The sequence below is a fragment of the Streptomyces sp. NPDC086023 genome, from assembly GCF_044540325.1.
Classification (GTDB): Bacteria; Actinomycetota; Actinomycetes; order Streptomycetales; family Streptomycetaceae; genus Streptomyces.
The window spans coordinates 1-42,585 of record NZ_JBITRX010000039.1 but is presented as its reverse complement, the minus strand read 5'-3'; the positions used below and the strand labels follow the sequence as shown (position 1 = coordinate 42,585).

36 protein-coding genes are annotated in these 42,585 nt (G+C 72.0%); 19 read left to right on the top strand and 17 right to left on the bottom strand.

Going from position 1 to position 42,585, the window contains the following annotated elements; all coding sequences use genetic code 11:
- Positions 1–710 precede the first annotated feature (710 nt).
- A complete protein-coding gene (locus tag ACIF6F_RS37245; RefSeq protein ID WP_399958214.1) occupies positions 711–1,850 on the top strand; it encodes an acyltransferase family protein in 1,140 nt (379 codons plus the stop codon).
- A 39-nt stretch (positions 1,851–1,889) separates the two neighbouring features.
- Here ACIF6F_RS37245 and ACIF6F_RS37240 read toward each other — a convergent pair whose 3' ends face one another.
- From ACIF6F_RS37240 to ACIF6F_RS37230, 3 genes are read right to left on the bottom strand one after another with little or no spacing between them, the layout of a single operon-like run.
- Positions 1,890–2,696, bottom strand: coding sequence for a GNAT family N-acetyltransferase (locus tag ACIF6F_RS37240; protein ID WP_399958211.1), 807 nt, complete (start codon positions 2,694–2,696; stop codon positions 1,890–1,892).
- Between the two features lie 52 nt (positions 2,697–2,748).
- The gene (locus tag ACIF6F_RS37235; protein WP_399958208.1) at positions 2,749–3,030 is read right to left on the bottom strand and encodes a protealysin inhibitor emfourin; all 282 of its coding nucleotides are present in this window, start codon (positions 3,028–3,030) and stop codon (positions 2,749–2,751) included.
- An 18-nt stretch (positions 3,031–3,048) separates the two neighbouring features.
- A complete protein-coding gene (locus ACIF6F_RS37230) occupies positions 3,049–4,116 on the bottom strand; it encodes a M4 family metallopeptidase (RefSeq protein WP_399958205.1) in 1,068 nt (355 codons plus the stop codon).
- A 362-nt stretch (positions 4,117–4,478) separates the two neighbouring features.
- Here ACIF6F_RS37230 and leuA point away from each other — a divergent pair, with 362 nt between their 5' ends.
- From leuA to ACIF6F_RS37195, 7 genes are all read left to right on the top strand, one after another.
- On the top strand, positions 4,479–6,242 hold the full coding sequence (gene leuA, locus ACIF6F_RS37225) for a 2-isopropylmalate synthase (protein ID WP_399958200.1): 1,764 nt from the start codon (positions 4,479–4,481) through the stop codon (positions 6,240–6,242).
- A gap of 456 nt (positions 6,243–6,698) precedes the next feature.
- A complete protein-coding gene (locus tag ACIF6F_RS37220; RefSeq protein ID WP_399958197.1) occupies positions 6,699–7,382 on the top strand; it encodes a TerB family tellurite resistance protein in 684 nt (227 codons plus the stop codon).
- A gap of 577 nt (positions 7,383–7,959) precedes the next feature.
- A complete protein-coding gene (locus ACIF6F_RS37215; protein WP_399958194.1) occupies positions 7,960–9,456 on the top strand; it encodes a nucleobase:cation symporter-2 family protein in 1,497 nt (498 codons plus the stop codon).
- A gap of 267 nt (positions 9,457–9,723) precedes the next feature.
- The gene (locus ACIF6F_RS37210; protein ID WP_399958191.1) at positions 9,724–11,049 is read left to right on the top strand and encodes a phospholipase D-like domain-containing protein; all 1,326 of its coding nucleotides are present in this window, start codon (positions 9,724–9,726) and stop codon (positions 11,047–11,049) included.
- A 65-nt stretch (positions 11,050–11,114) separates the two neighbouring features.
- Entirely contained in the window at positions 11,115–11,861 is a 747-nt protein-coding gene (gene recO / locus ACIF6F_RS37205; protein ID WP_399958188.1) for a DNA repair protein RecO, read from the top strand.
- A 13-nt stretch (positions 11,862–11,874) separates the two neighbouring features.
- Positions 11,875–12,690: an isoprenyl transferase gene (locus ACIF6F_RS37200; protein ID WP_399958186.1), complete on the top strand. Its 816-nt coding sequence runs from the start codon at positions 11,875–11,877 to the stop codon at positions 12,688–12,690.
- A gap of 36 nt (positions 12,691–12,726) precedes the next feature.
- Entirely contained in the window at positions 12,727–13,281 is a 555-nt protein-coding gene (locus ACIF6F_RS37195; protein ID WP_399958184.1) for a YcxB family protein, read from the top strand.
- Between the two features lie 94 nt (positions 13,282–13,375).
- Here the strand turns inward: ACIF6F_RS37195 and ACIF6F_RS37190 are convergent, their stop codons facing one another.
- The 4 genes from ACIF6F_RS37190 to ACIF6F_RS37175 all read right to left on the bottom strand — a co-directional run bounded on the left by ACIF6F_RS37190 (position 13,376) and on the right by ACIF6F_RS37175 (position 16,557).
- Positions 13,376–13,804 (bottom strand): Fur family transcriptional regulator, encoded by a 429-nt coding sequence (locus tag ACIF6F_RS37190; RefSeq protein ID WP_399958182.1) that lies wholly within the window; start codon positions 13,802–13,804, stop codon positions 13,376–13,378.
- Positions 13,805–13,886: 82 nt separating this feature from the next.
- Positions 13,887–14,753, bottom strand: a complete 867-nt coding sequence (locus ACIF6F_RS37185) for a metal ABC transporter permease (RefSeq protein WP_399958180.1) — start codon at positions 14,751–14,753, stop codon at positions 13,887–13,889.
- A complete protein-coding gene (locus tag ACIF6F_RS37180; RefSeq protein WP_399958177.1) occupies positions 14,753–15,544 on the bottom strand; it encodes a metal ABC transporter ATP-binding protein in 792 nt (263 codons plus the stop codon). Before ACIF6F_RS37180 ends, ACIF6F_RS37185 begins: the two co-directional genes overlap by 1 nt.
- Before the next feature lie 32 nt (positions 15,545–15,576).
- Positions 15,577–16,557 carry a metal ABC transporter substrate-binding protein gene (locus ACIF6F_RS37175; protein WP_399958174.1) on the bottom strand — a complete coding sequence of 327 codons (981 nt, stop codon included), beginning with the start codon at positions 16,555–16,557 and terminating at the stop codon, positions 15,577–15,579.
- Positions 16,558–16,722: 165 nt separating this feature from the next.
- On the opposite strand from ACIF6F_RS37175, the gene ACIF6F_RS37170 reads away from it, so the two are divergent.
- Positions 16,723–18,105, top strand: coding sequence for a glycine--tRNA ligase (locus ACIF6F_RS37170; RefSeq protein ID WP_399958172.1), 1,383 nt, complete (start codon positions 16,723–16,725; stop codon positions 18,103–18,105).
- Between the two features lie 129 nt (positions 18,106–18,234).
- Here ACIF6F_RS37170 and ACIF6F_RS37165 read toward each other — a convergent pair whose 3' ends face one another.
- The 3 genes from ACIF6F_RS37165 to ACIF6F_RS37155 are packed head-to-tail and all read right to left on the bottom strand — an operon-like array spanning position 18,235 to position 21,379.
- On the bottom strand, positions 18,235–18,828 hold the full coding sequence (locus ACIF6F_RS37165; RefSeq protein ID WP_399958169.1) for a TetR family transcriptional regulator: 594 nt from the start codon (positions 18,826–18,828) through the stop codon (positions 18,235–18,237).
- Between the two features lie 21 nt (positions 18,829–18,849).
- Entirely contained in the window at positions 18,850–19,872 is a 1,023-nt protein-coding gene (locus ACIF6F_RS37160; protein ID WP_399958166.1) for an aldo/keto reductase, read from the bottom strand.
- Positions 19,873–19,903: 31 nt separating this feature from the next.
- Positions 19,904–21,379, bottom strand: a complete 1,476-nt coding sequence (locus tag ACIF6F_RS37155) for an MFS transporter (RefSeq protein ID WP_399958217.1) — start codon at positions 21,377–21,379, stop codon at positions 19,904–19,906.
- A 60-nt stretch (positions 21,380–21,439) separates the two neighbouring features.
- Here ACIF6F_RS37155 and dusB point away from each other — a divergent pair, with 60 nt between their 5' ends.
- From dusB to ACIF6F_RS37140, 3 genes are all read left to right on the top strand, one after another.
- The gene (dusB, locus tag ACIF6F_RS37150) at positions 21,440–22,663 is read left to right on the top strand and encodes a tRNA dihydrouridine synthase DusB (RefSeq protein ID WP_399958163.1); all 1,224 of its coding nucleotides are present in this window, start codon (positions 21,440–21,442) and stop codon (positions 22,661–22,663) included.
- A 354-nt stretch (positions 22,664–23,017) separates the two neighbouring features.
- Positions 23,018–25,729, top strand: coding sequence for a pyruvate, phosphate dikinase (gene ppdK, locus ACIF6F_RS37145; RefSeq protein ID WP_399958159.1), 2,712 nt, complete (start codon positions 23,018–23,020; stop codon positions 25,727–25,729).
- A 555-nt stretch (positions 25,730–26,284) separates the two neighbouring features.
- Positions 26,285–27,271 (top strand): ArsR/SmtB family transcription factor, encoded by a 987-nt coding sequence (locus ACIF6F_RS37140; protein ID WP_399958155.1) that lies wholly within the window; start codon positions 26,285–26,287, stop codon positions 27,269–27,271.
- Between the two features lie 96 nt (positions 27,272–27,367).
- On the opposite strand, the gene ACIF6F_RS37135 is transcribed toward ACIF6F_RS37140, so the two are convergent.
- Positions 27,368–28,528, bottom strand: a complete 1,161-nt coding sequence (locus ACIF6F_RS37135; RefSeq protein ID WP_399958153.1) for an alkaline phosphatase PhoX — start codon at positions 28,526–28,528, stop codon at positions 27,368–27,370.
- Between the two features lie 285 nt (positions 28,529–28,813).
- Here ACIF6F_RS37135 and ACIF6F_RS37130 point away from each other — a divergent pair, with 285 nt between their 5' ends.
- Both ACIF6F_RS37130 and ACIF6F_RS37125 read left to right on the top strand, forming a co-directional pair.
- Positions 28,814–29,269, top strand: coding sequence for a group III truncated hemoglobin (locus ACIF6F_RS37130; protein WP_399958150.1), 456 nt, complete (start codon positions 28,814–28,816; stop codon positions 29,267–29,269).
- Positions 29,270–29,435: 166 nt separating this feature from the next.
- On the top strand, positions 29,436–29,843 hold the full coding sequence (locus tag ACIF6F_RS37125) for a VOC family protein (protein WP_399958147.1): 408 nt from the start codon (positions 29,436–29,438) through the stop codon (positions 29,841–29,843).
- A 146-nt stretch (positions 29,844–29,989) separates the two neighbouring features.
- Here the strand turns inward: ACIF6F_RS37125 and nirD are convergent, their stop codons facing one another.
- Genes nirD through ACIF6F_RS37110 form a run of 3 tightly spaced genes read right to left on the bottom strand, consistent with a single transcriptional unit; the run spans position 29,990 to position 34,267 of the window.
- Positions 29,990–30,313 (bottom strand): nitrite reductase small subunit NirD, encoded by a 324-nt coding sequence (gene nirD / locus ACIF6F_RS37120; protein WP_399958144.1) that lies wholly within the window; start codon positions 30,311–30,313, stop codon positions 29,990–29,992.
- Positions 30,310–32,856 (bottom strand): nitrite reductase large subunit NirB, encoded by a 2,547-nt coding sequence (nirB, locus tag ACIF6F_RS37115; RefSeq protein ID WP_399958141.1) that lies wholly within the window; start codon positions 32,854–32,856, stop codon positions 30,310–30,312. Before nirB ends, nirD begins: the two co-directional genes overlap by 4 nt.
- Before the next feature lies 1 nt (position 32,857).
- Positions 32,858–34,267 (bottom strand): NAD(P)/FAD-dependent oxidoreductase, encoded by a 1,410-nt coding sequence (locus ACIF6F_RS37110; protein ID WP_399958138.1) that lies wholly within the window; start codon positions 34,265–34,267, stop codon positions 32,858–32,860.
- Between the two features lie 214 nt (positions 34,268–34,481).
- Here ACIF6F_RS37110 and ACIF6F_RS37105 point away from each other — a divergent pair, with 214 nt between their 5' ends.
- The 3 genes from ACIF6F_RS37105 to ACIF6F_RS37095 all read left to right on the top strand — a co-directional run bounded on the left by ACIF6F_RS37105 (position 34,482) and on the right by ACIF6F_RS37095 (position 37,072).
- Positions 34,482–35,786 carry a ferric reductase-like transmembrane domain-containing protein gene (locus tag ACIF6F_RS37105; protein ID WP_399958135.1) on the top strand — a complete coding sequence of 435 codons (1,305 nt, stop codon included), beginning with the start codon at positions 34,482–34,484 and terminating at the stop codon, positions 35,784–35,786.
- Between the two features lie 250 nt (positions 35,787–36,036).
- Positions 36,037–36,249, top strand: coding sequence for a hypothetical protein (locus tag ACIF6F_RS37100; RefSeq protein WP_399958132.1), 213 nt, complete (start codon positions 36,037–36,039; stop codon positions 36,247–36,249).
- Between the two features lie 37 nt (positions 36,250–36,286).
- A complete protein-coding gene (locus ACIF6F_RS37095) occupies positions 36,287–37,072 on the top strand; it encodes a sulfite exporter TauE/SafE family protein (protein ID WP_399958129.1) in 786 nt (261 codons plus the stop codon).
- A gap of 14 nt (positions 37,073–37,086) precedes the next feature.
- Here ACIF6F_RS37095 and ACIF6F_RS37090 read toward each other — a convergent pair whose 3' ends face one another.
- Both ACIF6F_RS37090 and ACIF6F_RS37085 read right to left on the bottom strand, forming a co-directional pair.
- Positions 37,087–37,716: a class F sortase gene (locus ACIF6F_RS37090; RefSeq protein WP_399958127.1), complete on the bottom strand. Its 630-nt coding sequence runs from the start codon at positions 37,714–37,716 to the stop codon at positions 37,087–37,089.
- Between the two features lie 129 nt (positions 37,717–37,845).
- A complete protein-coding gene (locus ACIF6F_RS37085) occupies positions 37,846–38,346 on the bottom strand; it encodes a hypothetical protein (protein ID WP_399958124.1) in 501 nt (166 codons plus the stop codon).
- A gap of 548 nt (positions 38,347–38,894) precedes the next feature.
- Between ACIF6F_RS37085 and cutA the strand changes: the two genes are divergently transcribed.
- Both cutA and ACIF6F_RS37075 read left to right on the top strand, forming a co-directional pair.
- Positions 38,895–39,230 carry a divalent-cation tolerance protein CutA gene (gene cutA, locus ACIF6F_RS37080; RefSeq protein WP_399958121.1) on the top strand — a complete coding sequence of 112 codons (336 nt, stop codon included), beginning with the start codon at positions 38,895–38,897 and terminating at the stop codon, positions 39,228–39,230.
- Positions 39,227–39,658 (top strand): gamma-glutamylcyclotransferase family protein, encoded by a 432-nt coding sequence (locus ACIF6F_RS37075; protein ID WP_399958118.1) that lies wholly within the window; start codon positions 39,227–39,229, stop codon positions 39,656–39,658. Before cutA ends, ACIF6F_RS37075 begins: the two co-directional genes overlap by 4 nt.
- Positions 39,659–39,661: 3 nt before the next feature.
- Here the strand turns inward: ACIF6F_RS37075 and ACIF6F_RS37070 are convergent, their stop codons facing one another.
- The gene (locus ACIF6F_RS37070) at positions 39,662–41,782 is read right to left on the bottom strand and encodes a molybdopterin oxidoreductase family protein (protein WP_399958115.1); all 2,121 of its coding nucleotides are present in this window, start codon (positions 41,780–41,782) and stop codon (positions 39,662–39,664) included.
- Positions 41,783–42,585 lie beyond the last annotated feature (803 nt).

Below are 42,585 nucleotides of genomic sequence, written 5' to 3'. Positions count from 1 at the left end.
CACGACCTCGACCCCGTGAAGGGTCTGGTCCAGGACGGACTTCACCGCCGTCGGCAGACGCTCTGCGTCGTTGTAGACGATGACGACCACGGAGAGATCCGGTCGCGGCGCGTTCGTGTTCTCTGAGGTCTCGAGGGTCATATTCGCCCCAGCGAATACGTCATCTTCGATCGGCTCTCTTTTGCACGGGAAAACTCCGCCGCGCCGAATGGAGGTGCCTTCGCCGCGCCGAATTTTGGGGCTGGTTTGATGCGACGGCCACCGCGGCGACCGGTCAGGCACGATACCTCAGCGGGCCTCTCCGCAGCCGCTGCCGACCGGCGTGCCCCGCGCGTGTGTGAGCCGCCCGACCCCCTTCACCCGGCACCAGAGCGGCCCTTCATACCAGATGAACATCGTTCGCCACCAGGGTATCAACGGGAGATTCATCACACAGAGTGAGTCGTTCGGGCACTCCGAACGCCGGAGCGCCCTGCTTACTATGAACGGAACCTTCTCGTCTGCCGAACGCTGCGGGGTTCCGCAGGGGCCCGCCGTCCCGCCACGGAGCCTGACACCCCATCGGGGAATCCGCGGAGCCGCCGGCGTCCTGAATTGCGCGGAATGACACGGAGAGTTTTTCCGGCCGCTCCGTCCGCTGATGAAATTGTGAGGCAGACCCCGCCATGGTATCGACGGCGTCGACGTCCCCGACCGCTCTGCAGCCCTCCATGTCCGGGCGCGGCGACAGCCCCGCCGAAACGGATCCGCTGCCGAGCCGGCTCGATTCGCTCACCAGCCTGAGGTTCTTCGCGGCGTTCGCGGTCTTCGCGCACCACTTCACCGGATACGGCCACAAAACGGGCTTCGGCACCGCGCCGCTGATCTTCCCGTACTCGCAGATCGGCGCGCACGGCGTCACGTTCTTCTTCGTGCTCTCCGGTTTCCTGCTGACCTGGGTCCACAAGCCGGAGCAGAAGGCCGGCGCCTTCTACTGGCGGCGCATCGCCCGCATCTGGCCGGCCACCCTCGTCGCCGCCGTCCCCGCCTACTACGTCTTCTACGTGATGGCCAAGGAGGACCGGGACTGGGGCAGCATCATCTCCTCGCTCTTCCTGGTCCAGAACTGGTTCCCCGGCGCGTACCCCACGCTGCCCGGCAACCCGGTCACCTGGACCCTCGGCGTCGAGCTGCTCTTCTACCTGCTCTTCCCCTTCGCCGCCCGCGTGCTGGTCCGGATGCGCACCCGGAACCTGTGGCTGCTGACCGCGGCCGGGCTCCTCGGCATGGTCGTCGTGGACCACGTGGCGTACGCGGAGCTCAGCGGCAAGATGGCCTCCTGGGTCATGCGGCACCCGCTGGTCTACCTGCCCGAGTTCCTGCTCGGCATCACCCTCGCCCTGGCGGTCAAGCGGGGCTGGCGGATGCCGCTGCACCCGGCCGTCCCGGTCGCCGCGCTGGCCGCCTTCGTCTACGCGTACTACCAGGCGCGCGCCGCCCTGCCCCCGTACTGGGACCAGCAGCTGGAGGCGGTCGTCCGGCCGAGCATCGCGATCCTGGCCGCGCTGATCATGCTGGCCTTCGTCCAGCGCGAGATCGCCGGGCACCGCGGGATCATGAACAGCAGGACGCTGATCAACCTGGGCGTCTGGTCCTACTGCTTCTACCTGCTGCACCACACGGTCAGCCGCTGGGCCACGTACGAGTTCGGCCGCCTGCACGACAACAACGGCGCCCTCTTCGGCCTGCTCGGCCTCGGGCTCGTCGCGACCGCCCTGTCCTGGGCGCTGCACCGGTACGTCGAGGAGCCCGCCAACCGCTGGCTCATCCGGAACATGCCGGCCCGGCTGCGGACCCCGGTCCGCCGCTGACCACCGGGCGGACGCCCGATGGCCCGCGACGGGCGGGGCTCAGCCCTCGCGCTCCGCGATCAGGGCGGTGCCCACCCGGCGGAAGCCCGCCCGTCCGTAGATCCGGGCCACGTCCTCGTCGCCGGCCGACAGGAAGACCGTCCGGGCGCCGTTCGCGCGGGCCGCCGCCACCAGCGCCGCGGTCACCCCGAGCGCCAGGCCCTGGCGGCGTGCCGCGGGAAGGGTGCCGACACCCACCACCTCGGCCACGTCACCGGCCGGGTTGTACTGCCCGGAACACAGCACCACCCCGTCCCGCACCGCCGCCGCCAGCACCGTGGTGCCGGCCGCCAGCTTCGCCGCCACGTACGCCCGGCGGCTCTCGCTCCCCGGGTCGGCCGCCTGCCGCGCCAGCTCCGCCGGCCCCGCCTCGCCCCGCGCGGTGCCGGGCGCCGCGAAGGCCAGCGCCGGCACCGTCACGGCCGCCCGCAGCAGCGGGTCGGCCGCGCCCAGCAGCCGTACCTCCGGGTGCGGCTCCGGCGCAGCGGCGTCCGGGTCCAGCACCATCAGGGGGTGCGCGTGCACCGGCAGACCGGCCGCCTCCACCGCGGCCCGCAGGCCCGGCGTCGTCTCGGCCACCCACTCGAAGGCCTCGGGCACCTTCAGCTCGCGCTGCCGGGCCAGCACCCGCTCCACGTCGGCGGCCGTCACCGGGCCGGCACCGCCCAGCACGGGCCGGGCGTAGTACGCCCAGCCCTCGGGGTTCTCCTGGACGAAAAGGGTCAGGGGGCCGAAGTCCTCGGCGCGGGCACCGCCCACGCGCGGCACGGTGTCGTAGTACCGCTCAAGATCGTCAAGTGTGGTCACGGCGCCATGGAAGCAGGATCACCCCGGCGGGGCACCCCCTTTACGGTCCGCGTCACGCACCTTCCTTGAGCACCCGGGACACCAGCTGCCGCTGGGCCTCGGTGAGGTGCGGATCGGCGCAGCGGACCGTCCGTCCGTCCACCGTGATCCGGTACGAGAAGCCGTCCGGCACCCCGACCGCCCCCGACGTGCCGCCGGGGCCGCCCGGCGCGGTGGACAGCGCCCGCTCAGCGAGCGCCGCCCACTCCTCCGCGTCCGGCCGGCCCGCGGTGTCCACCTCGGCACGCCGCTCGATCCCGGCGAACCCGCCCGTCCTGTGTACTTCGATGCGCATGGGACCTCTCTACCGCGTTCACGCGGTCGGGACACCCACCTGCGACCACGCCTTCAGCAGCGCCTGGGACTCCTCGCCCTCGCCGAACAGCGAGACCGCCTTCGCCACCGAGAGGCGGGCGAAGTCCTTGAACTGCGCGTTCGAGTCCAGCTCGCCGCCCGCGAGCGTCTCGTACCAGATCTTCCCCGCCCGCTCCCAGGCGTTGCCGCCCAGCGCGGTGGCCACCAGGTAGAAGGCGTGGTTGGGGATGCCCGAGTTGATGTGCACGCCGCCGTTGTCCCGGCCGGTGCGCACGTAGTCGTCCATGGTGGCCGGCTGCGGGTCCCTGCCGAGCACGTCGTCGTCGTACGCCGTGCCCGGGGCCTTCATCGAGCGCAGCGCCACGCCCTGGACGTCGGGGGCGAAGAGCCCCGCGCCGATCAGCCAGTCCGCCTGGTCGGCGGTCTGTCCCAGGGCGTACTGCTTGATCAGCGAGCCGAAGACGTCGGACATCGACTCGTTGAGCGCCCCGGACTGGCCGAAGTAGTCGAGGTTGGCCGTGTACTGCGTGACGCCGTGGGCCAGCTCGTGCCCGATCACGTCCACCGGCAGGGTGAAGTCGAGGAAGATCTCGCCGTCGCCGTCGCCGAACACCATCTGCTCGCCGTTCCAGAAGGCGTTGCCGTAGTTCTCGTCGTAGTGGACGGTCGCCAGCAGCGGGAGGCCCTCGCCGTCGATCGAGTTCCGGCCGAAGGCGGTCAGGAACAGCTCGAAGGTCGCGCCGAGGCCCGCGTATGCGCGGTTCACCGTCGCGTCCTGGCCCGGCTCGTCCCCCTCGCGGCGCACGACCTTCCCGGGCAGGGAGGTGCGGCGCTGCGCGTCGTGGATGGTCCGGTTCGGCTCCTCGGGGGCCCCGCCGAAGGCCGGCAGGCCGATGACCGTGTTCAGGCGGCGCTCCGTGCGCAGCGACGCGTCGGCGATCAGGGTCCGCTTGGCGGGCGCGGCGACGGCCGGGTTGTCGGCCCGGGCGAGCTTGTCGAGCAGGTGGGGCGGCACGATCGTGCAGAAGACGGGGTGGGCGGCGTGGCGGGCGTCCTTGGCATCCATGCGACAGCAATGTGGCAGTGGGTCATGATGCTGTCACTACCCGCGACCATGATTCATTCCTCCGTCTCAAAGTCGCAGCACCGCGTTGACAGGACATCCGGACCTTCCGGGGTCTTCGGAGGCGTAAGTCACATTTCGGACATTCCGGAAACCGGGTCCCGCATACTGGACCGACGACGCGTCCCCGCCGCGGTCTCGGTTAGTCTGCGGAGCATCATGCGTTTCGGGCTGCTTCTCCTTAGCTGCCGCGGCGAGGGCCTGTAGTCGTAGGCCGACCCCCTCCCCGCGGAGTCTGGTGTTGCGCAGTACGACCCGTCGGCCGTCCCAGCGAAACAACGCGGACACGCGAGGAGCCCTACGCCATGACCCAGCACAGCTACGCCGACCGCCGCACGCCCGTCACCAACGCGACCCACACGCAGCAGCCCTCCGGGATGCCGGTCCACAAGTACGGCGTGTACGAGCAGGTGGACATCCCGGACCGCACGTGGCCGGACGCGCGCATCACCAAGGCGCCCCGCTGGCTGTCCACCGACCTGCGCGACGGCAACCAGGCCCTGATCGACCCGATGAGCCCCGCCCGCAAGCGCGAGATGTTCGACCTGCTGGTCCGCATGGGCTACAAGGAGATCGAGGTCGGCTTCCCGTCCGCCAGCGACACCGACTTCGCCTTCGTGCGCTCCATCATCGAAGAGGGCGCGATCCCGGACGACGTCACCATCTCCGTGCTGACCCAGGCCCGCGAGGACCTGATCGAGCGCACCGTGGAGTCCCTGCGCGGCGCCAAGCGCGGCACCGTGCACATGTACAACGCCACCGCGCCGACCTTCCGCCGGGTCGTCTTCCGCGGCTCCAAGGACGACATCAAGCAGATCGCCGTCGACGGCACGCGCCTGGTGATGGAGTACGCCGAGAAGATCCTGGGCGACGACACGGTCTTCGGCTACCAGTACAGCCCCGAGATCTTCACCGACACCGAGCTGGACTTCGCCCTGGAGGTCTGCGAGGCCGTCTGTGACGTCTGGCAGCCCGGCCCCGGCCGCGAGATCATCCTGAACCTGCCCGCCACCGTGGAGCGCTCGACCCCCTCCACCCACGCGGACCGCTTCGAGTGGATGTCCCGCAACCTGTCCCGCCGCGAGTACGTCTGCCTGTCCGTGCACCCGCACAACGACCGCGGCACCGCCGTCGCCGCCGCCGAGCTGGCCGTCATGGCCGGCGCCGACCGCATCGAGGGCTGCCTGTTCGGTCAGGGCGAGCGCACCGGCAACGTCGACCTGGTCACCCTGGGCATGAACCTGTTCTCGCAGGGCGTCGACCCGCAGATCGACTTCTCGCAGATCGACGAGATCCGCCGCACCTCCGAGTACTGCAACCAGATGGAGGTCCACCCGCGCCACCCCTACGCGGGCGACCTGGTCTACACCGCCTTCTCCGGCTCCCACCAGGACGCCATCAAGAAGGGCTTCGACGCCATGGAGGCCGACGCGGCCGCCCAGGGCAAGACCGTCGACGACATCGAGTGGGCCGTCCCGTACCTGCCGATCGATCCGAAGGACGTCGGCCGCTCCTACGAGGCGGTCATCCGCGTCAACTCGCAGTCCGGCAAGGGCGGCATCGCGTACGTCCTGAAGAACGACCACAAGCTGGACCTGCCGCGCCGCATGCAGATCGAGTTCTCGAAGATCATCCAGGCCAAGACCGACGCCGAGGGCGGCGAGGTCACGCCGAAGGAGATCTGGTCGGTCTTCCAGGACGAGTACCTGCCGAACCCGGACAACCCGTGGGGCCGCATCCAGCTGCGCTCGGGCCAGTCGACCACGGACAAGGACGGCACCGACACCCTGACCGTCGACGCGGTCGTGGACGGCGTGGAGACCACCCTGTCGGGCTCCGGCAACGGTCCGATCTCGGCCTTCTTCGACGCGCTGGCCGGCATCGGCGTGGACGCCCGCCTGCTGGACTACACCGAGCACACCATGAGCGAGGGCGCGTCCGCGCAGGCCGCCTCGTACATCGAGTGCGCGATCGACGGCCGTGTCCTGTGGGGCATCGGCATCGACGCCAACACCACGCGCGCCTCCCTGAAGGCCGTCATCTCGGCCGTGAACCGCGCGGGCCGCTGAACCCGCCGCCCCGGGTCCTGATGTGACGGATGCCCGGACCCCCCGCGAGGGAGGTCCGGGCATCCGCCGTACGGGGCCGGCCGCAGGGGGGAAGGCGGTCGGCCCCCGTCTCGGGGGACCGGGCGGGAACGGCGGTTCGGGACCTCGGACACGGACACGGGCGGTTCCGTCAACGAGTTGGCCGGTGCCGTTCGAGCACGTGCTCGGCGCTTTCGAGATCCACTCTGGGGGAGCCGGCCGGCCTGCGGAAGGAAGATCAAAGGGACGCAACCGGCCCTGACCGCAAGGGGCCAGGGCGGCCCGCCGGAACTCCGCCGGAGGACGGGGGAGGGCGGAGTTCGGCCAACTCCCGTGCCGGGAAGGGGGATGTCCTGTCGCGGGACTGCCGTCGTCCGGCGCATGTGGCTAACATCACGCCAACGTCGCGATGTTGCGGGGATGTAACGGAGGTGGGACGTGCTGCCTGGGCGAGGCGGGAACGGCCGGAAGGTGATGCCGTGGGGCATCCGCACCACCTGGAGCACCGTGGGGGACGGTGAGTTCTTCTGCCCGGGCTGCGGCGGGGACCGCAACTACCGCCGCCGCACCGGCCGGCGCCGGCTCACCGTGCTCGGGCTGCCGCTGCTGCCGCGCGGGTACGTCGGGCCGGTCGTCGAGTGTGCCGCCTGCGCGGAGCGCTACGGCCCGGAGCTGCTGGACCACCCGACCACGACCCGCTTCTCGGCGATGCTGCGCGACGCGGTCCACACGGTGGCGCTGGCCGTGCTCGCCGCCGGGGGCACGTCCTCCCGTACGGCGCTGGAGGCCGCGGTGTCGGCCGTGCGCGGCGCCGGCTTCGAGGACTGCACCGAGGAGCAGCTGGAGGCGCTCGTCGAGGCGCTGGGGGACGCCGGCAGGCTGTCGGCGGACATGTTCGGCGCCGCCCTGTCCATCGAGCTGCACGAGGCGCTGGAGCCGCTGTCGCCGCACCTGGCGCCGGCCGGCCGCGAGTCGATCCTGCTCCAGGGGGCCCGTATCGCCCTCGCCGACGGCCCGTACACGCCCGGCGAGCGCGAGGTGCTGGCCACGGCCGGGGGCGCGCTGCGGCTCGACACCGACGACGTCTCGCGGCTGCTCGCGGCGGCCCGTACGCCCTCCTGACCCCTCCCGACGGCGGCCTGTCAGGACCGAAGCCCCGGACGCGGTTGTCCGGGGCTTCCCCGTGCGCCCGTTCTACGCGTGTTGACTCCGCTTCGCTGCGTAACGATTTCGCGTCGCCGTCTGCCGGAGGGCCCCGTTCCTGGCCGGAAGTGGATCCTCCGGGACCTGGGGAGCCGCGCTGTCCTGCGGCTTCACAGGGCGTTCACAGGACGTTCGGATTCGCTTGACGGAAAGTCGCCCCTGCCTGGTCAGGGGCCTGTGGGCGGCGACGGCTTCCCGTTCGTGCAGGTGGGAACGCCAAGCGGAGCCGGATCTTCCCATAGTGGATCCGGGGCGCGGCCGCCATGAGAGGAACCCACAAATCGAGGTTCCGTAAGCCTCAACAATTTGTAGCAGTCGACGATGTGCGTGAGGGCCCTCACAGGCGTTTGATTCCGGTCACACGACGAGGCGCTGTCCGTAACACCACAGGGCTTCGATCCACGTGAAGCACTGACAACCCTGACCGCCAGAGCCGCCGGAGCAGGGATAACCAGAACTCCTCTCAGTTACCTACCTCTTGAAGGGCAAGGCAGAGATGGCACGTGTCGCCGCCCGGCTTTCCGACGGAGAGCAGAGCACGCACCCGGTCGACGAGGTGCTCCCCCTTCCCAAGCTCGCGCTCTACGGCTTCCAGCACGTACTCGCGTTCTACGCGGGAGCGGTGATCGTCCCGATCATCGTCGGTGGTGCCCTGGGACTCAGTACGGAACAGCTCGTCTATCTGATCAACGCAGACCTCTTCACCTGCGGTATCGCCTCGATCATCCAGGCCTTCGGCATCGGCCGGATCGGCGCGCGGCTGCCGCTGATCCAGGGCGTCACCTTCACCGCGGTGTCGCCGATGATCGCCATCGGCCTCGGTGCCGGCGGCGGGACCGCAGCACTCCTGGTGATCTACGGAGCCGTGATCACCGCGGGCATCGCGACCTTCGCGTTCGCCTGGCTGCCGCCGAAGGCCTTCCGGGCCGTGATGCGGCTCTTCCCGCCGGTCGTCACGGGCACGGTGATCACGGTGCTCGGCATCGTGCTCATCCCGGTCGGCCTCAACGACGCCGCGGGCGGCCTCGGCAGCCCCGACTTCGGCGACCCGAAGAACTTCGCCTACGCCGGCGGCACGATGCTCTTCACCCTGGTCCTGATGAAGCTCGGCAAGCCGTTCCTCTCCAGCATCGCGATCCTGCTCGGCCTGGTGGGCGGCACCGCCGTCGCCTTCCTGCTCGGCGACGCCAAGTTCGGCGACGTGTCGAAGGCCGACTGGGTGGGCGTCACCACCCCCTTCCACTTCGGCGTCCCGAAGTTCGAGTGGTTCCCGATCGTGCTGATGCTCATCGTCATGCTGATCACGATGGTGGAGACGACCGGCGACACCTACGCGGTCGGCGACATCGTCGGCAAGGAGGTCGACAGTGAGACCGTGGCCCGCGCCCTGCGCGCCGACGGTGCCGCGACCGCCCTCGGCGGTGTGCTGAACTCCTTCCCGTACGTCGCCTTCGCCGAGAACGTCGGCCTGGTCCGGATGACCAAGGTCAAGAGCCGCTTCGTGGTCGTCGCCGCGGGTGTCTTCATGATCGTCCTGGGTCTGCTGCCCAAGGCGGCCGCGATCGTCGCCTCCGTCCCGCACGGGGTCCTCGGCGGCGCCGCCACCGTGATGTTCGCGATGGTCGCCCTGGCCGGTATCCAGACCCTGGCCAAGGTCGACCTCAAGGAGGAGAAGAACGCGCTCGTCATCGGCGTCTCCCTGGCCTTCGCCCTGCTCCCGGCCACCGTCCCGGTGTTCTTCAAGGAGCACATGGACGCCGACCTCTCCTCGCTGCTCAACAGCGGTGTCACCCTCGGTGCCACGGCGGCGATCGTCCTGAACCTGATCTTCAACGGTCTCGGCAAGGACGACGCCCACAACGCCACCGAGGCTCCGGCAGTCATCCCGGGTCAGCCGGTGGAAACGACGGAGGCCACGAAGGACGCGGACGACGCCGCGCCCGCCTCCGAGGCCACGGAGGGCGAGGCCACCGCGCCCGCGCCCACCGCCTGACACCTCCCAAGGGGTGTCCCCGGCCGGGTACCACCACCGGCCGGGGCCACTGCCGTTCTCGGCCTCGGACGCCGCCGTCACAGGCCGCGGACGCCCGCCGCTTCCGGCCGTTCCCGGCCCAGGCGGCGCGGCCGCAGGGTGAGGCACCTTGCGGCCAAGGACGCTTCCTGCCACCCGGAAACCGGTCCCGAACCGATCTTCCCTGCCTACGGTCGGATCCGACCCAGGGCGCCTGCCGCCCGCCACCACCGGACCGGGAAGATCATCATGCGCACACGTGCGTTCCGGCGCTTCGCCGTAGCCTCCACCCTCGCAGTCTCGGCCTCGCTGCTGGGCGGCCACGGCGCCACGGCCGCGGAGACCGCGGTCCCCGTCACGCCCAAGGCCGTCTTCAACGACCCGGCCACCAGCCCGAACGCCATCCGCGACGAGCTGATCAGGCTCATCGACAACACGGCGGACGGCGGGCTGATCCGTGGCTCGATCTTCCTCTTCACCGACAACGACGTGCGCGAAGCCCTCAAGCGGGCGGCGTCCCGGGAAGGGGCGAAGAAGGTCACCGTCCAGATCGTCTTCGACGAGAAGGCCGTGGCCGAGACGAACGCGGCGGGCGAGCCCACCGGCACGGAGTTCGGCAACCTGGGCACCGCGTTCGGCAGGACCGTCAAGTACGGCGACACGGTGGACGTCGCCACCGCCGGCTCCTTCGTCCTGGCCTGTGAGAAGGACCGCGGCTGCATCGGTAACCGGAAGATGACGCAGGCCGACGGCGACGTCGAGAACGCCATCAACCACAACAAGTTCTTCCTGTTCTCGAAGGTGGGCACCACCGAGAACGTCGTCTTCCAGTCCTCGGCCAACCTGACCACGAGCCACCGCACCACCATGTACAACAACGCGGTGGTCGTCCCCCACAAGGACCTCTACGACGAGTACAGCCGCTACTGGAACGACCAGGTGCGCCTCGGCGTCAGCGGCGACGGCCTGGACCACTACTACAAGACCAAGGACGTCGGGGACTACAAGACCTACTTCTTCCCGCGCCGCGAGGACGACGACAACACCGCCGACGGCGTGCCGGCCGACCCGCGGCAGGACCCGGACACCGACACCGTCGTGGACCTGCTGGAGAACGTGACCTGCAGCGCCGCCACTCCCTCGAAGATCAGGATCGGGATGTACGCCTTCACCCGCACCCAGGTTGCCGACCGGCTCCGCAGCATGGCGGCCAAGGGCTGTGCGGTGCAGGTCGTGCTCAACGGGGACAAGGGCAGCGTGGGCACCGGGGTGCGCGACGTCTTCGCCACGGCGCCGGGAGTCGACGTACGCATGTGTGAGGGCGGCGAGGACAAGTCGGAGCCCGGCCTCGGCATCCACTCCAAGTACCTGCTGATCGACGGCACGTACCTGGGTACCCCGCGCAAGCTGGTCTTCACCGGCAGCCACAACTACACGTACCCGAACCTCCGCTCGCAGGACGAGACCCTGCTGAAGATCGACAACGCGTCGATCTACGAGGGCTTCCGGAAGAACTTCGACGAGACCCTGCTCCAGGGCTCCGCCTGCCGGCAGCCGATGGCCGTCCCCTTCTAGGGCCCCACGGCCCGAGCCGGCCGACCCGGCCCGTTGTCCCGCCGCCGTACGGGACAATGGGCCGCATGAGTCTGTTCCGCGACGACGGCATCGTGCTGCGCACCCAGAAGCTGGGTGAGGCGGACCGCATCATCACCATCCTGACCCGCGGGCACGGCCGGGTCCGCGCCGTCGCCCGCGGCGTACGCCGGACCAGGTCGAAGTTCGGCGCCGGGCTGGAACCCTTCTCCCACGTCGACGTCCAGTTCTTCGCCCGCGGCAGCGAACTGGTGGGCCGGGGTCTGCCGCTCTGCACGCAGACCGAGATCATCGCCCCGTACGGCGGCGGCATCGTCACCGACTACGCCCGCTACACCGCCGGCACCGCGATGCTGGAGACCGCCGAGCGCTTCACCGACCAGGAGGGCGAGCCCGCCGTACAGCAGTACCTGCTGCTCGTCGGCGCCCTGCGCACCCTGGCCCGCGGCGAACACGAGCCGCACCTGATCCTCGACGCCTTCCTGCTGCGCTCGCTGGCCGTGAACGGGTACGCGCCCTCCTTCGAGGACTGCGCGAAGTGCGGCATCCACGGCCCCAACCGCCACTTCTCCGTCGCCGCGGGCGGAGTGGTCTGCGGCGACTGCCGGGTCCCCGGAAGCGTCGTACCCTCCTCGGAGGCCATCGGACTGCTCAGCGCGCTGCTGACCGGCGACTGGGCCACCGCGGACGCGTGCGAGCCGCGGCACGTCAGGGAGGGCAGCGGACTGGTCTCGGCCTACCTCCACTGGCATCTGGAGCGCGGGCTACGCTCCTTGCGTTACGTAGAGAAATAAGGAGCGAGGCGACATGGCACGACGCGGGATTCTGGGGCGGCAGCGCCGCGAGTACGTCCTTCCCGAACCCCACCCGTCCGGCGAGCGCCCGCCCAAGATCCCGGGCGAGCTCGTGCCGAACCACGTCGCCGTGGTCATGGACGGCAACGGCCGCTGGGCCAAGGAGCGCGGGCTGCCGCGCACCGAGGGCCACAAGGTCGGCGAGGGCGTCGTCCTCGACGTCCTCAAGGGCTGCCTGGAGATGGGCGTCAAGAACCTCTCCCTCTACGCCTTCTCCACCGAGAACTGGAAGCGCTCGCCCGACGAGGTCCGCTTCCTCATGAACTTCAACCGCGACGTCATCCGCCGCCGCCGCGACGAGATGGACGCGCTGGGCATCCGCATCCGCTGGGTCGGCCGCATGCCGAAGATGTGGAAGTCCGTGGTCCAGGAGCTCCAGGTCGCCCAGGAGCAGACCAAGAACAACGACGCGATGACGCTGTACTTCTGCGTCAACTACGGCGGCCGTGCGGAGATCGCGGACGCGGCCCAGGCCATCGCGCGTGACGTGGCCGCCGGCCGGCTCGACCCGTCGAAGGTCAACGAGAAGACCTTCGCCAAGTACATGTACTACCCGGACATGCCGGACGTGGACCTGTTCCTGCGCCCCAGCGGCGAGCAGCGCACCTCCAACTACCTGATCTGGCAGAGCGCCTACGCCGAGATGGTCTACCAGGACGTGCTGTGGCCCGACTTCGACCGCCGCGACCTGTGGCGGGCCTGCCTGGAGTACGCCCAGCGCGACCGCCGCTTCGGCGGCGCGATCCCGAACGAGGTCGCGGGCCGGTAGCCGGCCCCCGGCGCCCGACCACTAGGCTCCCCACCCATGAACACGGGTGGGGAGCAGGGCGTCGTGGCGCCGGTGGAACTCAGGTACCGGCCGGTGGCCGAGGACATGGTCAGGGCTCTGAAGGTGCGGGCCGGGACCACACCGGCGGGGCGGCGCACGCGGTACGCCCCCGTCGTGGCGGTCGCCGCCGCGGCGCTGTACGTATGGCTGAAGGCCCGGGACGGGGTGCCCTTCGACCCGTCGGTGATCGGGGTGGTGACCGGAGTCGCGGCCTTCTGCGTCCTGCTGTGGCTCGGCCCCCGGCTGGCCGCCCGGCAGCTGCACCGGCTGGCCGCCGGCCACGGGGAGTACCGGGCCGTGGTGGACGGGGAAGGCGTGACGGTCACCTCCGCCGGCGGCTCCCAGTTCATCCCGTGGGGTGCTCAGCCCCGCTACGTCGAGACGGCCGAGCTGTTCGTGATGCTGAGCCCCGACCGGAACGCCGTGGGAATCACGGTGCTGCCCAAGCGCGGCCTTCAGGGCCCGGCCGACCTGGACCGGCTGCGCCGGTTCTTCGAGCAGAGCCTCGGCCCCGCCGCACCGCCGGCCTAGGGCCCGCCCCGCGGACCGGGCCCGGGGCCGTGGCCGGGGCCGCGCCCGATCCGCCCGGTCCCGGCCTTGCCGCCGGAGCGGCCCCTCGGCCGGATCAGCCCGCGGCCGCGCAGTCCGCGCAGGTGCCGAAGATCTCCACGGTGTGCGCCACGTTCACGAAGCCGTGCTCCGCGGCGATGGCCTCGGCCCACTTCTCCACGGCCGGGCCCTCCACCTCCACGGCCTTGCCGCACTTGCGGCAGACCAGGTGGTGGTGGTGTTCGCCGGACGAGCACCGGCGGTACACGGCCTCGCCGTCGCTGGTGCGCAGCACGTCGACCTCGCCGGCGTCGGCGAGGGACTGGAGGGTGCGGTACACGGTGGTCAGGCCCACGGAGTCGCCGCGGTGCTTGAGCATGTCGTGCAGCTCCTGGGCACTGCGGAACTCGTCGACCTCGTCCAGCGCCGCCGCCACGGCGGCACGCTGCCGGGTGGACCGTCCTCGTACTGGCGCGGTGTTCGTCTCGCCAGGCGCAGTCGCCACCGGTTCCTCCTCATCTCGGGCCTCGGGCCATTGTGCCAGGCCGGACACCCCCGGGGCCCCGGTCCCGGCCGTCCGCAGCCGACTACAGCTTGACGTCGTCCCGCGTGCACACCTGCTCGGCGGCGCGCGCAGCTCCGGCGCGCCGCCTGGCCAGCGGCGCGGACAGCGCGGTGGTCACCAGGAAGACGCCGATGGCGATCAGCACGATGGTCGCGCCCGAGGGAACGTCCACGTAGTACGTGGCCGCCGTCCCGCCCAGCGAGACGGCGAGGCTGATCGCGATGGCCAGGCCCAGAGTGGCGGCGAACCCGCGGGTGACCCGCTGGGCGGCCGCGACCGGAATCACCATCATGGCGCTGACCAGCAGCAGGCCCACGATCCGCATCGCGACGGTGACGGTGACCGCGGCGGTGACCGCGAGCAGCAGGTTCAGGGCGCGCACCGGGAGGCCGGTGACCTTCGCGAACTCCTCGTCCTGGCAGACGGCGAACAGCTGCCGGCGCAGGCCGATGGTCACCGCGATGACGAACGCCGCGAGGATCAGCATGGCGGTGACGTCCTCGGGGGCCACCGTCGTGATCGAGCCGAACATGGCGCTGACCAGGTTGGTCGTCGAGCCGTTCGGCGCCAGGTTGATGATCATGACGCCGCCGGCCAGGCCGCCGTAGAACAGCATGGCCAGCGCCACGTCGCCGCTCGTCTTGCCGCGGGACCGGATCAGCTCCATGCCGACCGCGCCCAGCACGGCGACCAGGGTCGCCATCCAGACGGGGCTGGTGTTCAGCAGGAAGCCGAGCGCGACACCGGTCATGGCGACGTGGCCGAGGCCGTCGCCCATCACGGCCTGGCGGCGCTGGACGAGGTACGTGCCGATGGCGGGGGCCGTGATGCCGACCAGGGCGGCGGCGATCAGCGCCCGCTGCATGAAGGCGTAGTTCAGGATGTCCATCAGCTCAGCAGTCCCGTTCGGAGCGGCTCGGCATCGTGCGCCGCGTGGGGGTGTACGTGGTCGTGTCCCGGCAGCGCGTGCTGGCCCACGGCCTCCGGGGGCGGCCCGTCGTGGACGACGCACCCGTCGCGCAGCACGACGGCGCGGCTGATCAGCGGCTCCAGCGGGCCCAGTTCGTGCAGCACGAGCAGCACGGTGGTGCCCGTCCTGACCTGCTCGCGCAGGGCGTTGGCCAGGACCTCCTGGTTGGCGAGGTCCACGCCGGCCATGGGCTCGTCCATGATCAGCAACTCGGGCTCGACGGCGAGGGCGCGGGCGATGAGCACCCGCTGGTGCTGGCCGCCGGAGAGGGCGTTGACGGAGGCGTCGGCGTACGCGTCCATGTCGACCAGGGCCAGGGCGCGCTCCACGGCGGCCCGGTCGGCCTTGCGCAGCAGCCCGAAGCGGCTGCGGGCCAGCCGGCCGGAGGAGACGACCTCGCGGACGGTGGCCGGGACACCGCTGGCGGCGGTGGTGCGCTGGGGCACGTAGCCGATGCGCGACCAGTCGCGGAAGCGCTTGAACTCCGTGCCGAAGAGGGACAGCTCGCCGCTGCTCAGCGGGACCTGGCCGACCACCGACCGGACGGCGGTGGACTTGCCGGAGCCGTTGGCGCCGAGCAGGGCGACGACCTCACCGCGCCGGACGGTGAGGTCGACCCCGCGCAGTACGGGGCGCGAGCCGAGCGAGGCCGAGGCCCCGCGCAGGGATATGACGGGCTGGTCCGCTGCCTCCGCGGGCGTGGACTGCATGGCACGCGCCTCCGTAACTGCCGTGGCTGTCATCACTTGCTGCCGAGTGCCTTCTGGAGGTTCTTGAGGTTGGACCGCATGACCTCGACGTAGTCGGCGCCCTGGGACTTGTCGGTGATCCCCTCCAGGGGATCGAGGACGTCGGTCTTCAGGCCCGTGTCCGCCGCCAGGGTCTTGGCGGTCTTGTCGCTGGCCAGCGTCTCGAAGAACACGGTGGTGACATTGTCCTTCTTCGCGAGGGCCTGGAGCTCCTTCATCCGCGCCGGGCTCGGCTCGGCCTCGGGGTCGACGCCGGAGATGCCCTCCTGGTCGAGGCCGTAGCGCTCGGCGAGGTAACCGAAGGCGGAGTGGGTGGTGATGAAGGTGTCGGTGGTCCGGTTCTTCAGGCCGTCCTTGAACTCGGTGTCGAGGGCGGTGAGCTTGCCGACGAGGTCGGCGGTGTTCTTCTTGTAGTCGGCCGCGTGGGCGGGGTCGGCCTTCTCCAGGGTGGCGCCGAAGCCCTTGGCGATCTCCGCGTACTTGACCGGGTCGAGCCAGACGTGCGGGTCGTCGCCGGCCTCGCCGTGCTCGTGGCCGTGCTCGTCCTCCGAGCCGTGCTCCGCGCCGGAGCCGTGCTCGTCCTCGCCGGCCAGGTCGTGGTGGACGAGCTTGGTGAGGGAGGCGGCGTCGACGGTGTTCTCGACGCCGGCCTGCTCGACGGCCTTGTCGACGGCGGGCTGGAGGGTCTTGAGGTAGAGGACCACGTCCGCCTCGCCGAGCTGGGCGGTCTGCTTGGGCGTGATCTCCAGGTCGTGCGGCTCCACGCCCGGCTTGGTGAGGGTGGAGACGGCCACGTGGTCCCCGCCGATCTGCTCGGCGAGGAACTGGAGCGGGTAGAACGACGCCACCACGTCCAGCTTGCCGTCCTTCGCGCCGCCGGCAGCGGTGGCTCCGGAACAGGCGGTCAGGGCGCCGGCGCCGAGGGCGACGGCTCCGGTCAGGGCGGCGGCGGGTATGAGGCGTCGTACGTTCATGACACTCATTTTCATCAAAAATGGAAACGATTGTCAAAAGCCTTCGGGTCCCGCCCTCGGGCCCGTCCGCGCGCGCGGTACCAAAGGGGAATCGATTTGAAAGTGGGGGCCCGGCCGCCGGTAACCTGAAGCATTCGCGTTCGTCCTCGTAATGAAGAGAGCACCGTGGCCGCCGACAAGATCGACACCATCGTCAGCCTGAGCAAGCGCCGTGGCTTCGTCTACCCGTGCAGCGAGATCTACGGCGGTTCCAAGGCCGCCTGGGACTACGGACCGCTGGGTGTCGAGCTCAAGGAGAACATCAAGCGCCAGTGGTGGAAGGCGATGGTCACCGCGCGTGAGGACGTCGTCGGCATCGACTCGTCCGTGATCCTGGCCCCCGAGGTCTGGGTCGCCTCCGGTCACGTCGCGACCTTCTCCGACCCGCTCACCGAGTGCACCTCCTGCCACAAGCGCCACCGCGCCGACCACCTGGAAGAGGCGTACGAGGCCAAGCACGGCCGCCTGCCCGCCAACGGCCTGGCCGACGTCAACTGCCCCAACTGCGGTGTGAAGGGCCAGTTCACCGAGCCCAAGCAGTTCTCCGGCATGCTGGAGACCCACCTCGGCCCGACCCAGGACACCGGCTCCAAGGCGTACCTGCGCCCCGAGACCGCCCAGGGCATCTTCACCAACTTCGCCCAGGTCCAGCAGACCTCCCGCAAGAAGCCGCCGTTCGGCATCGCGCAGATGGGCAAGTCCTTCCGGAACGAGATCACTCCGGGCAACTTCATCTTCCGGACCCGCGAGTTCGAGCAGATGGAGATGGAGTTCTTCGTCAAGCCGGGCGAGGACGAGCAGTGGCAGGAGTACTGGATGCAGGAGCGGTGGAACTGGTACCGCGACCTCGGCATCCGCGAGGAGAACATCCGCTGGTACGAGCACCCGAAGGAGAAGCTGTCCCACTACTCGAAGCGCACCGCCGACATCGAGTACCGCTTCAACTTCGGCGGCAGTGAGTTCTCCGAGCTCGAGGGCGTGGCCAACCGCACCGACTTCGACCTCAAGGCCCACTCCGCGGCCTCCGGCCAGGACCTGTCCTACTTCGACCAGGAGGCCGGCGAGCGCTACGTCCCGTACGTCATCGAGCCGGCGGCCGGTGTCAACCGCGCCATGCTCGCCTTCATGCTCGACGCGTACGTCGAGGACGAGGCCCCGAACGCCAAGGGCGTCATGGAGAAGCGCACCGTGATGCGCCTCGACCACCGCCTCGCCCCGGTCAAGGTCGCCGTCCTCCCGCTGTCCCGCAACGAGAAGCTGTCGCCGAAGGCCAAGGGTCTCGCCGCCGACCTGCGCAAGTTCTGGAACATCGAGTTCGACGACGCCGGCGCCATCGGCCGCCGCTACCGCCGCCAGGACGAGATCGGCACGCCGTTCTGCGTCACCGTCGACTTCGACACCCTGGACGACAACGCGGTGACCGTGCGCGAGCGCGACACCATGAAGCAGGAGCGCGTCTCCCTGGACCAGATCCAGGCGTACCTCGGCTCCCGCCTGCTCGGCTGCTGACCCGGAGCGACCCGGAACTGAGAACGGCCGGTGGCCCGGTGCGCGTCGAGCGCACCGGGCCACCGGCCGTTCCGGGCCCCAAATGATCGGACAGGGGCAGGGCAGCAGGGTGGGCGGCTCGGAAGGGCTTCAGGCCCGCAGACCGCGGATCACCAGAGCCGTCACGGCCTCGAACTCGGCAATGATCGACGGGGACCGCCACTCCGCCGCGTACTGCGGGTCGTGGAACCGCCCCGTCGCGTCGAACACCGCCCGCGCCGCGGCCGGCACGTCCGGCGCCGCGAGCGTCCCCGCCTCGACACCCTCCCCGATGATCCGCGCCAGCTGGGCGACCAGCTCGGCCAGGTGCGCGTCCACGACACCGCTGTTCTCCGCCAGCAGCACCGTGTACGTCGCGAACAGCTCGGGGTCGTCCCCCGCCTTGTGGCGCTTGGCCTCGAACAACGCCTCCAGCCACGCCTCCAGCTTCGACGGAGCCGGCTCCGCCGGCGCCTCGACGATCTCCGCCAGCCGGCCCACGGTCCGGCCCAGCCAGCGGTCCGTCACCGCCTCGCGCAGCGCCGCCTTCGACGGGAAGTGCCGGTACACGCTGCCATGGCTGACCCCCAGGGCGCGCGCCACGTCCACCACGGTGGCCTTCGCGGGACCGTAGCGGCGCAGCACCTCCTCGGTCGTCTCAAGGATGCGCTCGGGGGTCAGGGGCTCGGCGGCAGCGGGTGGCATGACTACGACCGTACCGCCCGGTCAGTGCTCGCTGTCGAGGTGGGCCATCTGCGCCGCCGGGTACCGCTCACCCGCCGCAGCCCCCACCGGGACGGCCGCCTCGATCGCGGCCAGGTCGGCCGCCTCCAGCCGGACCTCCAGCGCACCCAGAGCCTCGGCCAGCCGGTCCCGCCGGCGCGCACCGACGAGCGGCACGATGTCCTCGCCCTGCGCGAGCACCCAGGCGATGGCGGCCTGTGCCACGGTGACGCCCTTGGCGTCCGCCACCTCGCGCAGCGCCTCCACCAGGTCGAGGTTCCGGTGCAGGTTCTCGCCCTGGAAGCGCGGGCTCAGGCCACGGAAGTCGCCGGGCGCCAGCGCCCGGTCCCGCGTGAAGTGCCCGCTGATCAGGCCCCGGGACAGCACGCCGTACGCCGTGACGCCGATCCCGAGCTCGCGGGCGGTGGGCAGGATCTCCTTCTCGATGCCGCGGGAGATCAGCGAGTACTCGATCTGCAGGTCGGCGATCGGAGCGACGGCGGCGGCCCGCCGCATCGTCTCCGCCCCGACCTCGGAGAGCCCGATGTGCCGCACGTGCCCCGCCTGGACGGCCTCGGCGATGGCGCCGACCGTCTCCTCGATCGGCACGTCCGGATCGACGCGCGCGATCCGGTAGACGTCGATGTGGTCCCGGCCGAGGCGCTGGAGCGAGTAGGCGAGGAAGTTCCGGACGGCCTCCGGCCGCCCGTCGTACCCGGTGAACCCGCCCTCGACGGTGCGCAGCGCACCGAACTTCACGCTGGTCAGCGCCTGGTCGCGCAGGTGCGCGGGGGCGGTGCGGAGGGCCTCGTTGATGAGCAGCTCGTTGTGCCCCATGCCGTAGAAGTCACCGGTGTCGAGCAGGGTGACGCCGGCTTCGAGCGCCGCGTGGATGGTCGCGATGGACTCGGCCCGGTCGCTCTCACCGTAGAGCGCGGACATCCCCATGCAGCCGAGCCCGAGGGGGAAGGTGCGGGGGCCAGAGGAGCCGAGGGTGCGGGGGGTGGGGGAGGTGGAGGTGGTCATGAGATGAGTTTGGCATGAGCGATGACAGATTTCAATATCTGTCAGTCGGTGGGCGGGTGGGTGGGCGGTGGGTGTGGGCGTGGGCCGGAGGGCACACTTTCTTTCCCGCCGTCCCCGCCGCCCACCTGCCCGTCGTGGCCGCGCCCACCGCCAGGACGGCCAGGCCGCAGGCCGTGATCACCCACCACGCCACCCGCGCGGCGTCGACGAAGTCGGCGCCCTGGGCCAGGCCGCCGGCCAGGACCGCGCCGATCACCGCGACGCCCAGCGTGCCGCCCGTCTGGCGGCTGGTGGACGCGACGGCGGCGGCGACGCCCGCCTGGGCGCGCGGCATGCCCGAGACCGCCGTGTTGGTGATCGGCGCGTTGACCAGGCCGAAGCCCAGTCCGAACAGCACGTACGACGAGAAGAGCACCGCATCCGACCCCTCCGCCCCGCCCGCGGCGAAGAGCAGCCCGCTCGCCCCCATCGCCGCCCCGGCGACCAGCAGCGGCAGGCGGGGCCCGCGGGTGCCCACCAGGCGCCCCGACAGCGGGGCGAAGAGGAAGGTCAAGGCGGCCATCGGGAGCATGTACAGGCCCGCTTCGAGGGCCGACAGGCCCCGTACGTCCTGGAGGTACAGGGTGTTCAGGAAGAGGAAGCCGCTCAGTCCCGCGAACGCGCACACCGCGATGACCACGGCTCCGCTGAACGGCGCGCTGCGGAAGAAGCGGGGGTCGATCAGCGGTTCCGCGCGCCGGAGCTCGTACCTCATCAGCCCCACCAGTGACAGCGTCGCGACCGTCCCGCAGGTCCACAGCACCCAGGCCGGGGCGTGCGGCGCCTCGATGATCCCGTACGTCAGCGAGCCCAGCAGCAGCATCACCAGCACCTGGCCCACCGGGTCGGCGCGACGGGGCCGCGGCGCGCGGGACTCGGGCACGTACCGGAGGGTGAGCCCGAGCGCGAGCAGGCCCACCGGCAGGTTCAGCCAGAAGATCGACCGCCAGCCCACGCTGTCCACCAGCAGGCCGCCGACCACCGGCCCGGCGGCGAGCGAGACGCCGACCACGCCGCCCCAGACACCGATCGCGCGGGCGCGTTCCCGGGGGTCGGTGAAGGTGTTGGTGATGATCGACATGGCGACGGGGTTGAGCATCGAGCCGCCCACGGCCTGGAGCATCCGGAAGACGATCAGCGCCTCCAGGTTCGGGGCCAGGGAGCAGAGCAGCGACCCCGTCGTGAAGAGCACCAGGCCGGTGGCGAAGACGCGGCGGCGGCCGACCCGGTCGGCGGTCGAGCCGGCGAGCATCAGGAGGGAGGCCAGGACCAGCGTGTACGCGTCGATGGTCCACTGCATTCCGGCGACGGAGGCGTCGAGTTCGCTCCGCATCGAGGGGAGGGCGACGTTCAGCACGGTGTTGTCGAGGCTGACGATCAGCAGGCTCATGCAGCAGATCGCCAGGATCAGCAGCCGTCTGCGCGGGCCGGGCTCGGGCGCGGCGGACGTGACGGGCGGAAACGGCATGGCGCGCATGATTCAATAGTATGCCTAACTAATCAATACCGAGTGAGGGACAATGGGCGGATGACCACGCTCGACCAGGCCCCCGCAGCCACCCCGGCCGCCGCGTCCGCCCAGGCCGCGGCCCAGGCAACCGTCACGGCAACCGCCCCGGCCGCCCCCACCCTCGCCATCGGCCCGCACACCGTCCAGCCGCCGGTGGTGCTCGCCCCCATGGCCGGGATCACCAACGCCGCGTTCCGGACCCTCTGCCGCGAGTTCAGCGGCGGCAAGGGCCTGTTCGTGAGCGAGATGATCACCACCCGCGCCCTGGTCGAGCGCAACGACAAGACCATGCAGCTGATCCACTTCGACGAGAGCGAGAAGCCCCGCTCGATCCAGCTGTACGGGGTGGACCCGGTCACCGTCGGCAAGGCGGTCCGCATGATCGTGGACGAGGACCGCGCCGACCACATCGACCTGAACTTCGGCTGCCCCGTCCCCAAGGTCACCCGCAAGGGCGGCGGCTCGGCGCTGCCGTACAAGCGGAACCTGCTGCGCGCCATCCTCAAGGAGGCCGTCGGCAACGCCGGGGACCTCCCCGTGACGATGAAGATGCGCAAGGGCATCGACGACGACCACCTCACCTACCTCGACGCCGGCCGCATCGCGGTCGAGGAGGGCGTGACGGCCATCGCCCTGCACGGCCGCACCACCGCGCAGCACTACGGCGGCACCGCCGACTGGGACGCCATCGCGCGGCTCAAGGAGCACGTGCCGGAGATCCCCGTGCTCGGCAACGGCGACATCTGGTGCGCCGAGGACGCGCTGCGCATGGTCCGGGAGACCGGCTGCGACGGCGTCGTCGTCGGCCGGGGCTGCCTGGGCCGGCCGTGGCTGTTCGGGGACCTGGTCGCGGCCTTCGAGGGCCGTACGGACGACCTGGCGCGGCCCGGCATGCGCGAGGTCGCGCAGGTCATGCTGCGGCATGCCACCCTGCTGGGCGAATGGATCGGCGACGAGGCCCGCGGAGTGATCGACTTCCGTAAGCACGTGGCCTGGTACCTCAAGGGCTTCTCGGTCGGCTCGGAGATGCGCAAGAAGCTCGCGGTGATCTCGTCCCTGGCCGAACTGGACGCTCATCTGAGCGAGCTTGATCTGGACCAGCCCTGGCCCGAGGGCGCGGACGGTCCCCGAGGTCGGACGTCCGGAAACAACCGAGTTGTCCTCCCGGACGGCTGGCTCAAGGATCCTTACGACTGCGCCGGAGTGGGCGAGGAAGCCGAACTGGACACGTCCGGAGGCTGAACGGACGGCGTGATATGCGCCACGCATGGGTGGGGTTGCGCTCAGATGAGCGCGAAATCATCGACTGCACTTCTCAAAGGATGGCACTGGGTGCCACCCTTTGTTCGTTCAAGAGTTGAAGGCAAAGTTATCGATCATCGCTCATGTGAGCACTCTGGCGCCCCATCTGACGCTTTTCCCTTTGGGATCTGAAGGCTTGTGGGAGCTTCCGGCTACCGTTGAGTTACTTTCGATCTGCTGGCGGACGGGTGGTTGAAGCCGTACGACGGCCAAGTGGACGTACCGCAACGCCTTCGATCTGGGTATGTTCCTCGCCGTCAGGGCAGCCACCGAGTCCTCGAGGAGTCGAGACCCGTGTCGGAAAACAAAGATCAGAAGTTCGTCTACGACTTCACCGAGGGCAACCGCGACCTCAAGGACCTTCTCGGCGGCAAGGGAGCCAACCTCGCCGAGATGACCAACCTGGGTCTGCCGGTCCCTCCCGGCTTCACCATCACCACCGAGGCCTGCAAGGTCTACCTCGAGAGCGGCGAGGCCCCGGCCGCGCTGCAGGCCGAGGTCAGCGCCCACCTGGAGGCGCTTGAGCAGAAGATGGGCAAGAAGCTCGGTCAGTCCGACGACCCGCTGCTGGTCTCCGTCCGGTCCGGCGCCAAGTTCTCCATGCCCGGCATGATGGACACGGTCCTCAACATCGGCCTCTCGGACGAGTCCGTCACCGGTCTCGCCGCCCAGGCCGACAACGAGCGCTTCGCCTGGGACTCGTACCGCCGCCTGATCCAGATGTTCGGCAAGACCGTCCTGGGCGTCGACGGCGAGCTCTTCGAGGAGGCCCTCGACGAGGCCAAGGCCGCGAAGAAGATCACCGTCGACACCGACCTCGACGCCGCCGACCTCAAGAAGATCGTCAAGACCTTCAAGAAGATCGTCGCCAAGGAGGCGGGCCGCGAGTTCCCGCAGGACCCGCGCGAGCAGATGGACCTCGCCGTCCGCGCCGTCTTCGACTCGTGGAACACCGACCGCGCCAAGCTGTACCGCCGCCAGGAGCGCATCCCCGGCGACCTCGGCACCGCCGTCAACGTCTGCTCCATGGTCTTCGGCAACCTCGGCCCCGACTCGGGCACCGGCGTCGCCTTCACCCGCGACCCCGCCAGCGGCCACCAGGGCGTCTACGGCGACTACCTGCAGAACGCCCAGGGCGAGGACGTCGTCGCGGGCATCCGCAACACCGTGCCGCTCGCGGACCTGGAGCAGATCGACAAGAAGTCGTACGACCAGCTCATGGGCATCATGGAGACGCTCGAGACGCACTACAAGGACCTGTGCGACATCGAGTTCACCATCGAGCGCGGCCAGCTGTGGATGCTCCAGACCCGCGTCGGCAAGCGCACCGCCGGTGCCGCCTTCCGCATCGCCACCCAGCTCGTGGACCAGGGCCTGATCGACGAGGCCGAGGCCCTCCAGCGGGTGACCGGCCACCAGCTCGCCCAGCTGATGTTCCCCCGCTTCGACGAGAGCGCGAAGGTCGAGCTCCTCGGCCGCGGCATCGCCGCCTCCCCGGGCGCGGCCGTCGGCAAGGCCGTCTTCGACTCCTACACGGCCGTCAAGTGGTCCCGCTCCGGCGAGAAGGTCATCCTGATCCGCCGCGAGACCAACCCGGACGACCTGGACGGCATGATCGCCTCCGAGGGCATCCTGACCTCCCGCGGCGGCAAGACCTCGCACGCCGCCGTCGTCGCCCGCGGCATGGGCAAGACCTGTGTCTGCGGCGCCGAGGAGCTGGACGTCGACACCAAGCGCCGCCGCCTGACCACGTCCGCCGGCCAGGTCATCGAGGAGGGCGACGTCGTCTCCATCGACGGCTCCACCGGCAAGGTCTACCTCGGCGAGGTACCCGTCGTACCCTCCCCGGTCGTCGAGTACTTCGAGGGCCGCATGCACGCCGGCGCCGACGACGCCGACGAGCTCGTCCAGGCCGTCCACCGGATCATGGCGTACGCCGACCGGGTCCGCCGCCTGCGCGTCCGCGCCAACGCCGACAACGCCGAGGACGCGCTGCGCGCCCGCCGCTTCGGCGCCCAGGGCATCGGCCTGTGCCGCACCGAGCACATGTTCCTCGGCGAGCGCCGCGAGATGGTCGAGCGCCTGATCCTCGCGGACACCGAGTCCGAGCGCGAGGAGGCACTCAGTGCCCTCCTGCCGCTGCAGAAGAAGGACTTCGTCGAGCTGTTCGAGGCGATGGACGGCCTGCCCGTCACCGTCCGCCTGCTCGACCCGCCGCTGCACGAGTTCCTGCCCGACATCACCGAGCTCTCGGTGCGCGTCGCCCTCGCCGAGGCCCGCAAGGACCACAACGAGAACGACCTGCGCCTGCTCCAGGCCGTGCACAAGCTGCACGAGCAGAACCCGATGCTGGGTCTGCGCGGCGTCCGCCTGGGCCTGGTCATCCCCGGCCTCTTCGCCATGCAGGTCCGTGCGATCGCCGAGGCCGCGGCCATCCGCAAGGACGCCAAGGGCGACCCGCGCGCCGAGATCATGATCCCGCTCGTGGGCACCGTCCAGGAGCTGGAGATCGTCCGCGAGGAGGCCGACGCGATCATCGCCGAGGTCGAGGCCGCCACCGGCACCGAGCTCAAGCTGTCCATCGGCACGATGATCGAGCTGCCCCGCGCCGCCCTGACCGCCGGCCAGATCGCCGAGGCCGCGCAGTTCTTCTCCTTCGGCACGAACGACCTGACCCAGACCGTGTGGGGCTTCTCCCGCGACGACGTCGAGGCCAGCTTCTTCACCGCCTACCTGGAGAAGGGCATCTTCGGGGTCTCGCCCTTCGAGACCATCGACCGCGACGGCGTCGGCGCCCTCGTGCGCCACGCGGTCAAGGAAGGCCGTGCCACCCGCCCCGACCTGAAGCTCGGCGTCTGCGGCGAGCACGGCGGCGACCCGGAGTCGGTGCACTTCTTCCACGAGGCCGGCCTCGACTACGTCTCCTGCTCGCCCTTCCGGATCCCGGTGGCGCGCCTGGAGGCCGGCCGGGCCGCCGCGGAGGCCCAGGGCAGCGACAGCCGCTGAGACTGCGGCCGGGCCGCCCACGGGCCGCCCGGCCGCCCACAACGGGCCGGTGGCGCGAACCGCCGGCCCGGGCGGGTGGCACGAACCACCCGTCCCCGGCCACCCGTCCTGTCATCCCTGACCAGACGGGACGGGCAGGCCGTCCACGGAACCGTCCCCCGCTCACCCGACCCTCATCGAGCGGAGGACGGTTCCGGCATGCCCGGGGGCGGGAAACGCGATATCGGGGTGCGCCATATCCGGCATATCCAAAAAGATGCGGAATTCAACCAGCAGGCGGCGGGCGGATCCCCACCCGCCCGCCGCCTCCTGTCAATCAGCCGGACACGTCGGCGCTTCCCGGTGCGACCGACCGCCAGGCCCCGCAAAGCCCCCCACGGCCTTCGCGGAGCGTTTCCGGTCGCCCCGGAGTGTGCCCGGCGGAGTACAGCATTTCGCTTGTCACGCCCTCGCCGAAAGGGGTTTCAACTGTGGCCGAAAGGGCGTGGTGACGTCGCGTGACGGTGTGCATACTCGTGGGGCGGGGGGATTGCGGTTGCACAGTGTGGGGGTTCAGTGCTGCGTATCCATTTCACTGGAGTGGACCTGGCACGGGTGAGGATGGCGGGGAGACCCGATGCGTTGTGGGAAACGATTCTTAGTTTTCATCGCTTAAGAGACCGGCGTGATGCCCGCCTGTTCGGTGAATGGCGTACGGAAACTCGTACCCGGTTGAATGGTGAAACACGCCTGCTGGGTGCGCTGATACCGATCCGGGGCTATTTCCCGGACTTTCTGACGCCCGCCGAGGGCCGGTACGGCGTGGACCTGGGCCTCGACGCACTCCGCGGCACCCGCGCCTCCCGCCTGCGCCGAGAGCTGGTGCAGGTCGGCGCCGGGGCCCCGATGGTGCCGCGGCTGCGGGAGCTCGCCGAGGGCGGCACCGAGCAGCTGGGCCGGCTGGTCACCGAGCTGCGGGCGTACCACCGGGTCGCGGTCGAGCCGTACTGGACGCACATCCAGGCCCAGATCGAGGCCGAGCGCGCCGCCCGGGGCCGGGCGCTGCTCGACGGAGGGGCGGACGAACTGCTGTCCTCCCTGCCGCCGATGCTGCGCTGGCGCTCGCCGGTGCTGGAGTGCGACTACCCGGTCGACCGGGACGTCCATCTGCGCGGGCGCGGGCTGCTGCTCCAGCCGTCGTTCTTCTGCCGGCGTACGGCGGTGACCCTGGCGGACCCGGAGCTGCCCCCGGTGCTGGTCTACCCGGCGGCCGCGCAGCTGAGTTCGGCCGCCACCCCGCGCGGGGCGGACCCGGGCACGCACCGCACCCTGGGCAAGCTGGTGGGCCACACGCGGTCCGTGGTCCTCCAGGCCATCGGCGACGGGGCCACCACCAGCGAACTGGCCCGCCGCGCCGGCGTCTCGCTCGCCTCGGCGAGCCAGCACGCGTGCGTGATGCGGGAGGCCGGGCTGGTGACCACGCTCCGGCACGGGAACGCCGTCCTGCACACCGTCACCCCCCTGGGCGCGGCCCTCCTCAAGGGCGGGGCCGTGGCCTCCTGAGCGCCGGCCCGTCCACGGCAACCACGGGCCGGGGCGGGGCGGCACAAGGGCGTGGCCCCGGCCGGGGGAGTCCGGCCGGGGCCACGTCCGTCCAGGTCAGGTGCGGAAGGGGCCCGTCACCTCATACGTGATGCCGCCGGACGAGCTGCCGCTCGTACCGCGCTGGCTGGAGAAGTACAGCCGGTTGCCCGCGGGCGAGAAGGCCGGGCCGGTTATCTCGGAGGAGGACTGGCCGGTGATCCGCAGGAACGGCGCCACCACGTCGTCCGGGGTGATCACGCAGATCTCCATGTTGCCGCCGTCCTCGGCGACGTACAGGTCGCCGTACGAGGAGCCCGTGACGTTGTCGACGCCGGTCAGGGGGGCGCCGCCGCCGACCACCAGCGAGTCGTCGTAGGCCAGCTCGTAGGTGCCGCCGGCCAGGTTCAGCTGCCAGACCCGGTTGTCGCCCTTCGTGGTGAACCAGACGGTGTCGTTCGCGTAGTGGCAGCCCTCCCCGCCGCTGAACCGCTTGGCGCCGGAGACCTGGTTGCGGGTCGCGGTCGGCGAGCCGTCCGGGTCCGGGACGGTCTGCCATGTGAAGGATCCGGAGGTGGCGGTGCCGGCCTTCAGGACCTGGAGGGTGCCGGACGAGAGGTTGCCCCAGGTGTTGGGGACGAAGCGGTAGAAGCAGCCGTCGGTCTCGTCCTCGGTCAGGTAGACCACCTGCCGCACCGGGTCGGCCGCGGCCGCCTCGTGCTTGAACCTGCCCATCGCGGGCCGCTGCACGGCCGCGTTCACGCCGAACGGGTCGGTCTCGTAGACGAAGCCGAGGCTGACCTCCTCGCAGGACAGCCAGGTGTTCCACGGGGTCTTGCCGCCCGCACAGTTCTGCCGGGTGCTGGAGAGGATCCGGTACGCGGAGGTGACCGTGCCCGAGGAGTCGAAGCGGACCGCGCTCGCCCCGCCGGAGGGGTTGATCTCGGAGTTGGACACGTAGATCCAGCCCGAGCCGTCCGCGAAACACGCACCGCCGTCCGGGGCGCTGTGCCACTTGTACGAGGTGCTGCCGACGTTCTGGCCGGAGCGGGCGATCACGCGGCTGGTGAAGCCGCCGGGCAGCATGATCCCGTTGGCGTCGGCCGGGTTCAGGGCCCCGTAGGGGCCCGGTCCGGGCTGGGCGGGCGCGGCGTAGGCCGCGCCGCGCATGAGCGTGCCGCCGAAGGCGGCGGCCGAGGAGCCGATGACGGCGCCGCGCAGGAAGGTACGACGTTCCACGGTCACTCCTGGTGGGGAGGGAGCGCCCCGCGGCCCGGGACGGCCACGGGGTCGCGCGCCGAGGAACCTAGGCGTCCGGAATTGACGTGGCGTCAACGCCGGGTGTCCCGGGGGCGACCGGAGCCCTACGGACTGCGGGGTTGCGGAGCCGGTTGCGCCCGCGGGGCGCCCGCACCGACCGACCCGCGCCGGCGCACGCCCCTCCGGCAGCTGCGGCCGGAGGGCCGCACCGGTCCGGGACCTTGGACCCTGGGCCCGGCGGCGGGCGAGGGGGAATCTGGAGCCATGAACCACCACCGCGCCGACATCGCCGGCCGGGCCGACCTCGAACGGCTGCTGCGCCGCTTCTACACCGCGGCCTTCGCGGACCCCCGGATCGGCACCTTCTTCACGGAGATCGCCGGCACCGACCTCGGCGTGCACCTGCCCCGGATCACCGACTTCTGGGAGCGGGCCCTGTTCCGTACCGCCGACTACCGGCGCAACGCCTTCGCCCCGCACGCCGCCCTGCACTCGGTGCGCGGCATGACCGCCGCCGACTTCGGCCGCTGGGTCCAGCTCTGGCACGCCACCGTCGACGGGCTGCACCGGGGACCGAACGCCGAGCGGGCCAAGGCGCAGGGCGAGCGGATCGCCCTCACCCTGCACAGGCGCCTCGCCGGTCCCGGGGCCTCCCTGGCAGGTGCGGAGAACCGCGGCTTCATCCCTCTGGCCGCCCTGGAGCTCCGGTCCGCGGCCTGACCCCGACCTCCACACCCCGTCTGACCTGCGAACACGTCGCCGCGAAAAAATCTTCGAGAAAAATCACCGGCGGGCGATGAGTTCCGGAACGGCCCCCGGTCTATCTCTCTGAAGCCGCCGCCCACGAGGGCGGCGGACGGGAACACCGAGAGAGAAGAGACGGCCGATGTCCGCCACCATGATCTTCGTCAACCTGCCGGTCAAGGACCTGGACGCCGCCAAGGCCTTCTGGGAGAAGCTCGGCTACTCCTTCAACCCGCAGTTCACCGACGAGACGGCCGCCTCCCTGGTCATCAGCGACACGATCTTCGCCATGCTGCTGACCGAGGAGAAGTTCAAGGAGTTCGCCACCAAGCCGGTCGCCGACGCCTCCAAGACCACCGAGGTCATGGTCGCCCTCAGCGCCGAGAGCCGCGAGAAGGTCGACGAGGTCGTGGAGGCCGCCCTCGCCGCCGGAGCCGTCGAGCCCCGGCCCGCCATGGACATGGGCTTCATGTACGGCCGTGCCTTCGAGGACCTGGACCACCACGTCTGGGAGTACGTCTGGATGGACCCGGCCGCCGTCGAGGGCTGAGCCGGCGCCCGGGCGACCGGCACCCCCGGCACCCCGTGCCCCGGGACGACCGATGCCCCCGGGACGACCGATGCCCCCGGGACGACCGATGCCCCCGGGCGGTCCGGGACCGCGCCTCCTCGGCGGCCCCGGACCGGACCCAGGGGTCAGGCCGTCCGCACCTCGTACGTGCGGACCGCCACCCCGTCGTTGTCCAGGCAGCGCCCCGACTCCAGGTCGAAGCGCTGCTTGAGCAGCGGCGAGGCCACGAAGGGGCGCCCCGCGTCGGAGCCCAGCAGCCCCCGGGACAGCACGTGGGCACCGGTGAACGGGTCCTGGTTGCCGATCGCGTACGCGCGGCCCGCCCGGTCCAGGAACAGCGCCGCCTGGCTGCCGTCCGGCAGCAGCGCCGCGACCCCGCGTCCCGGTGTCAGCGCGGTCAGCTCGCAGACCGGCACCCAGTCCTCCCCAGTGCGCAGTTCGACGGTCATCGGGCCGTGCTCCCTTCCAGCGGGCGGATGGTGAGGATCTCCAGGTCGGGCTTGACCTGGTCGCGTTCGGGCACGAACTTCACGGTCGGGTCCGGCGCCCCCGGAGCGTTGACGAAGGACACGAAGCGGCGCATCCGGTCGGGGTCGTCCAGGGTCTCGGCCCACTCGTCGCGGTAGTGGGCCACGTGGTCGGCCATCAGGGCCTCCAGCTCCGCGCACAGCCCCAGCGAGTCGTGCACGACCACGTCCCGCAGGTGGTCCAGGCCGCCCTCCAGGCGCTCCAGCCAGGTGGAGGTGCGCTCCAGGCGGTCGGCGGTGCGGATGTAGAACATCAGGAACCGGTCGATCAGCCGGACCAGCTCGGCGTCGGACAGGTCCTGCGCCAGCAGGTCCGCGTGGCGGGGCGTGGCGCCGCCGTTGCCGCCGACGTAGAGGTTCCAGCCGCCGGCCGTGGCGATCACGCCGAAGTCCTTGCTCTGTGCTTCGGCGCACTCGCGGGCGCAGCCGGAGACCGCGGACTTGAGCTTGTGCGGCGCGCGCAGGCCCCGGTAGCGCAGCTCCAGGTCGATGGCCATCCGTACGCTGTCCTGGACCCCGTACCGGCACCAGGTCTGGCCCACGCAGGACTTCACCGTCCGCAGGGCCTTGCCGTACGCGTGGCCCGACTCGAACCCGGCGTCGACCAGGCGGGTCCAGATCGCGGGGAGCTGGTCGACGCGGGCGCCGAACAGGTCGATCCGCTGCCCGCCGGTGATCTTGGTGTAGAGGCCGAAGTCGCGGGCCACCTCGCCGATCACGATCAGCTTCTCCGGGGTGATCTCGCCGCCGGGGATCCGGGGCACCACCGAGTACGAGCCGTTGCGCTGCAGGTTCGCCAGGAAGTGGTCGTTGGTGTCCTGGAGGGCCGCCTGCTCGCCCGCCAGCACGTACCCCTCCGCGCCGATGGTCGGCGCGAGCGAGGCGATGATCGAGCCGACCGCCGGCTTGCACACGTCGCAGCCCTCGCCGCCGCGCGCCGCCTCCCGGCCGTGGCTGTCGAGGAGTGCGGCGTACGAGGTGATGCGCAGGGTGCGGACGATCTCGTACAGCTCGGCGCGGGTGTACGTGAAGCAGCCGCACAGGCCCTGGTCGCCGGCCTGCGGCAGCAGCTGGCCGATCACCTTCACGCAGCTGCCGCAGCCCGTGCCCGCCTTGGTGCACTTCTTGACCTCGGGCAGGGTGGTGCAGGCGGCGATGGCCTTCTTCGTGACGTTGTGGCAGGAGCAGATGATCGCGTCGTCCGGCAGCGAGGCCGGGCCGAGGGCGGCCGGGGCGCCGATCCCGGCGGGCAGCACCAGCTGCTCGGGGGCGGCCGGCGGCACCGAGCCGGTCAGCGGGCGGAGCAGCCCGTACGAGTCGGCGTCGCCGACCAGCACACCGCCGAGCAGCGTGCCGTCCGCGGCGACGACGAGCTTCTTGTAGACCCCCGAGCGGGAGTCCGAGTAGACCACGTCGAGGCAGCCCTCGGTGGTGCCGTGGGCGTCGCCGAAGGAGGCCACGTCCACGCCCAGCAGCTTGAGCTTGGTGGACAGGTCCGCGCCCGTGAACTCGCGCTCCGCCGTGCCCAGCAGGTCCTCGGCGGCCGTCTGGGCCATCTCGTAGCCGGGCGCGACCAGTCCGTAGACCCGGCCGTCCACCGCGAGGGCGCACTCGCCGATCGCGTACACGCGCGGGTCGGAGGTGCGGCAGCGGGCGTCGACGGCGATGCCGCCGCGCTCGCCGACGTCCAGGCCGCAGTCGCGGCCCAGCTCGTCGCGCGGCCGGACGCCCGCCGAGAACACCACCAGCTCGGTCTCCACGGTGCTGCCGTCGGACAGCCTCATGCCGGTCACCGACCCGTCGGGGCCGGTGACGACCTCCTGGGTGCCGGTGCCCGTGTGGACCGTCAGGCCCATGTCCTCGATGGTGCGCAGCAGGGCCGCGCCGCCGCCCTCGTCGACCTGGACGGGCATCAGGCGCGGGGCGAACTCCACGATGTGGGTGGCCAGTCCGAGCCCCTGGAGGGCGCCGGCGGCCTCCAGGCCCAGCAGGCCGCCGCCGACGACCGCGCCGCGCGTGCGGCCCTTCGCGTACTCCTCGATCGCGAGCAGGTCCTCGATGGTGCGGTAGACGAAGCAGCCCTGCGCGTCCCTGCCCGGCACGGGCGGCACGAACGGGTACGAGCCGGTGGCCAGCACCAGGGTGTCGTACGGCACGACCCGCCCGGAGCGGGCGGTGACCGTCCGGGCCGCGCGGTCGACGGCGGCCGCGGGGTCGCCCAGGAGCAGCTCGATCCCGTGCTCCTCCATGAAACCGGCCGGAGTCATGGACAGGTCCTCCGGGCTGCTGCCGGAGAAGTACGAGGTGAGGTGGACCCGGTCGTACGCCGGGCGGGGCTCCTCGCAGAGCACGACGACGCGGTGCGTCGCGGTCAGTCCGCGTTCGGCGAGCGCTTCGAGGTAGCGCTGGCCGACCATGCCGTGCCCGATGAGCACGATCGTGGGCTTGGGGGCGGGGTTGGCCATCTCAGGAGCCTCCGTCGTCGGTGAGCAGGTGGAGCAGTGGATTCCGGTGGGAATCCGGTGGCGGGTCCGGCAGGGGTTCGTCGCTCTCCCAGGTACGGGCGAGGGCGCCCACGGTGGAGAGCTCGCCGAGCAGCACGCCCCCGACGAGGCGGTCGCCGCGGACGACGACCTTGCGGTACGTGCTGCGGGTGGCGTCGACCAGCCGGACGACGTCGTCGCCGGGCCGGGGCGTGGTCTCGCCGAAGGCGGCCAGGTCCAGGGGACGTTCGCCGGTGGCGAGGGTGAGGCGGGTGAGGGTGCGGGTGCCGGTGTAGCGGGGGGTGGTGGGGGCCGGCGTGGTGGGGGTGGACGTGGTGTGGGGCCCGGCCGGGGCGACGGGGGCGGCGCCGGTCAGGGTCCGGGCCAGGGCGTCGGCCTGTTCCAGCGCCGGTCCGGCGAGCCCGTACACCTGCCCGTCGTGCTCGGCGCAGTCGCCGATCGCGTACACGTGCGGGTCCGACGTGCGCAGCGCGTCGTCCACGACGATGCCGCGGCGGGTCTCGATGCCGGCGGCCTGCGCGAGGCCGACGCGGGGCCGGACTCCGCAGGCGATGACCACCAGCTCGGCCTCCAGCCGGTATCCGTCGCCCAGCTCCACGGAGGTCACGCGGCGGGTGGAGGCGGTGGGGGCAGGACCGGTCGCGCCGGCGGGGCCGGGGGCGGAGGGGGAGGTGATCAGGCCGCGGACGCGGCACTCGGTGTGGACCTCCACGCCGAGGGCGGTCAGGTGGGTGCGGACCAGCCCGGCGGCCTCCTCGTCCAGTTGACGTTCCATCAGCCGCGCGCCCTGCTGCGCCAGCACCACCTGCGCCCCGCGGGCGGCCAGTGCCCGGGCCGCCGAGACGCCCAGCAGGCCCCCGCCGATGACCACCGCGCGCAGCCCGGGGCGCACCGCCGCCGAGAGGGCCAGGCAGTCGTCCATGGTGCGGAACGGGTGCACGCCGTCCGGCAGTTCACCGCCGCCCGGCTCGAACAGGCCGCGCAGCGGCGGCAGCACCGGGTTCGACCCCGTGGCCAGCACCAGGTCGTCGTACGGCAGGACCGCGCCGTCGTCGCAGTGCACCTCCCGGGCGCCCCGGTCCACCCGCACCGCGCGCACCCCCTGCCGCAGCACCGGGCCGGGGGAGGGGAGGGCGGTGACCTCGGGCGCGTACCGCCCGGCCAGCACCTCGGCGAGCAGCACCCGGTTGTACGGGGCGTGCTGCTCCTCGCCCAGTACGGTCACGGACACGGCTGGGGTGGCGGTGGTGGGGGCTGTGGCTGTGGCGGTGCCCGGGGTCGAGCCCGGGGCCGCGGAGGCGGCCGTGAGCCGCTGGGCCAGGCGCAGGCCCGCCATTCCGCCGCCGATCACCACCACACGTCGCGAGGTCATGTCAGGAGACTGCGGGCCCGCTGTTTCCCCACCGCATCACCACTGTTTCCCGCGGGGAACGCTGCCCTCCCGGGGGGTGCCCGTCGGATGTGAGGGGTCGCGTGAGGCGTGGACCAGGGGTCACCGAGGTGCGGGATGAGGGGTGGTTCAACGCTCCCTCAAACCCGGCTTAAGGATCACCACACCCCCTCTGACCTGGCATAGCGTGCCCCGCATGAGATCCGCCCCCGCGCGTCTGCGCACCGGGCTGCTCGGCGGGGCCGGTGGCGTGTTCGCCCTCTGGGCCGCCCAGGTCCGGCCCTCCGCACGACTCGATGCGCTCTTCGCCACCGCCGCCCACCTGACCGGCCTGCTCGCCGGGTACGGGGTGCTCGCGCTGCTCTTCCTGATGGCGCGGGTGCCCGCCGTGGAACACGGGGTGGGCGCGGACCGGCTGGCCCGCCTGCACGCCCTCGGCGGCCGGTGGGTGCTCGGGCTGTGCCTCGGGCACGGGGTGTTCGCCCTGTGCGGCTACGCCGTCCACACCGGGTCCGACGCGATCGGCGCCGCCGCCGCGCTGCTGGGCTACCCCGCGCTCGCGGCGGCCGCGCTGGGGGCGGTGCTGCTGGCCGCCGTCGGGGTGACCTCCGCCAGGGCCGCGCGCCGCCGCCTGCCCCACGAGACGTGGCGCGGGGTGCACCTGCTGACGTACCCGGCGGTGGCGCTGGGCTTCGGCCACCAGCTCGCCGGCCCGGATCTCGCGTCCGTCCCGCCGGTAGCGTGGTGCTGGGCGCTGTTGCACACGGCCGTCGCCGTGCTGCTGCTCTGGTACCGGGCCGTGGTGCCCGTACGGCAGGCGCTGCGGCACGGGCTGCGGGTGGCCGGGGTGCGTGCCGAGGGGCCCGGTGTGGTGTCCGTGACGGTGACGGGGGAGGGCCTGGCGGAGCTGCGGGCCGAGCCGGGGCAGTTCCTGCGGTGGCGTTTCCTGTGCCGCGGGCTCTGGCACACCGCGCTGCCCTTCTCCCTCTCGGCGCCGGTACGGGACGACACGCTGCGGATCACCGTGAAGGGCCTCGGGCGCCACTCGCGCCGGATCCGCCGGCTGCGGCCGGGCACGCGGGTGCTGGCCACCGGCCCGTTCGGCGCTCTCACCGCGCGCCGCCGTACCCGCCCGAAGGTGCTGCTGATCGCGGGCGGGGTCGGGATCACCCCGCTGCGCGCCCTCTTCGAAACGCTGCCCGGCGGGCCCGGGGACCTGACCCTGCTCTACCGCGCGGGCGACATCGGGCAGCTGGTGCTGCGGGGCGAGCTGGAGGCCATCGCCGCCGAGCGGGGGGCCGGCCTGCACTACCTGCTCGGGCCGTCGGACGGGGCGTACGACCCGCTGGCGCCCGGAGCCCTGAGGGAGCTGGTGCCCGACCTCGACGCCCACGACGTCTACCTGTGCGGGCCGCCGGGGATGGCCGCGGCCACCACGAACTCGCTGCGGCGGGCCGGGGTGCCCGCGGCGCGCATCCATTCGGAGTGCTTCGCGTACTGAGCCGCGCCGATCCGACGACCACTCCACGCGGACCCCGACGACCGGTCCGCGCCGACCCCGACGACCACTCCACGCAGACCCCGACGACCGGTCCGCGCCGACCCCGACGACCACTCCACGCAGACCCCGACGACCGGTCCGCGCCGACTCCGACGACCACCCCGCGCCGCCCCCCCCGGCCGACCCTGCCGATCACCCCGGCGACGACTTCGCCGATCGCCCCTCCCCCCCGTACCCGGAAGACGAGGACATGGCCCGCCACCGCAAGCCCCCCACCGCGCCCGCCCTGCTGCGCAGGGCCCTGGCCGCCGTACCGCCCGCGCAGCGGCTCGCGGCGGCCCTCGCCCTGGCCAGTGCGCTCTCGGCGACCGCCGTCACCGCGTTCGTCGACCCGGCCGCGCCCGCCGCCCCGGACCGCGCGCCGGCGGGAACCTCAAGCCTTGCGCAATTCTCGCGGGATTGATGGACGCTGCACCGATCCCGTCCATAGGGTCGCGATCATGCCCGACATATCGCTGACCATGACCGTCCTGCTCTGCCTGGCCGCACTCGGCGCGGGCTGGGTCGACGCGGTGGTGGGCGGCGGCGGGCTCATCCAGCTCCCCGCGCTGATGCTCGGGCTGCCGTCCTCCCTTCCCCCGGCCTATGCCCTGGCGACGAACAAGGCCGTCAGCATCGTCGGCACCTCGGGCGCGGCGGTGACGTACGTGCGCAAGACGCCGGTGGACGTGAAGCTCTCCGTCCGCATCGGCCTGGCCGCGCTGGCCGGGTCGATGGGCGGCGCGCTGCTCGCCGGCGGCATCAGCAAGGACGTCCTGCGCCCCGCGATCATGGTGATCCTGCTGCTGGTGGCGGCCTTCGTGATCTTCAAGCCGTCCTTCGGCAGCGCCCCCGCCACCGGCCCGGTCACCCGGCAGCGCGTGCTCCTGGCCATCCTGCTGGCCGGCGGCGGCATCGGCTTCTACGACGGGCTCGTGGGCCCGGGCACGGGCACGTTCCTGGTCCTCGCGCTGACCGCGCTCCTGCACCTCGACCTGGTGACCGCCTCCGCAACCACCAAGATCGTCAACGTGTGCACCAACCTGGGCGCGCTGGTGATGTTCTCGTACCAGGGCTACGTGCTCTGGCAGCTGGCCGCCCTGATGGCCGTCTTCAACCTAGCCGGGGGCATGATCGGCGCCCGCATGGCGCTCAAGAAGGGCAGCGGCTTCGTCCGCGGGGTGCTGCTGAGCGTGGTGTGCGTGCTGGTGGTGAAGCTCGGGCTGGAGCAGTGGGCCGCTGCGTGAGCCGCGGGCGCCTCTCAGTACGTGCCCGTCAGATGCGCGAACACCACCACGTTCCCCCGGTACCCGGTGCGGGCCGAGAAGCCGCCGCCGCAGGTGATCACCCGTAGCTCCGCGCGCGGCGCGGGCCCGTACACCCGCGCGTCCGGGAAGCGCCCGGCCTCGTACACCTCGACCGCGTACACCGTGAACACGGCCGTACGGCCGTCCGCGCGCCCCACCTCGATCGCGGCCCCGCGCCGCACCGCGCCCAGGTCGTAGAAGACGGCGCGTCCCTCGGCGTGGTCCACGTGACCGGCCACGACCGCCGTCCCGGTGGCTCCGGGCGGGGTGCCGTGCCGGTACCAGCCGGCCACCCCGGTCCGCTCGGGCGGCGGGACCTCCAGGCGGCCGTCGCGCTGGAGACCGAGGCCGACGAGCGGGGCGTCCACCCGGATCGAGGGGATCCGGATGCGCAGCGGCGGCGCGCCGGGCAGCGGGGCGATGGCCGTGCCGTGGTCGGCGCCACGGGACCCGAGGGCCTCCGAGAGGGCGGGCTGCGGCGGGCGCACGGTCTCCGACGAGCCGCTGCCGATCAGCCAGATGCCGGTGCACGCGGCCAGGGCGAGCAGCCCGCCACGGCGGGCGGTGCGCGGGTCCCGGTGCATGCGGCCCCCTCGGTCTGGGCGGGCCGCCGCCCGGCCCCGGCTCTCTCGGGGCGGGCGACGGCGGGAGGTACCGGTGGGATTCCGGGGTACCGCCGGTATCCGTCGGATCCGGGGTACCCGCGGAGCCCGTCAGGCCCGCGTGCCGCTCGCCCGGCGACGCAGGGCCCAGGTACCGCCGACGGCGGTCGCGGCCAGTACGGCCACCCCCGCCGCGATCCTGGCGGGGTCGGCGGAGGTCGTCGTACCGCCGCCCACGCCGGTCTGTACGTGGCCCTGCGGGCCGCGTTCGGTGACGATCAGGTCCCCGGTGGCGAACTTGCCGTTGGTGCAGGTGGCGCCGATCGCGTAGGTGCCGGGGCGGGTGTCGTGCGCGACCCGGAACTGGCCGACCGCGTCCTCCTTGTGGGTGGAGGGGGCCAGCCGGAAGCGTCCGCCGCTCACGGTCGTGGCGTCACCGTCCGCCGTACCGGCGGGGCCGCAGGCCGTGGTGTTCACCGTGACGGTGGCGCCCGGGGCGGCGGACTTCGGGAAGATCTCCAGCACTGCGAACTCCCCGGCGAAGGCGCCGGTGACCGGGGCCAGCAGGGCGGCGGCGGTCAGCAGGGTGCCGGTCAGCAGACGGGTGCGCATATCGCTCCTCGGGGGCGGGCTCTCCCTTCAGAGGAGAACGGCCCCGGGCCGGTGCGGCCACCGCACGTCCCGGCCGCGCCGCACCCGTTCCGTTGGTTTTCCGCAGGTCAGCCCGGGGCCGCTCACCCGGTCGGAGAGGGGGCCCGGGGCGCGCCGTTCGGGTGAGGAGGGCCCGCGCCGCCTCCGGGGACCCGACCGCCACGCCGGCCACAGCTCCTCGGGGCGCGGCTGGACGGACACGGCGGGCGCGGGCTCGCCGACGCCCAGACCGCCGGGCGCGGCACAGCCGCCGAGGGCAGGGAGGAACGCGGCCACGGCGAGGGCCGGGGCGGCGGCACGGATTGCTCCGATCATGTCGGATACGAGGAGGGGGTGGGGGGACGGGCCGCGGCCGGGGCCGCGACAATCGACGGTAGACGGCGCCCGTCACGGGCACCGGGACGTTGTGCAACAGCTGTGCGGACGAGCCGGTCCCGGCCCGGCCGCGGCACGCCACCGGGGGTTCCGGCCGGGGCCGGACCTCCCGTTGTAACCAAGGGAGGAACCCCGTGACATCGGTCGAACGGCCGGTCCTGACGGTGCTGACCACCGTCGACTCGGCGGACGCCGCCCAGGCCCTGGCCCGGGTCGCGGTCGAGGCGCGGCTCGCCGCCTGCGCGCAGGTCTCCGGCCCGGTGACCTCCGTCTACCGCTGGAAGGGCGCCGTCGAGACCGCCCAGGAGTGGCAGGTGCTGTTCAAGACCACCGAGGACGCGTACGCCGCCCTGGAGGCCCGGTTGACCGCCGAGCACCCCTACGACACCCCCGAGATCATCGCGACCCCGGTCGTCCGCGGCGCCGCCGGCTACCTCGCGTGGGTCGGCGCGGAGGTCGAGTCCCGGTGAGCGCGGCGGAGCTGCCCTTCTTCGTCTACGGGACGCTGCGCCCCGGCGAGTACAATCACGGCCTCTTCCTGCGCGGCCGGACCGCCGCCGAGGAGCCGGCCCGGCTGCCGGGCGCGGTGCTGTACGAGGGCCCCGGCTACCCGTACGCCGTCGAGCTCCCGGCACCGGCCGCCGGCGCGGGCGTCGTCGGCGAGCTGATCACACCGGCCGCCGGGCAGTACCGCGACCTGCTCGACGTACTGGACCGGCTGGAGGAGTACCACGGCCCCGGCCGCCCCCGGAACGTCTACGACCGGGTCCCGCGCCAGGCCCTGCGCCCGGACGGCACGCCCGTACCGGCCTGGGTCTACGTGGCCGCCGGGCCGGTCGCCGCGGAACTGCGCACCACGGGTACCCTCATCGCCGGCGGCGACTGGCTGCGCCGCTGACGCTCACCCCACCGGCTCGACGCGCACCGCACAGACCTTGAACTCCGGCATCCGGGAGACCGGGTCGAGCGCCGGGTTGGTGAGGGAGTTCGCGCGCCCCTCGCCCGGCCAGTGGAACGGCATGAACACCGTGTCCGCCCGGATCGAGTCGGTGATCCGGGCCGGCGCCACGGCCCGCCCGCGCCGTGACACCACCGCGAGTGGCCGGCCCTCCACGGCACCGATCCGCTCGGCCAGCCGCGGGTGCAGCTCCACGAACGGCCCCGGCGCCGCCCGGTTCAGCTCCTCGACCCGCCGGGTCTGCGCCCCCGACTGGTACTGGGAGACCACCCGGCCGGTGGTCAGCAGCAGCGGGTACTCGGCGTCCGGCAGCTCCCCGGCCTCGCGGTGCGCGACGGGCACGAAGCGGGCCAGGCCGTCCTCGGTGGCGAACCGGTCCAGGAACAGGCGCGGGCTGCCCGGGTGTTCGGGGGACGGACAGGGCCAGAAGACGCCCTGCTCCCGCTCGATGCGCGCATAGTCGATGCCCGCGTAGTCGGCGGGACCGCCGGCCGAGGCGCGCCCCAGCTCCGCGAACACCTCCGCCGGGTCGGTCGGGAACTTCTTCTCCAGGTCCACCTGCCCGAACTCCGGGCCCAGCCGGGCCGCGAGCCCGTGCAGCACGTCGAGGTCGCTGCGCACCCCCGGCGGGGGAGTCAGGGCCTGCCTGCGCAGCAGCACCCGCCCCTCCAGGTTCGTCGTCGTCCCGGTCTCCTCGGCCCACTGCGTGACGGGCAGGACCACGTCCGCCATGGCCGCGGTCTCGGACAGCACCACATCGGCGACGACGAGGAACTCCAGCGAACGCAGCCGCTCCTCGACGTGCGCGGCCCGCGGCGCGGAGACCACCGGGTTCGACCCCATGAGCAGCAGCGCGCGGGGGCCGTCCCCGGTGCCGAGCGCGTCGAGCAGCTCGTACGCGCTGCGGCCGGGCCCGGGCAGCGAGTCGGCCGGCACCCCCCACACGCGGGCCACGTGCTCGCGCGCCGCGGGGTCGGTCAGCTTGCGGTAGCCGGGCAGCTGGTCGGCCTTCTGGCCGTGCTCACGCCCGCCCTGCCCGTTGCCCTGGCCGGTCAGGCAGCCGTACCCGGACAGGGGCCGCCCGGCGCGGCCGGTGGCCAGGCACAGGTTGATCCACGCGCCGACCGTGTCGGTGCCCTTGGACTGCTGCTCGGGTCCGCGGGCGGTCAGCACCATGGCCGACTCGGGGGCGCAGAACATCCGCACCGCCTCCCGCAGCTTCGGCACGGGCACGCCCGTGATCCGCTCGACGAGCTCGGGCCAGTGCGCCATGGCCGCGGCCCGGGCCTCGGCCCAGCCGCCGGTGCGGGCGGCGATGAACTCCTCGTCGGTCCGCCCCTCCGCGACCACCAGGTGCAGCAGGCCCAGGGCCAGCGCCAGGTCGGTGCCGGGGCGGGGGGCCAGGTGCAGGTCGGCCTGCTCCGCCGTACGGGTCCGGCGGGGGTCGACGACGATGAGCGTGCCGCCGTTCTCCTTGAGCTCGGTGAGGTAGCGCAGGGCGGGCGGCATGGTCTCGGCCAGGTTGGAGCCGACGAGGATCACGCAGCCGGTACGGGGGATGTCCTCCAGCGGGAACGGCAGCCCGCGGTCCAGGCCGAAGGCCCGCTGGTGGGCGGCGGCGGCCGAGGACATGCAGAACCGGCCGTTGTAGTCGATCTGCGAGGTCCCCAGGGCGACGCGCGCGAACTTCCCGAGCGCGTACGCCTTCTCGTTGGTGAGACCACCGCCGCCGAAGACCCCGACAGCGTCCGGACCGTGCCCACGACGGACGCGTGCCAGGCCCTCGGCGACGGCGTCGAGGGCCTCCTCCCAGGTGGCCGGTTCGAGCGCACCTGTGGCATGGGTGCGGACCAGTGGCTCGGTGAGCCGGACCCGGGAGGAGAGCACTGCGGGTGCCGTGCGGCCCTTTCCGCACAGCGCCCCCCGGTTGACCGGAAACTCCGGCCGCTCCACCACCGACACCGCCACGCCGTCGCCATCGGGCGAGGGCGCCAGACCCATCCCGCACTGAAGTGCGCAGTACGGGCAGTGGGTGGCGGTGACGGAACCGGGTTCAGTGCGCATGCCGCCAGGGTGCGCTGCGGGTGTTACACCGAACTCCACCCCGCGTTACACCCCAGGTACACCCCCCTCCCGCCAGGTGCCCGCCCCACGGTGAGGTCCACCGGCACCCGACTGCACGCCCAGCCCCGGCCGGACCCCCACCTCATCGACACCGGGGCGAGGCCAGGACGAGTCCCGCCGTGTCGAGCGCGCACGGAACACGGACACCCCCCGACACGAGCGAACCGGCACGCGCCGGGCCGTGAGATCCGCTGAGCGGAACTGTCGACGGGTGATCCGCGGGCCCAGACGCCGGAAGGGCTCGGACCGGCATGAATCGCCCGCCCGCATGACGAAAAGCACGCCGCGGCCTCCCGGCACCAGCGAACCGGCACCTCCCGGGCCCTGAGGTCCGCTGAACTGTCGACAGGTCATCCGCGGGCCCAGACGCCGGCAGGGCTCGGACCGGCAGCCTCGGGAACGCCAGCGGCGTGATCAGCCCCGGGCGGCCTGTCGGCCGCCGAGACGGCGGGAGCGCGTAGCGATCTGTGGCGGCTTATGAAGGGGCGCAGACGGCCCGGAGGCCGCCGAGACGGCCGGTGGGCCTACGGACGGGGATGCGCGCCCCGTGGGGCGGGGGCCCGCCGACAGCGCTGGTGGACGGAGGGGTGCTGCCGTCTGGTGGGATGCCCTTCCCCCGACGCTGGGTGATGGCTGTGAGGGTGGTGAGTGGCTTGTGTTGCTCCGGGGCGTTTTTCGGGGGTTGTCCGCCGAGGGTCTTTGCCTTCCGGACCGGGGTGGGCGGTCAAGGGTGACCCGAAGGG

Coding starts and splice junctions, on each gene's coding strand:
- ACIF6F_RS37245 (WP_399958214.1), top strand. CDS start 711: ATGTCCGGGCGCGGCGACAGCCCCGCCGAAACGGATCCGCTGCCGAGC.
- ACIF6F_RS37235 (WP_399958208.1), bottom strand. CDS start 3,030: ATGCGCATCGAAGTACACAGGACGGGCGGGTTCGCCGGGATCGAGCGG.
- ACIF6F_RS37230 (WP_399958205.1), bottom strand. CDS start 4,116: ATGGATGCCAAGGACGCCCGCCACGCCGCCCACCCCGTCTTCTGCACG.
- leuA (WP_399958200.1), top strand. CDS start 4,479: ATGACCCAGCACAGCTACGCCGACCGCCGCACGCCCGTCACCAACGCG.
- ACIF6F_RS37215 (WP_399958194.1), top strand. CDS start 7,960: ATGGCACGTGTCGCCGCCCGGCTTTCCGACGGAGAGCAGAGCACGCAC.
- ACIF6F_RS37210 (WP_399958191.1), top strand. CDS start 9,724: ATGCGCACACGTGCGTTCCGGCGCTTCGCCGTAGCCTCCACCCTCGCA.
- recO (WP_399958188.1), top strand. CDS start 11,115: ATGAGTCTGTTCCGCGACGACGGCATCGTGCTGCGCACCCAGAAGCTG.
- ACIF6F_RS37200 (WP_399958186.1), top strand. CDS start 11,875: ATGGCACGACGCGGGATTCTGGGGCGGCAGCGCCGCGAGTACGTCCTT.
- ACIF6F_RS37195 (WP_399958184.1), top strand. CDS start 12,727: ATGAACACGGGTGGGGAGCAGGGCGTCGTGGCGCCGGTGGAACTCAGG.
- ACIF6F_RS37185 (WP_399958180.1), bottom strand. CDS start 14,753: ATGGACATCCTGAACTACGCCTTCATGCAGCGGGCGCTGATCGCCGCC.
- ACIF6F_RS37180 (WP_399958177.1), bottom strand. CDS start 15,544: ATGCAGTCCACGCCCGCGGAGGCAGCGGACCAGCCCGTCATATCCCTG.
- ACIF6F_RS37175 (WP_399958174.1), bottom strand. CDS start 16,557: ATGAACGTACGACGCCTCATACCCGCCGCCGCCCTGACCGGAGCCGTC.
- ACIF6F_RS37165 (WP_399958169.1), bottom strand. CDS start 18,828: ATGCCACCCGCTGCCGCCGAGCCCCTGACCCCCGAGCGCATCCTTGAG.
- ACIF6F_RS37160 (WP_399958166.1), bottom strand. CDS start 19,872: ATGACCACCTCCACCTCCCCCACCCCCCGCACCCTCGGCTCCTCTGGC.
- ACIF6F_RS37155 (WP_399958217.1), bottom strand. CDS start 21,379: ATGCCGTTTCCGCCCGTCACGTCCGCCGCGCCCGAGCCCGGCCCGCGC.
- dusB (WP_399958163.1), top strand. CDS start 21,440: ATGACCACGCTCGACCAGGCCCCCGCAGCCACCCCGGCCGCCGCGTCC.
- ACIF6F_RS37130 (WP_399958150.1), top strand. CDS start 28,814: ATGAACCACCACCGCGCCGACATCGCCGGCCGGGCCGACCTCGAACGG.
- ACIF6F_RS37125 (WP_399958147.1), top strand. CDS start 29,436: ATGTCCGCCACCATGATCTTCGTCAACCTGCCGGTCAAGGACCTGGAC.
- nirD (WP_399958144.1), bottom strand. CDS start 30,313: ATGACCGTCGAACTGCGCACTGGGGAGGACTGGGTGCCGGTCTGCGAG.
- nirB (WP_399958141.1), bottom strand. CDS start 32,856: ATGGCCAACCCCGCCCCCAAGCCCACGATCGTGCTCATCGGGCACGGC.
- ACIF6F_RS37110 (WP_399958138.1), bottom strand. CDS start 34,267: ATGACCTCGCGACGTGTGGTGGTGATCGGCGGCGGAATGGCGGGCCTG.
- ACIF6F_RS37105 (WP_399958135.1), top strand. CDS start 34,482: ATGAGATCCGCCCCCGCGCGTCTGCGCACCGGGCTGCTCGGCGGGGCC.
- ACIF6F_RS37100 (WP_399958132.1), top strand. CDS start 36,037: ATGGCCCGCCACCGCAAGCCCCCCACCGCGCCCGCCCTGCTGCGCAGG.
- ACIF6F_RS37095 (WP_399958129.1), top strand. CDS start 36,287: ATGCCCGACATATCGCTGACCATGACCGTCCTGCTCTGCCTGGCCGCA.
- ACIF6F_RS37090 (WP_399958127.1), bottom strand. CDS start 37,716: ATGCACCGGGACCCGCGCACCGCCCGCCGTGGCGGGCTGCTCGCCCTG.
- ACIF6F_RS37085 (WP_399958124.1), bottom strand. CDS start 38,346: ATGCGCACCCGTCTGCTGACCGGCACCCTGCTGACCGCCGCCGCCCTG.
- ACIF6F_RS37070 (WP_399958115.1), bottom strand. CDS start 41,782: ATGCGCACTGAACCCGGTTCCGTCACCGCCACCCACTGCCCGTACTGC.